A 57671-nucleotide genomic window follows, 5' to 3' on the forward strand; every position below is an offset into this window, starting at 1 on the left:
TCCGAGAAGTCCGCCGGAACCGATCGCATAAAGTCCCTGTAAGACCTGATATCCGCCGGACTTCGGGTATGCCTCCGGATTTTTCCATACCAGGATTCTGCTCAGCTGGTAGGAGTGAAGGATTCCCGCTTTCTCCATGGCGATGGCCACAGGGGGGGCGAATACGATCACGACGATCAGCACCACCACGACCAATATAAACGGCCATTTTCTCTTGCATGCGACAAACATCATCACAAAAGCGATCCCGCAGATGATGATACCGGAACTCAGGTTGTTCAGCATGACAAAGAGTGCCAGCGGTCCGAGCAGCACCGCAAGCATTCCCCACACGCGCCATTCATTGATCCGTTTTCCAAGTCTCGTGATGACGACCGCAAGAAACAGGATCATCACGATCTTTACGAGCTCTGCAGGCTGGAAACGCAGAGATCTTGTTCCCAGCCATCTTTTTTTACCGTTTACTGCGATTCCCAGCGGAGTAAAGGTTACGAGGAATTCGCAGATGTAGGATACGACCACTGCCGGAACGGCAAACTTCGCAAAAAAGTGGTAGTCGATCTTTGAGATGATGAGCATCATGATGAATCCCACAACGGCGATTCCTCCCTGACGTATCATATAGTAGGTGGACGGCTGCCCGCTCACCTGCGCATTGTACGCACTGGAGCTGTAGATCATGATCAGTCCGAATGCCGTCAGGAAGATGATGACCACAAGAAGGTCATAATCATAGAAGCGGCGGGCTTTCTTTTTCCGTCTTTCCTCTTCCTGTTCGGGCTCTCCCCGCATCTGCATCTGCTGTCTGCGGAGCATCTCCTGCCTCTCCTGCATTTCCTGGCGCTGCTGCATCAGAAGCTGTTCCCGGCGCTGTCCTTCCTGCTGGCGTTTCGCCCGTTCTCTTTCGATCTGCTGGCGCTCCACCTGCTTTCCGGACATCTGCTGGCGCTGCATTTGCTGACGTTTTGCCTGCTGGCGCTGTACCGCCTGTCTCTGTGCCTGTGCCCTGCCGCCGGCTTTTCGAACCTTTTTTCGAGCCACGCTAAGCCTCCATTACAGGGCGTTGACGCATTCCTTAAAGATCCGTCCACGCTCCTCAAAGTTCTTGAACATTCCCCAGCTGGCGCATGCCGGGGAGAGCAGCACATAATCGCCTGCATTTGCGTAGGAAGCACATACCTGAACAGCTTCCTGCATATCTTCCGCGTACATGATATCGGTGATGCCATGTTTCTTCGCGCACTCAGCGATCTTATCTCTCGTCTGACCGATGAGAACGAGATAGCGGACTTTTCCGTCAAAACTCTCGATCCACTCGTCGTACTCGGAATGCTTATCATATCCGCCCGCGATCAGAAGTGTCGGTCCCGGCATCGCCTTGATAGCCTGGATCGCTGCATCCGGGTTTGTTCCCTTGGAGTCGTTATAATAAGTAACGCCGAAACGTTCTCTCACATACTCAATCCTGTGCTCGACTGCCTTGAATTCCTTGCACGCCTCGCGGATCATATCCATCGGGACACCTAAACGGATCGCGATCGCAACAGCTGTCATCACATTCTCATGGTTATGTCTTCCGATGATATTTAATTCGTTGACGTCAAGGACTTTCTCGCTCTTTCCGTCATGACGGTAGATGATGAGATCGCCGTCCATGAAGATGCCCTCGTCGAGCTTCTCCTTGCTGCTGAAGTAGAGGACCTTGCACTTTAAGGTCTTTCCGAACTCTCTGAGGACCGGATCCTCGTAGTTTAATACGCAGGTATCTTCCTCTGTCTGATTTCTTGTAATTCCTTCCTTTACCTGAATATAGCATTCCATCGTCTTATGGCGGTCCAGGTGGTCCGGAGTGATGTTTGTGATCGCGGACACGTTCGGATGGAAGTCCATGATCGTCTCGAGCTGGAAGCTGGAAACCTCAGCGACTGTCACGGACTCATCAGTTGTCTCGAGTGCGTGGGCAGTATACGGATCTCCGATATTTCCTACTACGAATACGCTCTTATAAAACTTCTTCATGATCTCTCCGGTGAGCGCTGTCGTCGTTGTCTTTCCGTTTGTGCCGGTGATCGCGGCAAGTTTTCCCTTTGAGCAGTGGTAAGCGAGCTCGATCTCACTCCAGATCGGGATCTTCGCCTCGTCGATCACCGCAACGAACGGTGCCTCAAGTGGGATGCCCGGGCTGATCACGCATAACTCTACCCCTGCAAGGTCTGTCTTTTTCAGTTCTCCGAGAACGATGGTCACTTTCGCGCCTTCGTCAAATTTTGCTTTCAGTTTTTCTTCGGAAAGTTTCTCATTTCCATCATAAAGGATCACTTCGCCGCCCTGGGCAAGCAGAAGTTTTGCTGCGGAAATACCGCTGATCCCTGTTCCTGCAACTAATACTTTCTGTGACATGGTTTCTCCTCCTATATGTTTATAATCCCAGATAGGCAACCAGGCAAAGGATTGCCGTAATGATCGAGAATACTGCGACAACTCTCGTCTCGGACCATCCGCAGAGCTCAAAGTGATGGTGGATCGGAGCCATCTTGAAGATCCTCTTTCCGCCGGTCTTTTTAAAGTATGTGACCTGGATGATCACGGAAAGGACCTCCACCAGGTAGATCAGACCGACAAGTGCGATAAAGATCGGCATCTGCATCATAAACGCGCTGGATGCCACGAAACCGCCGAGAGCCAGGGAACCTGTATCTCCCATAAAGACCTTCGCCGGATATACGTTGAACAGTAAAAATCCCAACAGACTTCCGACTACCGCACCGGTGATCGGGCTGATCCCGCTGTCCTCGCCGATCGCGACCACTGTAAAGAAGGTCGCTACGAGGATCGTCACGCTCGTGCAGAGTCCGTCGAGTCCATCCGTAAAGTTTACGCCGTTGTCTGTACCGAGAACGATAAAGAATACCGCCGGGACAAACAGCCAGCCGAGATTCAGATAATATCCGTTCTCAAATCCGCCGGTGAACGGGATCAGCATTCCTGTTCCCACATCCCCGGAGGTCATCAGATAATAGGTGAAGATCCCGGTAATGATAAACTGACCGATGAGTTTCTGGATCGGATTCAGTCCTTCCGACCGCTTCATGACGATTTTGATGTAGTCGTCCAGGAAACCGATGATCCCGAATCCGACTGTCACGAACAGGATCGGAATGATCCTCGGATAGCTCTTGATATAGAATAAGGATGTGATCACGGTCGCCGTGAGAATAATGAGTCCTCCCATTGTCGGAGTTCCCTGTTTCTTTAAATGGCTCTGCGGGCCGTCATCGCGGACCTGCTGCCCGAATTTCAGGCGGTGAAGGAAAGGGATCACCACCGGGCAGAGCGCCGCACTGATCGCAAAGGCGATAATGATCGCCAGGATTGTCTCATTTACCATACTGAACCTCATATTTCCAGTTGCACCTCATACTTCCTATGTAAATATCGCGGGACCGGCCTGTTTTTCATCACATTTTCCGGTCTGCCGCGTAAATAGTATACGTCCTTTTCTCTTAATAATCAATCGAAATTTGTATCTGTTCCGTACCTTCACGCCCACGCGCAAAAATTCATTCCTGATCGGCAGGATCCACTCTTTCCACATCCAGATACGGCAGGATATTTGAAAAGATATCCGCGATCACCGGAGCCGCGATCGTGCCGCCGTAATAGATCCCCACCGGCTCATCGATCGTGATCAGAGCGATCACCTGAGGATCATCCGCCGGCGCGAAACCCAGGAAAGAAGAAATATACTTCTTTAAGCTTCTCGGGAGCTTTTCGGATGTCGCCGTCTTTCCGCCGATCCGGTATTCCGGGAGCTTTGCTCGTTTTCCGCTACCCTCCGCTACCACCTGCTCTAAAATATAGCGCATGGTCTCACTCGTGGATCCCGATACGACGCCGCTCCTTTCCGGGTAGGAAAATTTCCTGTAAAACATCCCGTCCGTGCTCTCCGCGCTGACCGCGAAGTGCGGTGTGATCCGCCTTCCCCCGTTTATGATGGAGGAGGCCGTCGTGATGAGCTGGATGGGTGTGATCTGGAAAGACTGACCGAAGGAAACCGTCGCAAGTTCGACTAACCCCATATTTTCCTTTTTATGCATGATCGTCGCCGCCTCGCCCGGAAGATCGATCCCGGTCTTTCCGAGAAGTCCGAACTGTTCAAAATAGTGGTAGAACGAATCCACGCCGAGTCTCTGTCCCACGTCGATGAATACCGGATTGCAGGAATTCATCGCGCCCTGGAGGAATGTCTCCGCACCATGTCCGCCGACTTTATGGCAGCGGATCTTCCGGTCCTCCACGATCCGGAATCCCGGACAGGAAAATTTATCGTCCAGATGGACCACTCCGGCCTCAAGTCCGGCAGCGGCTGTGATGATCTTAAATGTGGATCCCGGCTCATACGTATCGTTGATACAGCGGTTCCTCCACATTTTGTTCCGCGCATCCTGAAGCTCTGCCCCTGTGAGTCCGCTGCTTTCCCCGCTCAATGAAAACGGGTCGTTCAGGTCAAATTCCGGCGCATTCACCATCGCGTAGATCTCTCCGTTCTGAGGATTCATGATGATGATGGAGACCGCCTTTGCACCTTTTTTCTCCATGACCTGGTATGCAGCCTGCTCCGCGTACTTCTGGATATTCACATCCAGACTCACGGTCAGGGTATTTCCGGGGATCGGTTCCACCCGCTCCTCCGCGACATTTTGAAGTTCTGTCCCTTTCGCGTCTGAGAGTGTCAGGATCAGACCGTCCTGTCCCTTCAGATATTTCTCGTACATGACTTCCAGACCGATGATCCCCTGATTGTCCGTCCCTGTAAATCCAAGAACTTTGGATGCGAGACTTCCGTAAGGATAATAGCGCCTGTAGTCCTCATCGACTTTTACGCCGGAAAGTCCGAGATTCATGATCTCGTCCCCCACCGACTTTTCCACATTCGTCCGGATGATCTCCCTGGAAGACCACTTTTCCACTTTTTTCCGGACTTCCTCCTCGGAAAGATCCAGGATCCGCGCAAGCTCCCGGATCACTTTCTCCGGCTCCTTCACCTGATTGTGGATCACGGACACCGTGCAGACCGTCCGGTTCGCCGCGATCACGGTCCCGTTCCGGTCCACGATCTCACCCCTAGCGGCCTTGATGGTCCGCTCCCGCTCATGGAGCGCATCCGCCATTTTGCTGTAATGATCCGATCTTGCGATCATCAGGAACCCCAGCTGTCCGCATAAGCCTGTCATCAGGAGCGCCGAGATCACAAAAACGACCAGGATTTTTTTCCTGTGATATGTCAGAAATTCCGCCATCTCCAAAACTTTCAACAAAAAGTCTTGGTAACTAATATACGGGACTTCCCGTTTTATCATGCGCAAAAATCCATGTTCTCAGCTTCCGGTCTGCATTTTCCTCTTTCCCGTTCGATCCGCTACATCGCAAGGAATCCGGCCAGAGCCCGTTTCGCCCCGGTAAGTCTCTCCTCAAACTGCGGATAAAAATCCTCTTCTTTTTTATAAGGAGACAGGTAAAACTGCCGGATCAGATACAGGCTGATCGTCTTCGCAGCCTGTCCGGACGTATCTTTCCCGATCACGCGCTCCAGATCCTTTAAAAAATAATGCCAGGTACAGACAAAAGCGTCATAGCGCTTTGGCTCCGGCATATCGATCCATTTCCTGACTTTTACTTTGGCGCGGGTCTCCTTCGCACACTCGTAGACCTGTAAAAAATAGCGGAATCCGCCGTCCTCATAGATCCTTCCGAGAGGAAACAGTCGGCAGATCCCCGGACGGTACGCATGGATCGTGCATCGTCCATTTGCGTCCAGAAAAGAACAGGTCTCTTCCTCACCGCTCATTTTAAGGTTCGGGAGAATGATCCCGTCCACCACATTTAACTCCAGCGGTCCCGCCAAAAGCGCCTCAAACGTTTTTCCGGTCCCGGCTGTCATGCGGTACGCGTCAAAAGGATCGAGGACCACGGAGGTCCCCATCCCGGTACAGCAGGCGTGGCAGCCCTCGCACCCGGCGCAGTCCGCCTTCACCATATCATCCAGGCCATAGAGTTTTCCGTCGGAAACCTCTGCCATATCCATCTCTCTGTTCATCGTCTTCTCTCCACGTGGCAAAACACGCTCCGCGCATTTCCCCATTATTGTGACAGCAGCCAGAGCCCTGCGCATTGCGCGGACTCCGGCTTATCGTTTGCGTAATTCCATGCAGCAGGCATAAGCTGACCGGTCTTCACCGGAATTACTGTGCAGCCTGCGTCGTCTCCATCGTCTCTTCCGCTCCGTCCTGCACAGTCTCCGTCTCCTGAACGGCTTCCATGCTCTGGGCTTCCGCTGTGCCCGCATCTGAACCATCGGAAGTGTCCGCCGGCATATCATCCGGCAGCCCGAGACCGTCATCAAACGGGACCACTTCATCCTGCGGTGTTGTCTCCTGCGGGATCACATTTCCGTCAGCGTCCGTCGGCGCTTCTGTCTCCGCCTCAGTCTCTCCTGTTCCGGGCTCCAGTCCGCCTTCATTGTTGTTCGTGATCCCCTCACTCTGGTCCGCGAGACTTGCGTCCTCCGCCGCGGTATCTGTATCCGGGAACACATTCAGGTAAGGAAGAGCCTCCGTCATGATCTTCTGGAAAATCTCTGTAGCGAATGTACTGTGCGCCTGCTCTTTTCCCGGAAGGTTCGGGGTATCGATGACCACATATACAAGAAGCTGCGGATCATCCGCCGGTGCAAAGCCGCAGAAAGATACGAGATAGTTGTGTGCGGAACGCGGAAGCTTCTCCGCTGTTCCTGTCTTTCCGCCGACCTTATATCCGGCAACACGTCCCGCTTTTCCGGTTCCTTCCTCGTCATCGACGGTCATGAACAGTGCATGACGGATAAATTCGCTGGTGGACTCGGATACCGTCTCCCGAACCAGGTTCGGCTCGATCTTTCTGACGACTGATCCCTGATCATTCACGATCTGTTTTACCACATGCGGTTCATAGTAGGAACCGCCATTGATGACAGAGGCGAATGCCGCTGCCATCTGGATCATCGTGCAGTTATAACTCTGTCCAAAAGAGTTTACCGCAAGGTCCGTCGGTCCCATATTGTCGGAATTGTAGATCAGTCCGTACGCCTCACCCGGAAGATCGATCCCGGTCTTCTGGCCCATACCGAATAATTTCTGATATTTCGCAAAGCGCTGGATCCCGAGTTTTGCCGCGATCTGCATCATGACATCGTTGCAGGATTTCATCAGGGACTGCTCTACCGTGAGGATCCCGTGTCCATAGATGCTGACACATTTGATCCTGTATCCGCCGACATCCTGTCCGCCGTCACAGAGGAATGTATCGTTTTGTCCGATCACGCCCTCCTCCAGACCGGCTGCAACTGTCATCGGCTTCGCCGGGGAACCCGGCTCGTAGGTATCGTTTACACAGTAATTTCTCCACATCTGGTTCCAGGCATCCATCCTGCCTTCATCCGTCATGGCAGCGATCTCCTCCTGGGAGTAGGCGCTGCTCAGATCTCTCGGATTATTCAGGTCGAATCTCCTGTTGGAGGACATGGCAAGGATCTCGCCGTTTCTCGGGTCCATGGCGATGACAGCCGCGGTCTTGCTTCCGATCCCGCTCATCCACTCATCGATATATTTTTCCACGATGCGCTGGATGTTCACGTCGATGGTGGAAACGATCGTGTTTCCGTTCTCGGCGGACTTGATGACCTTCTCCATGTTGGCCTCATCATCCAGATAGCCGTACTCTCTTCCGTTTGTTCCTGTCAGCTGGTCGTTGTAATACTGCTCGATCCCGCCGCTTCCCTGTTTTCCGTTATCATAGGAAAAGCCGATCACATTGCAGGCCAGCGTGTTGTACGGGTAAAATCTCCGGTACTCATCCTCAAACCAGACACCTTTGACCTTCTTTCCGCTGTCATCCTTCGACTTTGCGTAGGCATCGTTCAGTTCCTTCTTCTTTGCCTCGAATTCTTCCTTCTTATCCGCAGAGATCTGCTTCTCATACGGCACATAGTAGGAATTCTCGTTTGCGGAGATCACAGCCATCAGGTCCGCCCGGTCGTACCCGAACACCTCGCAGAGGGCGGACACCGTCGGCTCCAGATAGTTATCCTTATCCTGGTTGATCTGATTCGGGTCGAGGATCAGGTTGTAGACCTTCTCGCTCGTCGCCAGATACGTTCCGTTTCTGTCCACGATATCACCGCGGCGGTACGGGATCGTCCGGCTGTCGTAGGAGGAATGCTGGTTCAATACGATCTGGGTGTAGTCTGCGTTTTTATCCTTGATCATCCGGTATAAAACAATGACAAGACCAAACAAAGCCAGCGTCGTTACGAGAACCGTAACCGCCAGCTTTTCTTTCATACTCATGGTAAAAACTCTTTTATTATTACCGTTCCGGGATGTCTTCATACTGTCTTACATACTCGCTTTCCGTCTTATTGTATAAGCGGACCTGGTCCTTATTGGCATAAACCATTCCCAGCTCCTCTGTTGCTACCTTATACACATAATCCAGGTCCACCGACGTGTTGATCCTTGTAAGAAGGGCGTCGTTGTCCCCTTTCAGCTTTTCAATACTCTCCTCCAGGCTTTCAATGTGATTCAGTCTCGCCGTCACGGAAGACTGGAGCTTTAAATAGCTCACACAGATATACAGCGTGCAAATCATAGCCGCTGTCAGCAGTAATACGGAAAAAAGATTCATCTGAAGCGCTTTTTCCTGATTTCTCCGAACTGTAACGGTATGGGATGAATTCCGTTTCTTCTGCTTTCTTCTTTCCTGCCCCTCATACTGCGGAGCACGCTCGATCTTGCGGACAGTATTTCCCTCTACATATTCGGTTGCCTGTGGGGCTCTTCTCCGTCTCCTTGCTGCCATACCATCACTTCCTTTCTAAAAATGGCTGTAACTGCTCAGTATCTTCACAGTTATATAGGATTCTTCTTTTGCGATGCTCTCTAGCTTCTCTCAAACACACGAAGCTTCGAGCTCTTTGATCTTCTGTTCTCTTCCAGTTCCTCTTCCGACGGGACGATCGGTTTTCTCGTCACGACACGGCCTTTGCTCTTTCTTCCGCACACGCACACCGGGAAGTCCGGCGGGCAGATACATGGATTTTCATTGGTCCGGAATCTCGTCTTTACGATCCTGTCCTCCAGAGAGTGGAACGTAATAATCGAGAGGCGTCCACCCGGATTTAAGAGATCAATCATCGTGTCAATGGAATCGTTCAACACATCCAGCTCATGGTTCAGTTCGATGCGGATCGCCTGGAATGTCCGTTTTGCCGGATGCCCGCCCTCTGCGCGGATCTTTGCAGGGATCGCACCGCGGATGATCTCCGCGAGCTGCAGTGTCGTCTCGATCGGGTGGATCTCCCGCTCTCTCACGATATGCTTCGCGATATTCTTCGCAAAGCGGTCCTCACCGTAATCGCGGATGATCTTATACAACTCCATCTCGCTGTATCCGTTTACGATGTCCGCCGCTGTCTTATCGTTTCTCTGGTCCATTCTCATGTCCAACGGGGCATCCTCCCGGTAGGAGAATCCACGGTCCGCCGTGTCTAACTGGTAGGAAGACACGCCAAGATCCAGGTAAATGCCGTCCACCTTTTCGATTCCAAGGTTAAAGAGCACTTCCCGGATATTTTTGTAGTTGCTTCTGACGATCGTCACTTTATCTTTAAATGGGAGAAGGCGCTCTGTCGCAGCCGCGATCGCGTCCGCGTCCTGATCGATCCCGATCAGGCGTCCGTTTTCGCCAAGTCTCCTCGATACTTCGTATGCATGTCCGCCGCCGCCCAGTGTTCCGTCCACGTAAATACCGTCCGGTTTTACGTTCAGACTGTCGACAGTCTCCATCAGCAGGACTGATTTGTGTTCAAAAATCATATGCCAAGACCTTCCATATTTTCTGCAATTTCTTCCATGTCATCATAGACATTCTTCTCGTTCCAGACTGCCTTATTCCAGATCTCGATCCGGCTTCCGACGCCAACTAAGACAACGTCTTTTTCCAGATGTGCGAATTCTCTTAAAACAGAAGGGATCAGGATCCTTCCCTGCCTGTCCACCTCGCAGGCGCAGGCTCCTGCCAGGAAAAATCTTGAAAACTTTCTGGCATTGGCATTCGTAAGAGGAAGTGCGTGGAGTTTTTCTTCAAAGGATTTCCATTCGGAATTTTCGTACACGAAGAGACACCCGTCCAATCCCTTTGTCACAACGAACTCATCGCCCAGCTGCTCACGGAATTTGGAAGGGACGATCAGACGACCTTTTGCATCGATTGTGTGACTGTACTCCCCTATGAACATGACTCTCCCCGTTGGACGGCGACTGTTTTTTATCCACCGATCCACCATTTTAAACCACTTTTATCCACTTTCCACCACTTCTAATGTAATCTTAGTACATTTACTTTAAAATAGCAAGGAATTTTTCACTTTTTCATGTATAAAAGGAGGTGCGCTTTTTTAGTTATCCACATGCCGGGGAAACGGTGTAAAACCGGATATTTTCAGAGTTTTCCACAGAAAAGATCCCATATGTGCCGGATATAACTGCGCCGGATCCCTCTGCCTGTGACTGATTTCACACCTAAGCAAAGGAATTTTCCTGATGAAATGAAAAAAGCTGCCCATCCGGACAGCTTTTTTCATTTCATCAGGTGTATATTCGATTTTTATGTACTGCGGACTTTAATATCCCGCATCCATATACTCTTCGATCAGCCGGTCAAGCTCCACACTATACCGATAGATCAGATCATATGCCTCTTTTCCATCAATGCTTCCGTTTAGGCGTTTTCTCGCCTCTTCGATCCGATTTACCAGTTCTTCCCTGCTCTCCATATCAGTTTGCTCCCTTTCTCTGGGCGAACGCTTTTCTCCTGTGGTAGATCAGTACCACAAGAGATACCGTCGCCAGCACAACAGATAACGCTTGGGATACCGCAATCCCGGTACCCGGTATCAGGAGAGAATCCGTCCGCAGGCCTTCGATCCATGTTCTTCCGATCCCGTATCCGGCAAGATAGATACAAAGCATTTCCCCCGTGAACGTTTTCCGTTTGCGGAACCAGAGCATAAACATCAGAAGTCCGAAATTCCACAGTGATTCATAGAGGAACGTCGGATGGACCTGAATGTACTCGATCCCGTTGTCAAGGATCAGATGGTCGAGGAGGTTCTGTGAGATCATGCTTTCATTCACGATACTACGTTTGAGCCGCATGGCAAACAGACAGTCCGTATAACGGCCAAAGGCCTCGCAGTTCACAAAGTTTCCCCATCGTCCGATCATCTGTCCGATTACAAGTCCGAGGCAGGCGCTGTCTGCCATGGACAAAAAGGAAAGATGGCGTTTTTTCGTAAATACGAGCAGCGTCAGGATCCCGGCGATCACTCCCCCGTAGATCGCAAGTCCGCCTTTCCTTAAATTCACGATCTCCAGCAGGTGGTCTTTGTAATATCCCCACTGAAAGAAAACATAGTAGATCCGCGCTCCGATGATGGAAAAGATAATCCCGTAGAGTGCGAAATCAACATAAATATCCGGATCCTGTCCCCTGCGCTTCGCGTCGGACTGGGCGACCAGAAGTCCCATGATCATACCGATCCCGATGATCAGCCCGTAGTATGCGAAGGAGATCCCTCCGATCGAAAAGCTCTTCACCATATGCGGGATCGTGATCCCGAGGTGAACGAAGCTTACATCTGCTCCTGTCATATCGTATTTTTTCTCCTTTATTTCTTTGGTGAGTTTTATTTTACTCCGAAAACATGCAAAAAGCAAACAGATTCGCCAGACACTCCTCATGTTTATTCGACAAAAGTTGACGATTCCTGTGGAACTTTCCGGTTACTTTTCGCGGGCAGGAATTTTCTGAACTGAAAATTCCGTATGATACCGTTGTGGCCGCGGGTTTTGCCGATTCGGAATGCGAAGCATCGGCAAAATCCTGTTACGGTATATTTTATACTTTCCATTGACATCAATTTTATAAGTTTTTATACTGAAACCATAAGATGTTGGGGTCAAAAGGTTTTGACCCCCTGTGATACCGTATTGTTCCGCACTTCGTGCTCCCACAATACTCGAAAACATTCATCTGAATTTATCCCTTACAAGGAGGAACAGCCATGGACATTCAATCCTATCTCGATACACTGAAATCATATGAACCTTCCATGATCCGGACGCGCCGCGATCTTCACAGACACGCGGAGACCGGCTGGCTCGAATACCGCACCACCGCGCTTCTTATTAAGAAGTTAAGGGAACACGGGATCCCGGTGAAATACGGAAAAGAGATCATCAACAAGGATTATCTCTGGGCTTACCCGTCTGAAAGCGTTCGGAAAAGCGCCATCGACCGGGCGCTTGCAGAGGGCGCCGACCCGGAAATCATCGAAAAAATGGACAGTTTCACCGGTCTCTGCGCCGTGATCGAGACCGGAACGCCGGGACCTGTCCTCGCACTCCGCTTTGATATCGACTGCAACGATGTCACCGAGAGCACCGATGCGGACCGCCAGCCTGTGAAAGACGGATTCTGCTCGATCCATGACGGCTCCATGCATGCGTGCGGTCATGATGGACACGCATCCCTGGGACTCCACACCTGTATCGCGTTGAATGAGATCAAAAATGATCTTTGCGGGACCATCAAAGTCATCTTCCAGCCCGCCGAGGAAGGAGTCCGCGGCGCACAGTCGATCGCGGAAGGCGGGATCCTCGATGATGTGGACTATCTTCTCACCGGACACCTCGGGATGGGATGGAATACCGGTTCCCTTGTCGCCCTCTCAAAAGGATTTCTCTCCACAACGAAGGTCGATGCCGAATTTAAGGGAGTCTCCGCTCATGCCGGAATGTCCCCGCAGGACGGAAAAAATGCAATCCTTGCGGCATGCTCGGCAACTCTCGCCATGCACACCGCCTGCCAGGACTCCAGAGGCGCATCCCGGATCAACGTCGGAACGATCCAGGGCGGAAGCGGACGGAATGTGGTCCCGGCGGACGCCATGATCCGCTTTGAGACACGCGGGGAGACCGCCGATATTCAGGAGCTTGTCCTGAAAAAGGCGATGAACGCGGTAAACGGGGCCGCTGAAATGTTCGACTGCTCCGTGGATACAAAGATCATGGGCAGCGCTTCGAGTGCCGACAGCAGTGCAGAGCTGGAACCGTTCATCAGGGCCGGAGCCGCGAGAATCCCGGAGATCACCAATTATGTAAAGGAAGCCGCTTTCTCCGGGTCTGAGGATGCCACCTACCTGATGGCAAAAGTCCAGTCCCACGGCAGAAAGGCTGCTTATATGTGCATCGGCTCCAATATTGCTGCTCCGCACCACAATGATCATTTTAATTTTGATGAGTCGTCCCTGCTCACGGGGCTGCGGCTTTATGTCTCCACCGTGTGGGAGATCATGCACCGCTAGTAAAAGACTACGTGGTCTGCACTTCATTTCGGTCAGCGCAGAATATCTGATACCTGCATTGTGAAAATTTTCTCTTAGTTGAAGTTTTTCCTCCGCATCACTGAACCTGTTACCTCGTCGTGTTCAAAAGGTTGAACTTCTCAGAACAGGATAAATTTTGATACAAAAAAGCCATGGAACAGCACATAATACTCATTCCATGGCTTTTCCTGTATTTTTTATAATTCTTCTGTGATAGTCATTTAACAGCTCACATTTCCTGTTATCCTGAGATTGTCACAACAAACTCACAGACTTTCTGCCGGGATCGTATCTATTGTAAAAATTTACGATCCAGTTGAAAAATTATACGTTGAATCTAAAGAGAACAACATCTCCATCCTTCATCACGTAATCCTTACCTTCCATGCGGACAAGACCTTTCTCCTTCGCACCGTTGTAGGAACCGCAGTCTAAAAGATCCTTGTAGTTGACAACCTCTGCCTTGATGAATCCGCGCTCGAAGTCGGAGTGGATCTTTCCTGCTGCCTGCGGAGCTTTTGTGCCAACCTTGATGGTCCATGCACGTGTCTCCTTCTCTCCTGCTGTCAGATAGCTGATCAGGCCAAGGAGACGGTAGCTTGCAGCGATCAGCTTGTCAAGACCGGACTCTTTTAATCCGAGGTCGTCTAAGAACATCTTCTTCTCATCATCGTCGAGTTCAGAAATCTCTTCCTCGATCTGGGCACATACGACAAATACCTCACTGTCGTTTTCTGCCGCGAACTTGCGGACAGCCTGTACATGCGGGTTGGAAGCACCGTCATCTGCGAGATCATCCTCACCTACGTTCGCTGCGAAGATCACCGGTTTCCAGGTGAGAAGGTCGAGAGATGCGACAAATGCCTGCTCCTCCTCGTCCTCGCACTCGAAGCTCTTTGCAAGGTTGCCGTTCTCAAGATGTTCCTTTACGGCCTTTAAGATATTTAATTCCTTCGCGAGTGCCTTGTTGGAAGCTGCGCCTTTTCCCATCTTTGCGATCCGGCGGTCGATGAGCTCGATATCTGAGAAGATCAGCTCCAGGTTGATCGTCTCGATGTCGCGGAGCGGGTCAACGCTTCCGTCTACATGGATGACGTTCGGGTCCTCAAAGCAGCGGACAACATGAACGATCGCGTCAACCTCACGGATATTTGCAAGAAACTGGTTTCCAAGTCCCTCACCTTTGGACGCGCCCTTTACGAGGCCGGCGATATCAACGAACTCGATTACAGCCGGTGTTGTCTTCTCGGAGTGATAGAGGTCTGTTAAAAGTTTTAAACGGAAATCCGGTACCGGTACAACGCCCACGTTCGGGTCGATAGTACAGAACGGATAGTTCGCGGATTCTGCACCCGCCTTTGTCAATGAGTTAAATAAGGTACTTTTTCCTACGTTCGGCAGACCGACGATCCCAAGCTTCATTTTATTTTAATCCCTGTTCGAAGAACCTTTCCATGCAGGGCTCTTCGCCTTTCTTTAATTTTCCTGTACATAATTTTTACTTTTTCGATGTAACTCCCGCTTTCCGGCAAAAAAGTCCATCGCGACTATAAATTATAGCATAAGGGCCCTGCTTTGTAAATCTTAACAGGAATTTTTTGCATGACTGCCGCACTGCCTCACATGTCTACCTTGCAAACCAATCCTTCATGCACTGAAGGACCTGTACCAGTTCCTCCTCTTTGATCACATACGGAACCATCGCGTAGAGGTAATTTAAAAATGGACGGCTGAATACACCTCTCTGGTAAGCATACTCCTGATATCCTTTCAGAACGGCCGGATCGTAGACCTCAACGCAGACACATCCGCCCATGATCCGGACTTCCCGGATCCTCGGGTCTGTGAAACCTGCCATCTCGCGGCGTGTGATCTCCTCGATCTTTCTGATCTTTTCCATGTAATTCTGCGTCTCAAACAGCTCGATCGATGCAAGAGCCGCGCTGCAGGCCAGCGCATTTCCCATGAAGGTCGGTCCATGCATCAGGGCATGTTCCGGAACGTCATCGTAAAAGCCTTCAAATACTTTCCGGTTCGCCACGGTAGCGGCATGGCCGATATATCCGCCTGTCAGAGCCTTTCCGAGAACCAGGATGTCCGGAAGGACAAGATCCGCCACGAAGCGGTTTCCGGTCCGCCCGAATCCGGTCGCCACCTCATCAAAGATCAGGAGCACACCGTACCGGTCACAGAGCTCCCGCGCCTTTTTTAAGAATGAGACATCGTACATCCGCATGCCTCCGGCTCCCTGGAGGAGCGGCTCCACCAATACACAGTTCAGCCGTTCATGGTATGTCTCAAACGCCTGCTCCAGCGCCGTGATCTCCGTCGGGATATGGACGACATATGGGCTTGCCCCGTACGCCTTCAGCACGAAATGATAATCTTCATCATCCCCAGCTTCCATCGTCTTAAAAGTATCTCCATGGTAGGCATGCTCCAGCGCCAGGATCATCGTTCTCTTTTCATCCCCGCGGTTCATGTAGTACTGAAGCGCCATTTTTAACGCAACCTCGACTGCCACACTGCCGGAATCAGAGAAGAAACAGTAGTCCAGATCTCCCGGCAGCCAGGATGCCAGCTTTTCCGAAAGTTTTCTCGCCGGCTCATGGGTCAGTCCGCCGAGCATGACGTGGGAAAACTTTTCCACCTGGGAGATGATCGCCTGGTTGATGACGGGATTCTTATATCCATGGATCACGCTCCACCAAGAGGAAACGGAATCGATCATTTTCTGATCCTTTGTATACAGGTACACCCCGTTTGCGTCCACGATCTCGTACGGTGCCTTCATTGTCTTTAATTGTTCATATGGATACCAGATCATTTTTCTCTTCTCCTTATCTCATCTTTGTTTCCTGCTCCGCCTGTTTCGCGCTGCATGATTTCCCATCGTCATATAAAGACTTCAATTCCTCCGCCCCGATGGAAAGTTCCGTGTCACCATCCGCCACACAGGCGATGACCGGAACTCCTGTATAAAATTCACACATTTTCCGGTTGTCCTCACAGAGCACGTCTCCCTGTCTGTAGTGGTTTAAAATGATCCCCTTCAGAGCGATCCCCTGTTCTTTGAGGTAATATGCGGTCAGAGCCACGCCGTTGATTGTTCCAAGACCCGCGTCCGCGACGATCAGACAGCCAAGGTCACAGGCTTTTACAACATCCGGAAGGCGGAGATCTGCCTCATCGAAGCAGAGCGGACACAGGATCCCGCCGCTTCCCTCCACGGTCACATATTCGTATTTTTCACAGACTTCATGGAACTTTTCCAGTACCGTTTCCATCCGGACCGGATTTCCCTCCAGCCGCGATGCCAGATGCGGGGAGACTGCCGTCTCATAGACGTACGGACACATCTCCTCCAGCGGCTGACGGATCCCCGACATTGTTTTTACCTGAAGAGCATCCCCCGGGATCAGACTGCCGTCCGGGCGCCTCTCATTCCCGCTCATTGCCGCCTTATAGTAGGCCGCGTCCGCTCCGCTCTCCTTCAGCTTTTTCACGATCAAACCGGTCACATACGTCTTTCCGACATCGGTTCCCGTGCCTGTGATAAAAATATTTCTGCTCATCTCTTATCCAAGTCTCCCTTCCCTGATCATCGGGATCATCCGTTTTCCGATCGCCGCAGCCAGAATGCACAGCGCGATATCCCCCGGAACTGCCAGCAAGAAGCAGTATAAAAACAGCGGCCACAGACCGATCGGCGTGTTCAGCACGAAATTACTGATCACATAATAGTAGACCATGCCGAACGCATAGACGATAAAAAGGCCGATGAAATTTGCTGCCAGAAGCCGTCCGTAGCCAGGATGACTTTTCTCATTCGCGATCCGTCCAGTCACATAAGCGGCCGCCGCAAATCCGATGATGTACCCGAAGCTCGGCTGAAAGATGTAGCCAGGCCCGCCGCCCTGCGTAAAGATTGGGAGTCCCGCCAGGCCCAGCACGATGTAGATCACGACCGCCAGCGCCCCGTTTCCGGGGCCGAGAAGAAGCCCGGCCAGCATAGTGAACAGAAACTGCAGGGTAAACGGAACGACCGGAACAGGAACCTTGATAAATGCCCCGACTGCGATCAGCGCGACAAACATCGCGCACAGCACAAGGTCTTTTGTTTTCATACGCTTCAAAATGATTTCCTCCTCAAATACATGAACGTCCCGGCAATCCGGAACATTTTCCCTTGAAATGTCTGAAATCTCCAGCGATCCGGAGCGTCTCAGCTTTCTGCACATGCGCATGCTTTTCCCGTCTCTCCCATACCTTCTGGGACAGCCGCCGCCATCCTCAGATCCCGGGTGGTATCACAGAGAAGAACTGAGAAGGAGCTTATCACAGAATTTTCGTATTGTCAACCTATTGTTTTTATATGGTTGACAATCATATTAAAAAGATACCGACTAAGCTCTATGGCCTACTCGGTATCCTGGTATCATTACGTTTTATCGTTCCTGTTCCCGCGCTCTTCGAACAATCTCACTTCATCCACTCAAACGCGATCCGCGGTGTTCCATCCGGAACGTAAATGATCCCGCATCTCTCAAATCCCTGTTTTTCCAGGGCTTTCTGCATGACTTTATTATGTTCGTGGGTATCGATCCTGATATGGGAGATGTTGGATTTTGCAAAATCCATGATCCGCCCGATGACATTGTGAAGGGTTCCGTCGCTCGCGACACGATGTACCGCGGCGTATGGGGCATCGGATTTCCACTCGCCCTGCTCAATCAGCGCGTAGCATGGGTCTGCGCCGATGATAAAAGCAAAGGCCGCATGGATCTCGCCTGCTTCCTCGAGAACGTACAGATTTCCTGCTTCAATATCCCCCGGAAGCAGACGCTCCGGAGCATCTTCGCCGTCCCACTGGCTGAAATTCCCGTGGTCACGCATGAACTGGCGGGCGGCCGCGTAGATTTCATGGATTCTCGGAAGATCGGCCGGAGCTGCTTTTCTGATCGTAAAGGTATCTTCTGTCATGGATTTCATCCTCCTGCATATGTATATTTTTCACTGGCCTGTTTTCATCATTGTATCACAGCATATTTTGCAAGACAATCTGTCATTTTTTGCGTAAGGATCACAGGGAGGAAAATCCACCGGGATCCTTTGCATCCCGCCCTGTGATCCTCAGTGCAAGTTTCCTGCCACTGCTTATTACTTTACGCAGCAAAAGCGTGAGACTTACTTGCTCTTGTTAAAATATTTCTTCAGTCTTTCCCAGGGCTTACCATGGAATCACCTGTTTTCTGTTCTGTACTTCCTTTGTACTGCTCATAGTATGGTCCAAAATCCGCCTGCTATGCGCGCTGATAACAGGTTCCCTGTTCCATTTTTTCCATGAATCGCATTCCCCGGGCGGTCACATCACCTGAAAAGCTGGAACACACCGCCCGCCGGTTCCATCGCAAACGTCATTTCTTTTTTTGTCACCGGATGAAAAAAAGTCAGCGATGATGCGCAAAGGGCGATCGACTCTCTCTGTCCGCAAAAATTTCCGGCTGATGTTCTTTTTTCTGCCGCCATGCCATACTTCATATCCCCATAAAGCGGCGTTCCATGATACGCCATCTGCACACGGATCTGGTGATGTCTTCCGGTCTTTAATGCAACTTTTACGAGACTCAGCCCTTTTCCGGGCATCCCATTCTCTTCCCCATCGATCGTTTTTAACACCTCATAGGAGAGCTCCGCCTTCTTTGCTCCGGTTATCCCCTTATCCACAACCTGTGAATAATTCCCGTCCGGTGTTTTCACCAGATAATCCACATAGTTATCCACCGTATTCACAGGCTTTCCGTAGACAACTGCCGTGTAGATTTTTTTCATCTTATGGCTCTGAACCTGCTCACTCAAAGCCGCTGCTGCCTGTTTCGTCTTCGCGTACACCATTACACCGGAAACCGGCTTGTCCAGTCTGTGGATAACTCCCACATACGGTTCCTTCCCCGGTGTGCATGATTTGTTGATAACCAGGTGTTTTTTTACCTCACTCACCATATCCGGCGCGAATCGTTTTGCCGCCTGGGATTCCACTCCCGCCGGCTTTACGACGACGATGATCTCGTCATCCTCGTATAATACTTTTAACATCAAAATATTTCCCCTTGCATATTTTTATCGTAAGTGGTATAGTATATTCAAACATGATAAGTAGTTTTCAAAACTACATATCATGTTTCTGGCATTTAATACAGGTTACTCATTCACATGATTGGAGGAATGATTATGGAACTGAAAATAAAAGATCCCGGAAGCGCGCTGACTCACTTTATCGCAATGCTGGCCGCTATGGCTGCCGCAGCGCCGCTTCTCGTAAAAGCCGCATCCGTCCCCGGGACGATGCATTTAAAGGCGCTCAGCGTGTTCATCGTCAGTATGATCCTGCTCTACGCCGCAAGTACGGTCTACCACACCTTCGATATCTCGGAGCATGTCAATAAACTTCTCCGAAAGATCGATCACATGATGATCTTCATCCTGATCGCCGGAACTTACACTCCGGTATGCCTCATCGTCCTCGGAAACCGTTCCGGATACCGGATGCTGTCCCTCGTCTGGGGCATCGCGATCGTGGGAATCATCATCAACGCCCTCTGGATCAACTGCCCGAAGTGGTTCTCCTCCGTGATCTATATCGCGATGGGCTGGGTGTGCGTCATGGCGATCCGTCAGATCGTCGCAGCCCTGACTCCTGCCGCTTTCGCCTGGCTCCTCGCCGGCGGGATCATCTACACGATCGGCGGCGTGATCTACGCTCTGAAACTGCCGATCTTCAACTCAAAGCACAAAAACTTCGGCTCCCACGAGATCTTCCACCTCTTCGTCATGGGCGGAAGCTTCTGCCACTATATGATGATGTACGGATATGTGGCAGCTGCATAAAATTTTCGTAACTGTTCAGTACCTTCACACCTACAGGAACCTCCCCCGGAGCTTCCCTTCGGATGCATGGCAAGTTACACGCAAAAATCCATTCCAGATCGGCTGCGCCGATGGGATTTTTGCCTTCAAACCCATGTTTTCTTACGGTCAGCGCAGTAAATGCGCAGACCTACTGAACAGTTACAAATTTTCCAACTACACCAATTTCTATTGTTTTCATTTCCGGCGCGGCTAAAAACCGCGCCTTTTTCAGTATAGCAGACTTCGGCTGCTTTGTCATTCTGAACTGTTTTGGCGGTTATCCTGCCTGGTTTCATAGAAAGTTCCATCGGCATTTCCTGTGAAATGAAACAAGTGAAAACACGCTTCGCGAGTTTCCCCTTGTTATCGCGACAGTCGGCCAAGGTCTCGCGCAAGCGCGGGCTTTGGCTCGTTGTTCGCGTAAACAGAAAAAGCAGAGCCTGCCAGCATTTCGCCAGCAAGCTCTGCTCATTTATTATTGTTCTTATGCATGACCGGATTCTTACCCCGGGCGCTTTTCCTCACAAGATCCATATTCCGGATCCTGCCTGTCTTTTTATCGTTTCCGTCTCTCTTTGTCCCGCTTCCGCTTCTCCTCGAGCAGCCGGTTAAATTCGGCTTCCGCGTCGCCGCCTTCCGCAATGAGACGCTGTCTTCTCTTTTCCCGCCGGAGTGCTTCCGCTTCCGCCTCTTTCTTGTTGCTCTGGATCCTGAACCAGATACCGCCGCCGATCAGGGCTGCTGCCGCAAGGATCCCCACAATGATCAGGACGATCTTCACCGGGAATGCAGCTCTTACATCTCCGCTTCCGGCCTGGTCCGACGCGTCTTCACCGTCTGCCGCAGTCGTCACATCCGTTTCTCCCATGGTCTCCGTCTCTGTCTGGTCATCGGTATTTCCGTCGTCGGACGAAGAATCCGCTGCGTCCGCACTTTCTTCGGACGGTTCTTCCGCAGCCGTGGTCTCCGTCCCGCCTGCTGCCTCCGCAGCCGCGAGCGCCTCCGCCCCCGCCTTCGTCATCAGGTACGCAGATCCGATCTTTCTCTCGTTATAAATATAGTTCAGGACGCCGACCGTTCCCTCCGGCGCTCCGTCCGGAACCGCACCGAGACTCAGCTCCGCGTCCGCAAAGCTCGCATCCTTCGGGAGTGTGATCTTCTTTCCCGCCTGGACCGCCAGATCAGACGGTGCATAGCTTGTCCCGTTGACATCCACCTGGTCCTCTCCTGTGACATATCTTGTCTCATTCTCCGCGATATCCACGTTCTGGAAACGGTTCAGTCCAAACTGCAGGAGATTCTTTCCATCCACAAAATACTGTCTCGGACTTCCCTTTAAGATAACAGATACGACACGTCTACCGTCCTTCTCTCCGTATGTGACGAGTGTGTTTCCCGCTTTTAAAAGATACCCTGTCTTTCCGGCAACCGCCTCCGGACAGTAGTACGGGCTCTCGGTATCCTCCGTGATCACAAGGCGGTGCTCATTTCTCACACTCACCCCGTCCGGGTTGTTCGTGGTCGCACCGACCTTCCATGATTTCGCGGAGCTGATCTCTAAAAGCTTCGGATTGCTGTACGCCGCAGCTGCGATCTTTGTCATGTCGAACGCAGTGACGACCTGATCATCATTGTTGAGTCCTGACGGATTCGCAAAATGGCTCTCCGTGCATCCAAGCTCCGCGATCTTCGCATTCATCATATCCACGAAATCCGGGATGCTGCCCGCGACATGTTCCGCCAGCGCGTTGGCCGCCTGGTTCACGGACGCCAAAAGCAGCGCATAGAGACAGTCCTCAACCGTCATCGTATCGCCAGCCACGAGGCTTAACTTATTTCCGCTGTCCGCCTCCACGGAGTTCATCGCTTTGTCCGAGTAAGTAACCGTATCGGTAAGGTCCGCATGCTCCAGCACTACAAGCGCCGTGAGGATCTTTGTGATACTCGCCGGATAATATTCCACATGGCTGTTCTGTCCGAAGAGCATCGTTCCCGTGTCCACGTCCATGACAGCTCCGGCTTCCGCCTCGATCCCCGTATCGGACGGCCAGTCCGGTCTCGCGAACGCCTGTATCGTCCCCATCTGGGCAAATACGAGCACGCCGCAGAGTACCTTTGCCAGTTTCTTTTTTAACGTATGAATCATAAATCTTTTCTCCCTGTGTTCCGGTTATTCGGCCCCTGGGCCACCAGCTCCTCTTTCTGTTTCCGGGAAAGCTGTTTTACCTTTGCTTCCCGGCTCATCGCCTCTTCCTTCGTCTCGAACGTCTCATACCACACCAGCCGCACCGGCCGCCGCGGTTTCGTATATTTTGCGCCGCGCCCGGAATTGTGCGCGTTCACCCGCTTTTCCAGATCATTCGTCCATCCGCAGTAAAGCGTTCCGTCCGAACACTCCAGAAGATATGTGTAGTTCATCTGCCGTTCTCTCTTTCTCAGGTTCCGGTACCCAGGCACTCCCTGCCCGCGCACCGCAGCGCGATCTTCCGATGCTTCGCGTTCCGTCTTTTTACATATTATGTAAACGGCAATGGGACCATGGAATCCATTACCGTCCTCCGAAAGCCAGCGCCTGCGGAATCTATATGAAAGCATCGGGATGCCCTGTTCTGTTGTGATACTGTTATTTTATGCGGCGTCATCAGAAAGGTTCCGGAAGCTCCGGAAGCAATTTTTTTCTCTTTCCGGCGTGCGCAAAAAATCCGTTACAGTACACGGGCTCTCCATGCCCGCATACTGTAACAGGATTTTGCCGATGCTTCGCATTCCAAATCGGCAAAATCCGCGACCATAACGGTATCATACGGAATTTTCAGTTCAGAAAATTCCTACCCGCGAAAAGTAACAAAAATCCCACTCATACCATTATATAAAATTTTCCCCGAATTGCAACCAGACATTCGGGGAAAATAAAAATTTCAGCCCTGTACCGTTTTTACCAGGATCAGCCTGTCACCGGACCGGATCGTGCTGTCCGTCAGATGATTCAGTTCCATGATCCGCTCCACGCTGGTGTGGAACATCCTTGCGATCTTCCAGAGCGTATCTCCCGGCTTCACCACATATCCGATGATCCCCGGCATCTTCTTTAACTTCTCTGTATCAAGCGGCTCCTCCGTCACCGCTGCCACAGTCTGCACACACACAGGAGTCAGCACCAGCACATCCGCCGTGATCTGCGCCTTCACCTCAACGGCATCCCCGCCTGCCATGACCGCGGAAAGTCCGGAAATCCCCGGCGCGATCTCGTAGACCGCATCCTGCGGCAGTCCGTCCGCGGCTGCCATCAGATGAAACGGCAGGACCTCCGACGCCGCACCGACAGGCGCCTGATCATCCGCCGTCAGGTACAGAAGCCGGACCTCCAGCACCCCGTCCATGTGGATCCCGTCCTCCCTGATCTGCACCTCGTCGATCTTCACATCCCCGTCAGCATGGCACATCTGAAGGATCCTCTGTCGCCCGGTGAGCTGTATCTTCTCCTGGATCTTTGTCCGCACCTGGTTCCGGACCGCCAGCGTATCAAAACATGCAGTGCCTGTCTCCGGGATCACTTCCCGGTCCAACGCATAGAGGTCGCTCAAAAGCTCCACCTCTTCCTCCTCATAGAGCCTGATATCCAGCTCCATGACCGCGTCCACGGCGATCTCCCGCATCTCCCCGTCGGCATCCGGCTGTAGCTCCAGATCCCGGTGCACCAGCTTTACCGTGATAAACGGGATCATGTCCTCCGCCGACTCCGTAAGCTCCACGTCCCCGGAAAACGGAACAGTCTCCTCAAAACACTGCACCGGCATCTGCCCGCCGCCTGCCGAGTAGACTGCGAACACGAGAAGATCTCCGTTGATATGGATCTTCCCGTCGAGCGGCTTCGTCTCCACATCCTGAAGGCGCATATCCTGCCACAAAAGAGTCTCCGCATCCGGATTATTTCCCGGTATTGAAAGTACCTCCCGCACCCGGAACGTATCCCGCCGCCGCACAGCGATCGCCGCCACGGTCAGCGTCTTCTTTAACACCTCGACCTCACCGTCAAACTTCGCATCGGACGCCGCCTCCATGTCCCGGATCTCGTCCGCCCTGAGGTTCAGCGTCACGAGTGCCTTGACATTCAGCTTTCTCGAATTGATGAGACTCACGTTCAGATCATCCAGCTCCCATCCCGCCTGAACATAATCATTTTCCGAAAGTCCCGGCATATGTACCGTCTCCGTAAACGGAATGCTGCCCGCGAGCGCCGTGAGTTCCCCGCCGGGACGCCGGTACAGGATCCGAAACTCCAGCTTTCCACTCACCTCCGCCTTCTCACCGGGATTTTTCACCGAGTCGATCTTTACCTCCCCGTTTTCCATGATCAGCTCCTCCACATCATCCATGGAATCCGGCACATTAAAATCGTCATCCAGGGTCATCTGGGACGTGACGTTCCCCCGGCGACGATTCATGTGGATATGCTTCTTCAAAAGTTCCATCATAAAAACGCCACCATACCTTTCCAGTTTATGCTTCAGGAAATTGTATGATGACGTTTAACATTTTATACCTGCTGTTTACAGCTCCTTCTTCGCCTCTTCCAGCTCTTTTTCAAGCTCCCGCACCCGGCGCTCCAGCTCATCGATCGTGTCCTGGATCTTACAAATGTGCTCCATATTGACTTTCTTCGCCGGGTCATTCACCGGCACACCGTCCTTTTTGACCTGTCTCGCCGGGATCCCGACCGCCGTACTGTTCTCTTCGAGGGGTTTTAAGAGAACCGCATTCGCCGCGATCTGACAGTTGTCGCCCACCTCGAAGGCGCCAAGGATCTTCGCACCTGCACCGATCAGCACATTGTTTCCGATCGTCGGATGACGTTTTCCCTTCTTTGTTCCGACACCGCCCAGTGTCACGCCCTGATAGATCGTGCAGTTGTCGCCCACCACTGTAGTCTCACCGATAACGATGCCGCAGCCATGGTCAATGAGGATCCCATGTCCCAGAACAGCCCCCGGATGGATCTCGATCAAGGTAAAAAATCTGGCGATCTGGGAGATCAGACGCCCGAGGAATCGCATATTGTGAATCCAGAACCAGTGGGCGATCCGGTGCCAGATCAGGGCATGGACGCCCTGATATAAAAGCAGTACCTCCAGAGCACTTCTCGCCGCCGGATCCCTCTCCTGAACTGCCTTCACATCAAGCCATATATCTTTTAACAACATGTTTTCCTCTCCTCCTGTCATCCCGATGTAATCTCTTCCCGTCAATTACAAGTATTCTAACAGAAACTATCATTAAAGTAAAGTGTTAAAGTATTGCATTGGTCCATTTTTTATATTATGTTACCGGAAAACTACCGGCTTATCCCGGTATTCCGTTTTCACGATCAGCACCGGATAGGAATTTTCCGTTCCTTTCGCCTCCCCGGCTTCCGGTCCCATAAGTTCCGTGCGGATCACGATGGAATTATCCGTCTCATAGAGCGCCTTCACCGCCACGCTGTAGCCACCGCCTTTCTGGGGGCCCTCACCGATGACGATATACATCTCCTGCCCGTCAGCGTATGTCAGCTTGAATGGTTTTTCCCGCTTTTTGTCGATCAGCTCCTTAAGTGCCGCCGGAATATCCGCCTCCCCGGTGACTGTGAACTCCAGATCCTCCCCCTGTGTTTCCTCTGAATTTCCGGACTGACATCCGGTAAATGCCGCGATCCCGCCTAAGATCACCGTCAGGACTCCCAGCACCGTAAGCACCTTTCTCGCGCGCCTTGGCAAACGTCTGAACATAAAATAAGATCCCCGTCATGGATTTTGTTACAATCCTATTCCGGGGATCTTATTTATATGTCTTTTGTCATGAATACCGGAAACGGAATCGCTGTCTGAAACAGGTTCCTCCCATCAGTCGCTGTCCGGCAAAAACTTAATCTTCACCATGATCTGCTTTGCAACCTGATTCTCCGCCAATTCAATATCGTCCATATGGGTCGCAAAAGGCAGGTCACCCTCAAATTCCTCCAGCTCCACGCTGATCCAGTTCTGGGCTGCATCCCTGGCATTCTCGATGGCATCCTCCAGGTCAGCACCGTCTGCCTCGCACATCTCCAGATCCGGGAAAAATGCGTGATAACCGTCTCCCTCTTCCTTCTTTGTAAATACGGCAGGATATGTAAATGTCATGATGTTCTCCTCTCCGATCTATTTTAAACCAACACAAGCCGCAGGCTGCAAAGCATAATCGCTGCAGGCTGCGGCCCATGTATTTATCGTAAGCAGCACCGTTCAGTCATGCAGTAACCAAAACTGGCACATAACCGAACTCTGACATGTCTTACTCGTTATCTTCCTTCTTCTCAGAACGCTCGCGTCTGTCGTCGCGGCGTCCGCCTCTTCTGTCGTCACGTCTCTCCGGGCGGTCGCTTCTCTCGCGTCTCTCCGGACGAGTCAGCTTCTCAAGATCAGCTGTCATGTCCTCCGGTCTCATCGTCAGGTTGATTCTTCCCATGCGGTCAACCTCAACGACTCTTACCGTAACCTCATCGCCGATGTTGACAACATCCTCAACCTTAGCGACGCGCTTGTCAGAAAGCTTGGAGATGTGAACCATACCATCCTTGTTCGGAGCAAGCTCAACGAATGCACCGAATTCCATGATGCGGACAACCTTACCTGTGTAGATCATGCCCGGCTCAACATCTGTCACGATGTTCTTGACCGTAGCGATCGCCTTGTCGATCATCTCCTGATCAGTACCGCAGACATTGACTGCACCGTCATCTGTGATGTCGATCTTAACGCCTGTCTCCTCGATGATCTTATTGATCACTTTACCCTGCTTGCCGACTACATCGCCGATCTTCGCCGGATCAATGGTGATCTGCGTGATCTTCGGAGCGTACTTGGACAGAGTCTTTCTCGGCTCGCTGATAACCGGAGCCATAATGTTATCCATGATGTAAAGTCTTGCTTCACGGCAGCGTCTGATCGCCTCCTCGATGATCGGGCGTGTTAAACCGTGGATCTTGATATCCATCTGGATCGCTGTGATACCTTCGTGAGTACCGCCTACCTTGAAGTCCATGTCTCCGAAGAAGTCCTCAAGGCCCTGGATATCGGTAAGAACGATATAATCGTCATCTGTCTCGCCTGTTACAAGACCGCAGGAGATACCGGCTACCATTGTCTTGATCGGAACACCTGCTGCCATAAGGGACAGGGTAGATGCACAGATGCTGGCCTGGGATGTGGAACCGTTGGACTCCATTGTCTCAGATACAGTACGGATCGCGTACGGGAACTCTTCCTCGCTCGGGAGTACCGGTACAAGAGCACGCTCAGCAAGAGCGCCATGACCGATCTCACGGCGTCCCGGTCCTCTGGACGGCTTTGTCTCGCCTACGGAGAAGGACGGGAAGTTGTAGTGGTGCATATATCTCTTAGTTGTCTCATTCTCATCAAGACCGTCAAGACGCTGTGCCTCGGAAAGCGGAGCCAGTGTGCAGGCATTTAAGATCTGAGTCTGTCCACGGGTGAACATACCGGATCCATGTACACGCGGAAGGATGTCGATCTCAGCAGCTAACGGGCGGATCTCGTCGATGCGGCGGCCATCCGGACGCTTGTGGTCTTTTAAGATCATCTTTCTTACGGTCTTCTTCTGATACTGGTAGACAGCCTGTCCGATCAGCGGAAGCCACTCTTCATTCTCAGCAAATGCCTCTTCGAGACGCTCTGTGATCTGGCGGATGTTCTCCTCACGCTTCTGCTTCTCGTCTGTGAATACAGCCTCTTCCATCTCAGCAGGCGGAACGATCTCTTTGATCGCAGCAAACAGCTCATCCGGGATCGCGCAGCTCTCATAAGTGTGCTTCTCCTTGCCGCACTCAGCAACGATGCGGTCGATGAACTTGATGATCTCCTGGTTTACTTCATGTGCCTTGAAGATCGCATCGATCATGGTCTGCTCCGGAACTTCCTTTGCACCGGCCTCGATCATGATTACTTTCTCTCTTGTGGAAGCAACAGTAAGTGCAAGATCAGATACCTTCTTCTGTGCAGAAGTCGGGTTGATGATGAACTCACCGTCAATTAAACCAACCTGTGTCATTGCGCACGGGCCGTCGAACGGGATATCAGAAATGCAGGTAGCGATCGCAGAACCGAGCATTGCTGTAAGCTCCGGGCTGCAGTCCGGGTCAACAGACATAACAATGTTGTCAAGTGTTACGTCGTTTCTGTAGTCCTTCGGGAATAACGGACGCATCGGACGGTCGATAACACGGGAAGTAAGGGTTGCATTTTCGGATGCCTTTCCCTCTCTCTTTGTGAATCCGCCCGGGATCTTACCTACAGAGTATAATTTCTCTTCGTACTCTACACTTAACGGGAAGAAATCGATCCCGTCTCTCGGCTTGTCAGATGCTGTTGCGGTAGAAAGAACAACAGTATCGCCGTAGTGCATGAAAGCTGCACCATTTGCCTGCTTTGCAACACGGCCAACCTCAACAGTGAAGGTACGTCCTGCAAGTTCCATGGAAAAACTCTTAAACATGGCTTCGTCTCCTTTTCATTCATTTGCGACAGAAGAAGCCGAAATGGATCTGTCCGTCAACAGGCCGGGACCTGCCGGACATCCATCCGAAACTACTAAACTGGACACGAGTTACAATCCATGGGCACTCCATGCCCCTGCACTGCAGCAGGATTTTTCCGATGTTTCTCATGCACACTTTAGCGGTCTCGGACGTTTCTTCTGCCAATATTTTGTTTACTTAGATAACACAAAGGTGGAGTACACGAAAAACATGCGCTCCACCCATAAGTTTGCTATTACTTTCTGATGCCTAACTTCTCAATAAGAGCACGGTATCCTTCAAGATCTTTCTTCTTCAGGTATGCAAGAAGACCACGTCTCTGACCAACCATCATAAGAAGACCACGTCTGGAGTGATGATCTTTCGGGTTAACTTTTAAATGCTCTGTGAGCTCAGCGATTCTCTCTGTAAGAATTGCGATCTGAACCTCCGGTGAACCTGTGTCGCCCGGTTTTCTGCCATACTCAGCGATAATAGCTGCTTTCTTTTCCTTTGAAATCATTGTGATTTCCTCCTTAAAATTCTTAAAACTTACCGATCACCAGGTCCCGGTTGGAGTTATCCGCAGACCGAGCGTCGGCGCTTTTCGCATACTCCGACAGTATATCATACCTGTCTGCAAAAGTAAATCACTTTTTGTAGCTTTGCACTACTTTTTCAGGCTTATTTTAGTAACTCTCCGCTACTTTCATTGGTAATCTCCCACCAGGAAGCGCGAAGCGCCTTCCCCTCTTACCGACGATTCCCAGCGGTGAGCTTCCGGGCTGGGGCGCCTTGATCCGGGGATCTGGTTCCTCTTAGCCCGCAGGTAACTGCGTTGGAGAATAGGGGACACTTGTTTGAGCGAAGCGAGTTGTGTCCCCTGTTCTCCGCCCTTAGCAGTTGCATGCAGGCTTAGAGGAACCATCCCCGCATCCCGGGCGCCCCGGCCCGGAAGCTCACCGCGTACTCCCGCCAAAACTTTCTATTTCATCAAAATCCCGGTCCAACCTCCTGCTCCGTCGTCCCTTCCGTCTCCGGCGCAAACCCCGGTCCGACACTCTCCTGATCACCGCCCGCCGCAGGCGTTGTCGGCGCTTCCGTAGTCGGTGCCGCTGTTGTAGGAGCCGCCGTTGTCTCCGGTGCTGCCGTTGTCGGCGCTACTGTCGTCTCCGGTGCTGCCGTCGTCGCAGCAGCCGTAGTCGCCGCCGTCTCATCCTTCTTCGTTCCGCTCGTCGAAGCACTCTCCGTACCGTCTAAATGGTAGCACAGGACCGGATCGCCCGCCGAAATATTCTCGTAGATCGTCTTTGCGACCGCCGGCGGCAGATTGACACATCCATGAGAACCGTTCGTCTTGTAGATCGTCCCACCGAACGTCTTTCTCCAGTTCGCGTCATGAAGACCGATCCCTCCGTTAAACGGCATCCAGTAAGATACCGGCGTCGCATATCCCTGTCCCTTTAAAGTCGCATTCCGCTGCTTATAAGTGATCGAATATGCTCCTGCAGGAGTACTCCAGCCCTTCGCCGCATTTCCCGATACGAAATCCGACTGGACCACCAGCTTTCCCTTCACGTAGAAATAAAGATGCTGTGCCGTAAGGTTGATCTCCACATATGTATTCCCGTAATCATTCCCCGTCCGGCTCGCGCCCTTCTGGGAATACTCCGGCTCCCTCGAGGTCTGTTCCCCGTTTTTGATCAGGCTCACAAGCGTCGCTGCCTCCTTCGCCTGATTGATCTTATAACCGTAGCTTCCGCCGGTGATGGAAACCGTCTTCCCGTAGGATGTCTTCAGACTCTTCGCTTTATACGCAGTATCATAAGAGGCAGCCAGCTTCTTGACATACTCAGTCGCCTTTCCCTCATTGATTCTGACACTCGTTCCGTTCACAGTCAGCCAGTTGTGGATCTCATCTCCGCTCAAAGTCTCAGACTTGTCACCGAATTGATAAGTGATCCTTGCCCCGACATACTTGTTCATCGTCTCACAAGCCGTCTTTAACGCCTCGTCCTCGGAAGTGGTGGACGGAGACACATAACATCCCTGTTCCTCCAGATCCACGCTCTCCGCCAGAGACATGACCGCAGCGGCCACCGCCTCTTTCACCTTGTCCTCCAGAAGCTCCGTTCCCTCATCTTCTTTGATGATCGTGTAGCCCCCGGACGTATAATCAGAGATCTTCGCGTCCTGCGGTTCTCTCATATTTTCCTTATCCATGCAGGAGAGACTGTCCACCGCTTCGCCCAGCATCTCATCATTGTATCGGATCAGCGCGTCCGTATTCACCTCATTCACGGATTTTCCGAAGCGGTATTTTCCCCACTCCATCGGTTTCTGGGCCGCGATCGCCTTCGCCAGGGTATCGTCAAACTCCGCGTAGAGTCCCACTTCTTCCCCGGTGATCGACTCGGAGAGATCCTCACGCCCGTTGATCGTGAGTTTGTAGCCCTTTAACTGCTCCATGATCGCGTCTTCCACTTCCGCCGCCGTCTTTCCTGTCACATCCATCCCGTCAACGATGGTTCCCGGCAGAAAACATGTCTTGTATTTTAAAGATTCATGCCAGTAAAGTCCTCCGCCAACGGCTCCGACGAGGACGACCACGCCGCCGCACACGGCAGAGATCTTCACTGCAAGATCCTTATTTATTCCAGGTCCGCGGTCTCTTCCCCGTTTTCTTCCTTTCTGGGCTTTGAATTCCGCATATGTCATCATCGGCTTCTGCCCGGACGTTCCTTTTTCCTCGCCATCCGGCTTATTTTCTAACTCCAATTTTCCTTCTCCACTTTTCCAGTCATTCTGCTGCCTTTTTTCTTTCAAGATCCAGGCGCATCCTTTTCTGACTCTGTTTTATCTGTATTCAGCCAAGATGGCTTTTCTGAAAAGAGTGATAGCGTTCCCTGCACTCCCTGATATCATGATCCAGCTGCGCTTTCAGCGCGTCGATCGATGCAAACTTCATCTCCGGTCTCACAAAATCGAGGAGCTCCACTTTCATCTCTTTTCCGTAGAGATCCCCCGAAAAATCATAGAGATATGTCTCCACACCGATCGGATTATCCCCGGAGATCGTCGGTTTCGCTCCTACATTCGTAAGGCCTCCGTAAACCTTTCCGTCCACAGTCACCCGCGTCACATAAACGCCGAACTTCGGAAGATGCTTCACAGCCGGCGGGATCAGATTCGCCGTCGGATACAGCTTTGTATGCCCGATCGAATTTCCATGCTCCACTTTTCCGGTGACAAAATAACAATATCCCAGCAGGTCATTCGCCTTCCGGATATTTCCATCCGCCAGCATTTCCCGGATATAGGTGCTGCTGATGATCTTTCCTTCCTCATCACGCTCTTTATCCACGATAAAATAGCGATAACCATACTTTCCGGAAAGCCGCTCCAGCATCGCACAGTCCCCGGCCGCTTTGTATCCGAAATGGCAGTCCGGTCCGGAGACAATGACTCCGGCGTTCATCCGCCCGACAAGAATATCGGAGATAAATTGTTCCGGTGCCATATGGCAGACTTCCTCGTCAAACGGGTACTCCACGATATAATCCACGCCGACCTGCTCCAGGAGCATCTCGCGCTCCGGGTTCGTCATGATCATGGTCTGCATTTTTCCCTTCACGAGCGTCCACGGAGGCGTCGCGAACGTGAACACGGCGATCTTAAATCCCTGTTCCTTCCATTTCAGCATCTCGTGCATCAGCTTCTGGTGACCTCTGTGAAGTCCGTCAAACTTTCCGATGCTGACAACTGTCTTCTCTTTGATCTGAAACTCTCTGGTTTCTGCGATGTACTGCATGTCAATTTCCTCCCAGAAAGATTTTCTCCGGATAGTACATCCGTTTTTCCGCGTCATACCGAAATGCGCCGATAAACGTTCCATCCGAATGGTAAACGCGGAACATGTCCCCGTCTGTTACATTCTTCACCGCGCGGCTGCGGAACGGATTTCCGTTCTTTAAGAGCTTATCCAGCTCCTCCGTCTCCGATCGGATCTCCGGAAGATCTTTAAAGACTTCCTCCACCGGAAGTACCACCTTACCGAGGCGCCCTTCCTCCTTCAACTTCTGAAGATCATCCAGCTTCAGGCTGTCTTTGATCTCAAATCTCCCCACTTTCGTGCGGAGCAGTTCCTTCATGCATCCGCCGACGGAAAGCTTCGCGCCGATATCATGGCACAGGGTCCGGATATACGTTCCCTTTGAGCAGGACACGGTCATTGTGACCTCCGGGAGATCCATCGTCTCGATCTGAATATCGAAGATCTTTACCGGGCGCGCCTTCCGCTCCACGGTCTTTCCCTCTCTTGCAAGTTCATATAATTTCTTTCCATCGACTTTTAACGCCGAATACATCGGAGGAACCTGGTCATAATCCCCGGTAAAGGAGAGGACTGCCTCACGGACCTGACTTTCTGTAAGTCCTGACGTGTCCTTTGTCCCGATCACTGTCCCCGTTGTATCCTCCGTGTCCGTCTCCGTTCCCAGAAGAAGAACAGCCCGGTATGTCTTATCATGATCGGTCAGCATATCGCAGAGTTTTGTTCCTTTTCCGGCACACACCGGAAGAACGCCTTCCGCCGCCGGGTCAAGCGTCCCTGTATGACCGATCTTTCTCTGTCCGAGGATCCCTCTCATTTTCGCCACGACATCGTGGGAGGTGAATCCTTTTTCTTTATATACGTTAATAATTCCGTCGTACATTCTTTCCTCCGCTCTTATGGACACACGGTCCCGGAATTTTCATTCCAGAAAATTTTCACCCGTGAAAAGCAGCATTTTCATCCCACTGCTCTTTGATCTTTCCGCTGATCTTCTCTGCGATCTCCTCCGGCTTTCCTGTCATCGTGCAGCCTGCAGCCTTTACGTGACCGCCGCCGCCGAAGCTCTGGGCAATCCTGCTCACATCAACCTCCGAGTTCGTCCTGAGGCTCACCTTATATTCGTCCGAATTTCCCGTCTCATAGAGCAGGAATACGACCTCTGCGCCCTCAATGACTCGCAGCTGGTCCACGATCCCGTCCGTCGCCTTGACCGTGCATCCGTATTCCTTTAACTCATCCGTTGTCACCACAGTATAGATGCAGCGGTCGTCGAGGATCCTGACACTGTCGAGGAGCGCACGTCCGTGAAGTTTTGCCTGACCGTATGTCTTTGCGAAAAAGCTCTCATCGATGATCTTCGGGAAATCGATCCCTTTCTCCATCAGGAACCCCGCGATATCCATGGTCTTCCTGGAGGTGTTGGAATACTTGAAGACGCCTGTGTCATGGGCAATCCCTGTATACAGGCACTCTGCGACCGCTTTGCTGATCTTGTCCTGATCGAGGAGACCAAACAGCACTTCGCTCGCGGAGCTCGCCCCGCTTTCGATCACATTGACCCTGCAGAGACCTTTGTTTGTGATATGATGGTCGATACAGAACGTGTCCTTTGCCGTCTCCCGGTAAGGTGCGAACGCACCGAGGCGCGGAACATCGCTGGCATCCGATGTGATGCAAAGATCGAATGTTTTTGTTCCGTCATATTCTGTGTGTACATCATTATAACCGGAAAGATAGGAAAATTTCACTCCCATTTTCTCCAGATAGACCGAAACCTCAAGTCCCTCATAATTTTCCTTCAGATAATTATAAAGTCCCAGGCAGGATCCGATACAGTCCCCATCCGGGTTTACATGTCCTAAGATCACGATGCTCTTCTTTCCCTCCAGCATCTCATCAAGAATTCCCAATGCTTTCGCCTCCTCGTAATCAGAAAAATCCGGCAGAATCCGCGCCGCGCGCGTCTGACCGGATTCCTCCATATGATCCTCCGCGGCTGCTTCATTTCCGCAGCCGCGGTGCGTCTTCTGTTCCGATCGTGCCGGCTCCCGGATACTCCTCCGGACCGCTCCGATCATTCACCAGATTTTCTACTGGTCGTCGTTTTCTTTCTTATCATCCTCATCCGGCAGATCCTTTGTCACCTCATCGATGAGTTTTGACATGCGGACGCCGTACTCGATAGACTGATCCAGCACGAAGAAGATCTCCGGAGTATTCCGGAGGTTGATCTTCTTCGCGAGCTGGGTCCTGATAAAGCCCTCCGCGCTCTTTAAGCCGCGGATCGTATCTTTTGCCTGCTCCTCATCCGCAAGGACGCTGATATACGCCTTGCAGATCTTGAGGTCCGGTGTGACCGAGACCTGGACCACGCTTGTCATCGGATGAATGCGCGGATCCTTGAGCTCAGAGCGGATGATCTCGCTCAGAGCTTTCTGAACCTCGCCGTTGATCCGGATATTTTTAACACTGTTTTTCCTCATGATATTACCTCTTCTTTAAAACCTATCTCGGTACCTCTACCATGATGTAAACTTCGATCATATCGTCTTCCTGGAGATCGTTGAATCCCTCGAATACAAGACCGCACTCGTAACCTGCTGCAACTTCCTTCACATCGTCCTTGAAACGCTTTAAGGATGCAAGCGGTCCCTCGAAAATCTGCTCACCGTCTCTTGTGATGCGTGCCTTGCTTCCGCGGGTGATCTTACCGTCAAGCACATAGGAACCAGCGATCGTGCCGACTCCGGATGCCTTGAAGGTCTGGCGGACAACCGCATGACCGGTTACCTGCTCCTCGTATACCGGATCCAGCATACCCTTCATGGCAGCCTCTACATCCTCGATCGCCTGATAGATGACGCGGTACAGACGCATGTCGACTTTCTCGCGGTCCGCGATGGACTTCGCCTGTGCGTCCGGACGAACGTTGAAACCGATAATGATCGCATTGGAAGCGGATGCAAGTGTAACGTCGGACTCGTTGATCGCGCCAACGCCGCCGTGGATGACTTTGACAACAACTTCCTCGTTGGAAAGTTTTACGAGACTCTGTTTTACAGCCTCTACAGAACCCTGTACATCGGCTTTTACGATGATCGGAAGTTCCTTGACATTTCCGGCCTTGATCTGTGAGAACAGGTCATCTAAGGAGAGTTTTGCCTTTGTATCTTCGATAAGCTTATTCTTGCTCTCTGCGATGAATGTCTCTGCGAAGCTTCTTGCCTCTTTCTCGTTCTGGTGCGCGATGAATACCTCACCTGCGTTCGGAACATCGTTGAGTCCAAGGATCTCTACCGGAGTGGATGGGCCTGCCTCTTTGACACGGTTGCCCTTATCGTCCATCATGGCGCGGACTTTACCGTAGCAGCAGCCTGCGGCGATAGCGTCACCGACCTTTAAGGTACCTTTCTGTACAAGTACCGTTGCCACCGGTCCTCTTCCCTTATCAAGCTGCGCCTCGATCACAAGACCTCTTGCGCGGCGGTTCGGGTTTGCCTTTAACTCTTTTACCTCTGCTGTTAAGAGGATCATCTCGAGAAGTTCCGGGATTCCCTCTTTTGTATGTGCGGAAACCGGTACGAATACGGTGCTTCCGCCCCAGTCCTCAGGAATCAGCTCATACTCGGATAACTCCTGTTTTACTCTCTCTACGTTTGCGCTCGGCTTATCGATCTTGTTGACAGCAACGATGATCTCAACGCCTGCTGCCTTCGCGTGGTTGATCGCCTCAACGGTCTGCGGCATAACACCGTCGTCCGCTGCTACTACGAGGATCGCGATATCGGTTGCCTGGGCACCGCGCATACGCATGGCTGTGAACGCCTCATGACCAGGTGTATCGAGGAATGTGATCTTCTGGCCGTTGTAATCTACAACATAAGCACCGATGTGCTGTGTGATGCCGCCTGCCTCTCTGGAGGTAACGTTTGTCTGGCGGATCGCATCGAGAAGAGAAGTTTTACCGTGATCGACATGACCCATTACGCAGATGACCGGCGGTCTCGGAACCATGTCCTTCTCGTCCTCTTCATCCTCTTTTAAGAGTTCCTCGATGACATTGACTTTCTTCTCTTTCTCGCAGAGAACGTCATATTCCATTGCGATCTCTTCGGCTTTCTCAAAGTCGATCTCCTGGTTGATCGTCACGATCGTGCCCTGTAAGAAGAGCTTCTTAACGATATCAGCCGGACGTAATTTCATCTTTTCCGCGAGTTCCTTGATGGTGATAACCTCCGGGATCACGATGGTCTTGATCTCCTCGACCTTCGCCTCCTCCTTCTTCGGCTGCGGCATAACCGGAGCTTTTACGCCCTTCTGGCCCTTTCCTGGTTTGCCTTTCATCTCCATGTCGCGGTCTTTCTTTGCGTCATGCTCTTTCTTGTAAGCATTCTTGCTCTGCTTCGTATTCTGCTGCTTCTGTGCAAGCGGAGTATCGAAGGACGGTTTCGACATGCCCATTCCGCCGCGGTTTCCACCCTGACGGTTGTCATTTCTGCCCTGGAAGCCACCCTGACGGTTTCCGTCGTTTCTTCCCTGATAGCCGCCCTGACGGTTTCCGTCGTTTCTTCCCTGGTAGCCGCCCTGGCGGTTTCCATCATTTCTTCCCTGGTAGCCGCCGCCCTGGCGGTTTCCGTCGTTTCTTCCCTGGTAGCCGCCCTGGCGGTTTCCGTCGTTTCTTCCCTGGTAGCCGCCGCCCTGGCGGTTTCCGTCGTTTCTTCCCTGGTAGCCGCCCTGGCGGTTTCCATCGTTTCTTCCCTGGTAGCCGCCCTGACGATTGCCGTCTCTGCTGCCCTGATAGCCGCCCTGACGATTGCCGTCTCTGCTGCCCTGGTAACCGCCCTGACGATTGTCGCGATTGCCCTGATAGCCGCCCTGACGGTTGTCACGATTGCCGTCGCGGTTCGGGAACGGACGGCTCTCTCTCTGCTGGGACTGACCGTCTGTTCTTCCCTGGTTCGGGAGCGGACGGACATTCTCTCTGAGATCCTTTGCAGGTGCCTCAGATTTTGTCTCCTGTTTCTGTGCAGGTGCTGCCGGTGTCTCGGCTGTCTTTGCCGGTGCTTCTGCCGGTGCGTTTCCTGTCGTCGGTCTTACCTGCATGCCGGAACCGTTGTTCGGTCTTGCCGGTCTCTGTCCGCCCTGTGTACGGTTTCCCGCCGGGCGCTTCTGTGTACTGTTCTGCGGACGATAAACCGCAGCAAATTTCTTCTTTGCCGGTGCTGCCGGCGCATTATTTTCTCCCTCAGCCGGAACTGCCGGCTTTGTGGAATTCTCCTGATTCTGATTCAATGTATCTGTTCCCTCTTTTTTCTTTCCTAAATCCTTTTCAAACTCACTCACGCTCGCTACCTCCAAATCACGTTACAGTGCACAGCCACTTTTCGCCCGTGTACCGCAACTGGATCTTGCCGATGCTTCACATTCCTAATCGGCAAAATGCTTCAACAGTGCCTCGGAAAAATTCGGATCGATCACCGCCAGGGACGCTCTCATCTGCTTTCCCAGGATGTGGCCGAGTTCTTCCTTGTTTCCGAACTCAAAGTACGGAACTTTATAGTAAGTACACATGTTCCGGAACATTTTCTTCGTGTTGTCCGAAGATTCTTCCGACACGATCACCAGCCCGGCTTTTCCGGACTTTACCGCTTTTTCTGTGGAAAACTCGCCGCTTCTGACCTTTCCGGCCTTCTCCGCGAGTCCTAAAAGTCCAAGGATCTTATTTCTGTTCATCGATCTGTTCCATCTCCTTTTTCAGACTTTCGTAAACTTCTTTTGGAATTGCCATTTTAAAGGAGCGTTCCAGTCCACGGCTCTTCACTGCCTTTTCAAAGCATGCCATGGATGGGCAGATGTATGCGCCGCGTCCGTTTTTTCTCCCGGTCGCGTCGATGGAAATCACGTCGTCAGTACCTTTTAAAACCCGGATCAGCTCCCGCTTGTTTTTCATTTCACCGCAGCCGATGCACTGTCTCTGCGGAACCTTCTTTACTGTACTCACTGTCGTCGTTCCCTTCTCTCCTATTCTTCTGTCTCGGCCTGTGCTTCGGAAGTCTCCTCTGCCGGAGCTTCATTTTCTGCCGGAGCTTCTTCTCCTGCCGGCTCTACATCTTTCTCGTACTCGCCCTCAAAACCTTCCTCGCCGAAGTCCATATCATCGAAGAGTCCAAGCTCTCTCGCCTGTGTCTCGCTCTTGATATCGATCTTGTAGGTGGTCAGTCTTGCAGCCAGTCTTGCGTTCTGTCCTTCTTTACCGATCGCTAAGGATAACTGGTAATCCGGAACGATGACCTGTGCCTCTTTCTCGTCCTCATCCGCAACAACGGAGATGACCTTTGCAGGGCTCAGTGCGTTCTCGATCAGGAATGCCGGGTTGTCATCCCAGTTGATGATATCGATCTTCTCACCGCGGAGCTCATTTACGATCGCGTTGACTCTCGCGCCGTTTAAGCCGACACATGCGCCTACCGGATCTACGTTCGGATCTGTAGAGCTGACTGCGATCTTTGTTCTGGAACCTGCCTCACGGGCGATCGCGCGGATCTCAACGGTACCGTCACGAACCTCTGCGATCTCGGCCTCAAACAGACGTCTCACAAGGTCCGGATGGGTTCTGGATACGGAGATTCTCGGTCCTTTCGGGCTGTCCTTGACTTCCAGGATATAAACCTTGATACGCTCGGTTCTCTGGAAGGTCTCGCCTTTGACCTGCTCAGCCTCCGGGAGGATCGCATCGATCTTTCCGAGATCTACGCTGACATTGCGGCCGATGTAACGCTGAACGATACCGGTAACGACCTCTTTCTCCTTGCACTGCCACTCGCTTAACTGGGATTTCCGGCTCTCCTCGCGGATCTTCTGTAAGATCACGTTCTTTGCGTTCTGGGTCGCGATACGGCCGAAATCATGGGAATCAATGGGGATCTGGACGATGTCGCCAAGGACATGTCTCGGAGCGATCATTCTTGCGTCGGCGAGGCTGATCTGTGTGATCGGATCCTCCACGTTCTCAACGACCTCTTTTTCCATATATACGGAATAATCGCAGCCATCCGGATCAATGATGACTTTCACATTGTCAGCCTTGCCGAAATGGTTCTTGCAGGCAGTGAGAAGGGAGTTCTCGATGGCCTCCAGCAATGTGTCCTTACTGATGTTGTACTCTTTTTCGAGTATGTTCATCGATTCCATCAGTTCCTTGTTCATTTTTTATCCTCCTTATTAAAAATCGAATGCCAGACGAATTAAGGCAATGTCTTTTCTATTGAATGTACTCTCGGAACCATCCTCGTAGCGGATCGTCACGGTGTCCGCGTCATATGCTGTGAGGATCCCTGAAAAGTCTTTCTGTCTGTCGATCGCGCGGTACAGCTTGATGTCGACCGCCTCACCGAGACTTCTCTTAAAGTCTTTCTCTTTCTTTAACGGTCTTCCGAGTCCCGGGGAGCTCACCTCTAGGATATAGCTGTCATCGATAAAGTCCTCTTTATCGAGCCAGTCGCTCAGACGTCTCGATACCATCTCACAGTCATCCACTGTAAAACCGCCCTCTTTGTCGATGTACGCTCTCAGGTACCAGGTACCAGCTTCCTTCACGTACTCCACGTCGACCAGTTCATAATTGTTCTCTTCCATGATCGGGGTTAAAAACTTCTCGACCTTGGATTCATATTCCTCTCTTCTTGCCATGGGTTTCCACCGCCTCTCTGCCGGATCTTTCCGGTTATGCAAAACGAAAGAGTGGACGTTTCGTCCACTCTTTTGACCGGTTACTTATGTTATCGATAGTTATCGTACCACAGAAGCTCGGAAAAATCAAGGGGTTTACTTGGAAATATGCCTATTTGCGGGATTTCTGTGCATCTTTGCCGGATCGTTCTCCCTCTGTCAGCGCGCTGCAGCAGGATTTTACCGATGGTTCTTCCGTCTCATTGCATGGATGACGGATTTCTGATATACTGTTCCTATCTTAATTATTTAGAAAGTAGACCAGATAATATATGAAACGATTCGTGATCGGGATCCTCGCACATGTCGACGCCGGCAAGACGACCATGTCCGAGGCAATTTTATATGAAACAGGAAAATTAAAGAAAATGGGGCGTGTGGACAACCGGGACGCGTTTTTAGACACTTTCGCGCTGGAACGCGCCCGGGGCATCACGATCTTTTCGAAGCAGGCGGTCTTTCCGTTAGGCGACGCCTCCGTGACGCTCCTTGATACGCCGGGACATGTGGACTTTTCGGCGGAGATGGAGCGGACACTGCAGGTCCTTGACTATGCGGTCCTCATCGTGAGCGGGGCCGACGGAGTGCAGGGACATACGGAAACTCTTTGGAGACTCTTAAAACGCTACCGGATCCCGGTATTTATTTTTGTCAATAAGATGGATCAGAAAGGGACGGATAAAGAAGCGGTCCTGGCATCCTTAAAAGAACGGCTGGATCCGGCGATCGTGGATTTTACGGGAATTTCCGGATACGGAGAGATTCTTGACTTTGGAAATGTTTCGTCAGACGGTTCCGGAAGCGGAATGACAGTGGACTCTTTCGCACGGTCCAGTTCCGGAAATGAGAGATCCGGTGAAGAGATTTTTGAGGAGATCGCCACCTGTGACGAAGAGCTCCTGGACTCCTACCTGACAGACGGAGTCTTAAAAACAGAAGATGTGCGTAAAGCGATCCACGACAGGAAGCTCTTCCCGTGCTTTTTCGGCTCTGCCTTAAAGCTTACCGGTGTCCGGGAATTTCTGACCGCATTCGGCGAATTCGCGTCATGTCCGGACTATCCGGCAGATTTCGGTGCAAAAGTGTTTAAGATCTCCCGCGACGAAGCCGGTGTTCGGATGACACATCTCAAGGTGACCGGCGGCGGTTTAAAAGTCCGGGATTCTCTTACTGATTCTGAGGAAAAGATCAACCAGATCCGCCTCTACTCCGGAGCAAAATTTGAGGCGCTCAAGGAAGCGGAACCAGGAATGATCGTCGCTGTCACCGGCATCTCCGATACAAGACCGGGGCAGGTCTTCGGATCTGCCTCCGAGAGTTCTCTCCCGCTTTTAGAGCCTGTCCTCACCTACCGGATCCTGCTGCCGTTCGGGACCGATTCCCACACGATGCTAAAAAACATGCGGATGCTCGAGGAAGAAGACCCGCAGCTCCACATCGTCTGGGATGAGACACTCGGCGAGATCCAGGCGCAGGTCATGGGCGATGTGCAGATGGAGATCTTAAAGAGCCAGGTAAAAGACCGTTTCGGCGTGGAGATCGGATTCGGGGAAGGAAATATTGTATATAAAGAAACGATCGCAAAGACCGTCGAAGGAGTCGGCCATTTTGAGCCGCTCCGCCACTATGCGGAAGTCCATCTCCTGATGGAGCCGGGCGAACCGGGAAGTGGGATGGTCTTTGCAGCAAACTGCAGCGAAGATATGCTGGATAAGAACTGGCAGCGTCTGATCTTAACGCATCTCGAAGAAAAACGCTTCCGCGGGATCCTGACCGGTTCCGAGATCACCGACATGAAGATCACGCTGATCGCAGGACGCGCCCACCTGAAACATACCGAGGGCGGCGATTTCCGCCAGGCGACCTACCGGGCCGTCCGTCAGGGACTCTGTGAGGCGGGATGTGTGCTCCTGGAGCCTTACTACGCATTCCGTCTGGAGGTTCCGTCCGAGAATCTCGGACGCGCGATGGCGGACCTCGACCGGATGCAGGGTGAATTTTCCGCACCGGAGCAGGACGGCGCAATGGCTCTGCTCACCGGGACCGCGCCGGTTTCCACGATGCGGAACTACCAGCGGGATGTGATCTCCTACACGAAAGGACGCGGAAGACTGACGCTCAGCCTTTCCGGGTATGAACCGTGCCACAACGCGGAGGAAGTCATCGCTGCTTCCGGATATGATTTCGATTTTGACCTTCAGGACCCGGCAGGATCTGTTTTCTGCTCCCACGGCGCCGGCTTTGTCGTTCCGTGGAACGAAGTGAAAAACTATATGCATGTGGAGAGTCCGCTCGCAAAGCAGCTTGCGAAGGAAGCGCAGGAGCGGGATTTAAGAGAGGCAAATGAACGGCTCCAGGCGATGGAGGCCGATGTGGCGGCCGGGAAGGTTCCGGCCGGAGCAGCCGGCGGCAGTGCAAAGTTTCGTTCCGGCAGTCCCTCTGGTGCTGTTTCTGAGGCAGCGGTTGCTGCAAATACAGGTTCCGGCTCTTCCCGCGGCCGCGGAGACGGCTCCCTCTCCTTCTATGATGATAAGGAACTCCAGGCGATCTTCACCCGTACATACGGCGAACCGAAGCGAAAACTCGCCTCGGACTATGACTCCCGCACCGTGATCCGGGCCAAAAATACAGCTCCTGTAAAACCGTCAAAAGAGAAAGAGGAGCCGGAAGACGAATATCTTCTCGTCGACGGCTACAACATCATCTTTGCATGGGACGAGCTGAGTGAGCTTGCCGCCGTCAATATCGATGCGGCCCGCTACAAGCTCATGGACATCCTGAGCAATTATCAGGGATTCCGGAAGATCTGCGTCATCGTTGTCTTCGATGCCTACAAGGTTCCGGGCGGTGTCGAGAAAGTCCAGAAATATCACAACATCCACGTTGTGTATACAAAAGAAGCGGAGACCGCAGACCAGTACATCGAAAAAGTCGCGATCCGTATCGGTAGGCGTTACCGCACCACCGTAGCAACCTCCGACGGCGTGATCCAGCTCATTATCCGCAGTCAGGGCTGCATCCTCTGGTCCGCAAGAGATTTCCGTGAAGAGATCGAACGCGTCGGCAAGCTGATCTCCGAGGAGAAAGGAAAACATACCGGCAGTGCGAAGAATTACCTCTTCCTGCACGCCGATGAGGAGACGAGAAAATATCTGGAAGATGTGCGGCTGGGGAAGAAATCGGAGATGCCGTAGTCATTTTTCGCAAATGGCGGAATTTCTCATTTTTCTGCCTTGCGCGGTTGCCTGCGGCATTCTCAGGCTTCGCGCAAGTGCACATTCCTGGCACATACTGCCTTTTTCCGGAAAGTTTCATCTAATTTTCCTGGAGAACAAAAAAAAGAGACATTCACCTGTCTTCCCAATTTTCTGCCGCTGACATATTCAGCTTCTGAAAATTTTGGGATGACCGTGAAGGTCTCTTTTTTATCTTATCCGATCCATTATTTTTTCATGGATTCGATTACGCATTCATGTTTCTTTGTACTCTTATCATAATTGATCCCCACCAGCAGTAAATTTCCATGGTAATCTTTCAATGCATTCCCATACTGCTTTTCTTTTATCTGTGCCAGCGCGGCATCCGCACCTTTATCCCACTTTAATTCTATGATAATTGCCGGTTTATCCAGATGATGTTTCCGTGGGATCATACAGATATCAGCAAATCCTTTTCCTGATGGCAGTTCACGCACGATCGCATAATATTCTCTCGCAAAATAAAATGCAAGACTGACCGTACAGCTAAGTGAATTTTCATCATTATACTGAAGAATAGAAATCTCTTCATGTGCCTTATCGATTCCTGCTGCCACTGCATCAGCATCCATTTTCCACAGTGCATCCAGTAATCTGCGGGATGCTTCCACCGAATCCGCAACTCCATGCCAGCTCATGGTACTGATCGCATTGACATATTCTTTCGAAACTTCCTTATTGGGAATTTCCACTGTCCCATTCGTACTATTGTAAGTCAGATATCCAAGATGTACCAAGAGCGTAAGGACATCATCCTTTGTCGCAAAAGTCGTCATGTCGTTACTGAATGTACCAATATTGACGTACACTTCCTCGCCTGCAAGCATTCTGACGACTGAATCCTGCAGCCCATCCATATTCATCTGGATATAGATCTTCAGTGCTTCATAAGTTTCCGTCTGATTCCAGTATGTTCCAAACTTATGTCTGAGCATGGCCTCTACAACAGATTTCGGGCTGTACATGGAATAATACTGATCCCCGGACTGCCGGTGTGCGACAAGCCCATATCCATCATACCATGCCTTTGCCTCGTCAAAATCCATCTCATATTTCTGACAGAGCTGTGCCACTTCCTGTCCGGTAAATCCAAAATACTCCGCAAGCTCCCCCGGATCTGTCATGGAATACTCTGTAAACATATTTAACGCAGAATGTGATCCGTATTTTTTTATCGGAAGAATGCCTGTCATATACGCAAGAGCAACATACTCTTTATCCTTCAGCCATGCCCTCAGAAAATCCAGATATTTCTTCTGTGAATCCTGATCCTGCTGGTATTCCCGGAACAGGCAGTCCCATTCATCGATCAGGATCACAAATGCTCGTTTCGTCTTTGCATAAATATCTTTCATTACCTGGATCAGATTACTCTCGTCCCGAAAACGAACATCATCAAAATGCTCCATGAGATCAAACACCAGATATTTTTTCAACATCGAAAGCATCTCATCCATACTTCCTGTCATGCTGAGGAATTCCTGTATGTTTACCTTGATCACATCATATTGATTCAGATGAGCACGATAGGATTCCGCTTTGCTGATCTTCAGCGAGCGAAATAATAAATCTGCGTCTTCCCCACGCTCATAATAAGCAGCAAGCATATCTGCTGCCATTGATTTTCCAAAACGTCTTGGTCGGCTTACACACAGGAACTTTTGTCTTGTATCCAAAACTGCATTCGTTTTTTCGATCAGACCTGTCTTATCTACATAAATTTCAGAATTCAGTCTCTCCTGAAATCCCTTGCTTCCCGGATTCAGGTAACTTCCCATGTGCAATTCTCCCTTCTTTATTTTCCGCACTTACCAAGGATCTCCTCACAGATCTCCTCCGCTGTCTTTCCATCCGTCGCAACGGTGATATCTGCGGCCGCCTCATACTTCGAACGACGCTTTTCCATCAGATCCTCAATGTAAGAAAGATTCATATTTCCATTCAGGACCGGGCGCTCTGTGCTGTCCTTGACTCTCCCATAGATCGCCTCCGGTGTCGCTGTGAGAAGGACGATCTTTCCGCATTTCTTCATAAGACGGACATTCTCCTCCTTCAGCACGGCTCCGCCCCCGCATGAGATCACCGCCGGATCCCGGTCCGAAAAACTGCGGATCAGCTCCGTCTCAAGTGACCGGAAATATGGCTCACCTTTCTCCTTAAAGATCTCCGCGATCTCCATCTGTTCCCCGTTCACAATCTCCTGATCCATCTCCACCTGCTCCGCCCCGGTCATCTCCGCCAGACGCGCCGCATTCGTACTCTTTCCACATCCCATAAATCCGATCAGAAAAATATGTTCCTTCAGTCCTGCCATCCTTACATTCTCCTCTTTCGCCGCCCGTGCCACACAGAATTTCCGTTCTGTCCTCACAGGTATCATTAAGAAAAGTATAGCAGATATAAAAAAGAACTGCAAGCCGGGGATTAGCGCAGGCACTGCAGTAAGCTTCCGCCAGCGCATCCTTCTTAGCACCCAATATCTCCCAGCGGTGAGCTTCCGGGCAGGAGTGCATGATGCGGGGAGCTGGCTTCCTCTTAGCTCGCGGGTGACTGCGTTGGAGAATCGGGGACACTTGTCTGAGCGCAGCGAGTTGTGTCCCCGATTCTCCGCCCTTAGCAGTCTCCCGGGGGCTTAGAGGAACCCTCCCCGCATCCCCAGCACTCCTGTCCGGAAGCTCACCGCGTACCACTCGCCAACATATTCTGCATTTCATCTCTCCATTGCATTCCCCCATCCCCACTGCTATAATAGAAAAAATGAAAATAATCCCCCGGAGGTACCCATAAAATGGAATATCAGACACCCACCCCGATCACCGGCCACACCGCCCTGATCTGCCTTCTCGGCAGTCCCTGCGCCCACAGCATCTCCCCAATGATGCACAACGCATCCTTTGAAGCACTCGGTCTCGACTACCGCTATCTCGCCTTTGACGTAAATGAAGCAACACTTCCAACCGCTGTCGCCGGCTTAAAAGTCCTCGGTGCCCGCGGTTTCAACCTGACCATGCCGGATAAAAACCTCATGGTCTCCCTCTGCGACGAACTCTCCACCGCTGCCCGGATCATCGGCGCTGTCAACACGGTCGTAAACGAAAACGGACGCCTTATCGGCCATAACACCGACGGCATCGGCTACATGCAGTCCGTAAAAGATGCCGGTTATGACATCATCGGCAAAAAAATGACTCTTCTCGGAGCCGGCGGCGCCGCGACCGCGATCCTGGTCCAGGCGGCACTCGACGGCTTAAAGGAAATCTCTGTCTTCGTGAGACCGACCAGCCGATTCTATGACCGCCTGGTACATACTGTGGACGAACTCACAAAGATCACCGACTGCAAGATCAAAATCTGCGATTTTTCCGACGCCGAACTCTTAAAACAGGAACTCGCAGACAGTGCCATCCTCACAAACGGAACCTCCGTCGGCATGGCCCCGCACGAGGATACCTGCCCGGTCCCGGAAGATCTCGTCTTCCCGGACGGTCTCATCGTATCCGACATCATCTACAATCCGCGTGAGACAAGACTCCTCTCCATGGCAAAACATCAGGGAAACCCGTTCTTCAACGGTTCCTACATGCTCCTCTACCAGGGCGCCGAGGCGTTCCGCCTCTGGACCGGAAAAGAGATGCCGGTGGAGCAGATCAAACGTGAGTTTTTCTCCAGATAAGACAGTTCTGCAAGTTTTTGATCCTGCATCCCGAATATGCCGGATTTCACAAAAAGCCGATGAAATCAGGGTAGCTCCACCCGATTTCACCGGCTTTTTCATTTACGCAAACAACGAGCCAAAGTCCGCGCTTGCGCGAGACCTTGGCGACTGTCGCGATAACAAGGGGAAACTCGCGAAGCGTGTTTTCACTTGTTGATCTGATTCTTTTATTTTCCTCAATACCTCATTTTCCGTTCAGAACATTCCTATCCATGAAAAGCTGCCCGAATCGCTCCTTATTTGTAAATATACCGCTTTACTGTGCATCGATGATCTCCTCCGCCATCGCGAACATCTCCTCCGCGCTCAGCTCCTCGCCAAACTTGAACAGGCTGTACCCCTGACCGTCCATGTCCCACTCGACCATACAGGAGGTTGTGATCTCGATCTCATCACTGCCGTAAGCAAGGTCAAAGATGCCCGCTTCCTGGGCCTTTTTGTCCTCCTCGGTGAGTTCATAATTGGCCGGCACAAATTTGTTGACCGTCTTATAGAATCGAAGTTCCGTGCCATCCCCGCACGTCTTTACATCCGTCGGAGCGCTCCCGCCGTCCAGCCCGACTTCCGCAGAAAATGTGATCGGTTCCATCCCCTCTTTTCCATAAGTAATGTCGAGATGGATCCCCTTGCCCAGCTTATTTCCATCCTTGTCACTCGTCTCATAGTTCACCGGGACAGCACTCTCGAACGTATATCCATTGGAAAACTGTTCCGGGAAATTTACCTTCGGTCCATGTTCCTCCTGAAGCTTTAACGCCTGTTCATAAGTATGCACCTCATCTCTCCGGTCACTGTGCGATGTCACTCCCGCAATGTTCCCGATCGCAAATGCTGTCATGCTACCAAATACACAGATCGCTGCCACCGCGATCACTGCCTTTTTCATAAATCCTCTCTTCATATGAGTTTCCTCTCTTTCTATCTGTTCATATACACGTTTCCTGATCCGCACCTCCCGCAGGGATTCATCCGGAAGTTCTCCTGCGCGGCTCTCAAACATTTTTTTCAGTCTTTCTTCTAAGATAGGATCGTCCATGTTTTTCCTCCTTCCTCCTGCGTGAGGACCTTCTTTAACTGCTCCTTCGCATGGTACAGTCTTGATTTCACCGTGCCCTCGAACACTCCGCAGACCTTCGCGATCTCGCGGATCGGCATGTCATTATAATAGTAAAGGATCAGAACCGTTTTCTGTTTCGGCGGCAGCTTCTCCACCGCCTCAAAAAGGATCCGTTCCTCCTCCTTCATGATGCAGGTTTCCAGGACCGACCGTTTTGTGTCCTCCTGCCCGGATGCCGGTTCCTCCTCCGGACACTCCCGCCCTGTCTTTTTGCAGATCTTCCATGCCGACCTCGTGAGGATCCGGTAAAACCATGTCTTAAAGGCCGCCGGCTCTCTGAGCTTCTTTCTGTTTAAATAGCAGGCGGTAAATGTCTCCTGGACAATGTCCTCACTGTCCGCAGCATTTCCGGATATCAGCCATGCGGCTCTGAGCGCCGGCTTCTCATATCGCTCCATCAACGTTCCGAATGCCTCCATGTCGCCATCGATCATCCGTCTCACGATATTCTCTTCATCCATGTCCTGCCTCCTCTCTTTTTTGATGCATCTGTCTTATAGAGACAGGAACCTTGAGGAAAGTTCATTTTTTCTAATAATTTATATAAAAAAGACAAAAAATTGGCTTCGTCACATTCAGTCTTAACGCTAAGTTGTCTGCAGCAATCCGCACCTTCGCACAAGTACGCATCATTGATACATCGTACCTTCTTATTTATCAGGAAATTTCATCGGAATTTCCTGCCAGACAAAACAGGACAGTGCTCCACATTTCTGTCGACGCACTGTCCTGTATCATGATCCGTTTATTTAGTTTACACGCATGCACATCCAGTCCGCGATCCTGCCCCGTACAGACCGATCGTTCTTTTTCAGGGACTCCACACATGCCAGACTCATATTCTCTCAGTCACAGCTTGCCATCAAGCGTAAATTTCCTGACTTTCTGCTTTTCGTTTTCCTGAATATGATTCGTCACAGTTTGCTCCTGCTTGTAAACTCCCTGTACTTCTGAACTGCCTTTTCTTCCGCCTCTTTCATGATCTCCTCTACCGAGTTCCCTTCGATGTCGAGTCCCTCAGCGGTATAGCATACGGTCTCATGGATCCCGTAATAGACCTTGCAGAGCTTCTCCAGATACTCATATCCGAGGTTCAGCTCCCCGATGGATCCGCCGCTGGTCGTCACATAGTGGAGACTGTCTGCATGGCACAGACCGCCCGGAATGCCCTTGGAGGAGAATGTAAACGTCAGACCTGTCACGCAGATCTGCTCCAGATAACATTTCATCCGCGCCGGGAATGAGAAATCCCAGTACGGAGCTGCAACAACGATCCGGTCCGCAGCTGCGAACTGCTTCGCGTAAGTGAAAAGCGGTCCCTCAAAATTTCCTGCTCTTGTGAGCGATTCCCGGAGCGCACTCTCCTTACCTGTGAAGAGTTTCAGATCTTCATCCTCAAGATTTAAAGTTTCGATCTCATACTCCCCGTTCTGATTCATTTCCTTTAATAACGCCTGTGCGAGCTGTTCCGTCCTTGAGATGCCGCGGTTGACGCAGGCATCGATGAATAATAACTTTTTCATTGCTGATCTCCCTGTTTATGTTTTACCCATGCACCTGATTCTGCTATATTGATCCAGCTTTTACGCTTATCATGAGGCCAAAAGCAATTTCACTGTTTCTGCACACATTTCAGACCGTCTTTATCACAGATTTTCCTTTGGCTGTCACATATTCAGCAGCTGTCTCGACAGCTCCAGAATCTCCTCCGTGTTCCTGCTGTTGAAGATCTCAACTTTTCCGCCGGATTCCCGGTCCGAGAGAAGTCCGCGCTCCTCAAGACGCCTTTTCGTCTGCTTTGCGGTCCCGAATCCGCCGTCGTAAACGAAAACTCCCGGCAGATGTTTCTGGATCACCTCACGGATCAGCGGATAATGCGTACATCCGAGAACGACCGCATCGATCTCTGCTTTGTCGTACGGTGCAAACTGTTTTTCCAGATAAGCATCGAGAACCGGTCCATCGAGCACGCCGCTTTCAATATATTCCACAAGTCCCGGACACGGCATCTTGATGATGTTCGCATCGTCCTCATAAATATGCATCATCGAATTAAATTTCGTCTGTGACAGCGTCATCGGGGTTGCCATGACGACGACTTTGGAATGTTCCTTTGCCTTGACCGCAGGTTTTAACGCCGGTTCGATCCCGATCACCGGGAGAACCTCCTCATATGCGGCTCGAAGTTCTTTGATCGCCACACTTGTCGCTGTATTGCAGGCCACGACGATTGCTTTCGCGCCCCGCTCCAGCAGAAATTCCACATCTTTTTTTGTCAGGTCGATGACCTCCTCCGGCGTTCTTGTTCCGTATGGGGCATTCGCCGAATCTCCATAATAAATAAAATCTTCTCCCGGCATCAGTTTGACCAGCTCTCTTAACACGCTGATCCCGCCAAGTCCGGAATCCAAAACGCCAATCGGGCGATTGTCTGTACTCATTTTTCTGTCACCTCACCGTTTTTCTGTTCTTCTATATCACTCTGCCTGCCAGAGCTTCCGTATCGCTGAATCTCCTGCCGCAATTCTCCCATCGCTTCTTTCAGGGAGTCCGCTCTGTTGGCGCAATATCAACATGGTATTCCCTCATATCTGCGGAGTCTGCTCTTTCAATCCTCTCCACTGTTACTGGATTTTCCATCTTTCATCCATCTTACCACATTTTCCTCCGCTTGACCATCCACAGCCTCCCCACTTTCGCTTTTTGTGCAATTTTTAAGATTTTTGTCAAAATATTTTTCATTTTTGGTTAATCTGTTTTGCAAAATGCTGCTATACTAACGCTGTAACAAAGAGAACAGCAAATGTTCAACCAAACTTAACAAAACCCCCTTTTCAAAGCTGAGGGCTGCTAAGCGAATCCGGCAGAACAAAAGAAGTTGTTTGCCGGCAATCAGATTTTTGGAGGAAAAGATAAATGACTACTTTAAAAGCTGAAAAAAGAAGCATGGATGTTAAGGCAAAGAGATTAAGAAGAGAAGGATTTGTTACAGGCAATGTTTTCGGACATGCCATCGAAGGTTCTATCCCGGTAAAGATGAATGCAATGGATGTTGATCGTCTTTTAAAGACAGAGCATAAAGGCGGCCAGATCAATCTTGATGTCGAAGGTCAGGTTTACGATGTCCTGATCAAGGAAGTTGATTACAATTCCATGACCAGAAAGATCGATGAGATCGATTTCCAGGCACTGGTAAGCGATGAGAAAGTTTCTTCTACTGCTGAGATCGTGATCCTGAACCGTGAAGCCGTTATCGGCGGTGTTCTTCAGGAAGACTTAAGCGAGGTTGCTTATAAGGCATTCCCGTCCGCTCTTGTTGAGACAACGACTCTGGATGCCGCTGGCCTGAAGGTCGGTGATACTGTCCACGTGAAAGATCTCGAGATCGCAAAGAACAAAGACATCGACTTAAAGACTGATCCGGAGGCAGTTGTACTCTCCGTCATCCCGGTTCACAACGTTGTTCCGGCTACTGAAGTGACAACAGCTCCTGGCACAGCAGCTGCAGATGACAAAGAGACCAAGTAATTGCTCTGGGATCGAATAATTTATCAAATAAAATCAAAACTGGCGGTACTGCTCCCCTGTGGGCGGCGCCGCCAGTTTTTTTAGCAGTTTCACAGAAAACTTAAACATTTTTCAAAAAGGGGATCCACCCACTGAGGTGTGATCCCCTTTCTCCTTCTTTATCCTGCTGTCACTTCAACCTTTTTTTCACTGAAAGCTACACCATACTTGTAGATCCCTGTAACGCCGGCGGAAAGCAGTTCTGTATCATATTTCTTGTCTTCAATCTGTTTCAAAGCGGTCTCTGACAGTTTTTTCAGTTTTTCAGCGCTGCAGTTTTTCTCCGCCTTCAGTTCGATCAGAATTCCAGGAAGACCTTTTCGGATCGGTTTTAACTGAATATCGTAACGTCCATCTCCGGATTCTCTATTGGATGTTGCAAAAGCGCCGTTCATCAAAGCACACAATCCCAGCATAAATCCATGATAAAAATTTTCTCCTGCCGTATCAAAAGAGCTCACGGACTGGGTCAACAGCATCTGTATCTGCGTTTTCAGTCTGTGATTGTCTCCAGAGAAAATAGCTTCCTGAATCGCAATCGCCGTAGATTGAGGAATCATGTTCCCAAGCCGCTGAAGAATCTCTTTATTATACACAAGTGCGATCTCACGGTTTGGCAAGGCAACTTCGCACATAATATCTCCACTGAACGACGTCATAGTTTTCAGGACTTTCAGGTATCCGGTCATCAAAAGGAAACTGTAAATGGTCGATGGATTGCTCCTGATCTGCGGATAAATCACTCCTGTATCAATATAGGTGGTGAAAGTTTCCCCATTGATCAGCGAAGTCAGACGACTATAAATCTCCTTATCCGCCTCCGCCAGGATCTCCCCGATAATGTCATTGCTGCCAGTGGATACCCAGTACGGTCTCGGCTCACATTCGCTGCTGAAATAGCTGACTACTGACCATGGATTAAAGATCTCAGTCCTGCCAAACCGGTAGCCATCATACCATTGACAGATCTCATCATATTGGTCTGCAGCTCCATAATATTCCGCCATCTCTCTCACTTCATCTGCTGTAAATCCAAAATAGGAACTGTATTTATTGTCCAGCACCGAGTTGATCGCCAGGTTATTCATCCCACTGAAAATGCTTTCTCTTGCAACCCTTAAAATTCCAGTAAGGAAGCCGAACGAAAGATGTTTATTATCCTTGAAGCCACCTGAAAACAGGTTTCGCATAAACTGAATGACCTTATCATAAAAGCCTTTCATATATCCCTGCTGGATCGGAGTATCATATTCATCGATAATGATAATGGGGGCTATGCCGTAATGGCTGTGAAGCATTGCTGACAGATCCAGAAGTGCAGAAGCCAGTTCCACCTCCCCCGTCTTTCCGGCCGCTAAGTTCGCATAGATCTGTCTGCTATATTCATCGCATTTTTCACTGGTCTGCAGTTCTTTATGGAGTCTGGTTTCTTTAGCAAAAATATCGCGGATAGCCGCAAATGTTTCTTCCCAGGTATTGAATTTTACATCCTTAAACGTGAGAAAGATCACTGGGTATTTTCCTTGATAATCTCTATATTTCTGTCCGCAGGTCCATATTTTTTTGTTGTTGAAGTAGATGGATGTATCCCTGTCGCTCTTTTCAAAATAGGTGCGCAGCATATCCATATTGAGAGTCTTGCCAAAGCGGCGAGGACGGGTAAACAAGGTTACCATTGGACGCTCATCGATAAAATCTTTGATCATCATCGTCTTGTCGATGTAGTAGTATTCCGATGATGCAAGACAATAATCGGAAACTCCGATCGGCAGAGGCAGCTTTGCTGGCCGTTCCGCTTTCCGGTAAACGCCCGTCCTTATCCGCTGATCTGCCGGTTTCTGCGCGTCTTTCGGGATCATCCAGCGTTTTCCCTGCTTTTCTGCTCCATCAATTTTTCCGTTTTTGCACAGAGTTGAAACTCTTCGTTCTGTTATATTCCAGCGTTTTGCCGCTTCTCTGACCGGGATCATTTCCGTCACTTCGCAACACCTCCTAACATCTTTTATAGCTACAGCATACCTTGCAAAAAGAACTTTGTCAATTTTGTTTCGGAACTATGTCATATATATATCACATTGTTCCTGTATTATTCATGTTCTTTCTCCCTTAAAGTTCCTGCAGCTGTGCACGCACACTCCGGAACCTTTCCGGCAATTCCTCTGCCGCCATCTGCTGCGGGACTTCAACGGTTCCTGCCTCTTTTGCGGTCTCATAAAACCAGCATTTATAGTCGAGTGTGTCCAGCGTTTTCTGCAGTTCCCGCATCTGCGCCTTTAAGATCTCGCGCTGACGGTAAAAAAGCTGCAGTCTCTCATTGATCGTCGAATCTCCCTGCGCTACGAGCGCAATGTACTCGCGGATATCCCGGATCGACATCCCGGACTTTTTCAGACAGTCGATGATCCTGAGCCACTCAATATCATCATCCTTGAACATCCGGATTCCACCGGACGTCCGCTCTACAGATGGAAGAAGTCCCTCTTTATCATAATATCGGAGCGTGGATGCCGGAACATGAAGCATCCTCGCCGTTTCTCCTACCGTATATGCCATGTTAATCTTCCTCTCCCGGTTCTTTATAATACTTTTCTATCTCTCAAACACAACCCAATACGTCCCCAGCACCTGCTCACACGGGATCTTTGCCGCATTTTCTGCGGTAAACGCTTCCTTCGGATACACGTTTTTTACATCTGTCGGATAGGCAGGGAGTGTCTTTCCGATGCTGACGCCGTGCGCATCGTTCTCCGTAAACTTCCAACGGAAGCTGCAGTCGCAGAATTCTTTGTTGTTTTCGATCTTTTCAGGCTTTCTCAGGATGATTTCATCTTCAATAAAATAGCAGCCCGCATTGTCCTTCTCCACTCCGTAAGCCATCACATCCTGTTCTACTTTCAAACTCTGCCTCCGTAAGTTTTATCGTTCCTGAACTTCTTTCCCGCTGAGATGTTCGATCTCGATCTCAAAGACCTGTGCCGCTCTTCCCGCCTGCGCGATTTCCTCATCCGCCAGTTTCTCATCCGGGTAATATTTCATTGCAAACCGTTTCAACAGGGCAAGCGTCTCCTCCCCCGTCTCAAGCAGGCGGCATCTGCCGAAGACGACCGTGCTCTGCATATACGGCGCCCATGCTTCCTCCCGGATCGTTTCATTTCCGTAAACCGTAAAGCACACCTTATCCGAAGCCCGCAGCGCATCGACCTTGTGTCCTGCGCGCGCGCCATGGAAATAGATCTTCTGCTCGTTTCTGTCGTAAAAATAGTTGACCGGGATCGCATACGGATAACCGTCATCCCCGTTTACCGCGAGAACACCGCGTCTGCTCTTTTCCAGAAGTGATTCTGCCGCATCAGCCGTAATTGCATTTTTCTTTTTCCGAATTTCCCTGAACATCTCTCTCCTCCATCTCCCGAATAATCTCTTTTTTCCATTTTCAGTCTCATCAGACTTTCCTGTACATATCTGCAAAAAGTCATGATTGTTTCCATAAAACATATTTTCCTCATTTTACCACATTACCGCCCTGACAACAATTATCAAAAAACCCGGATGACAAATTCTGAAATTCCAGTTAATATAGAATTATCGGAACTACTCCCTACTCTCCCAGTTACGGCCCTCTAAAAATCGAAATTGTTCCGCCTCTTCACGATTACTGAAAATCATCCGACTCAAAAAAGGAATTTCTATATGGATCTCAGAATACTCCGCTACTTTCTCACAGTAGCCAAAGAACAAAGCTTCACAAAAGCCGCCGAACAGCTTCATATCACCCAGCCGACTCTCTCCAGGCAGTTAGCCGCGTTCGAGGAAGAGCTCGGCATTTCTCTCTTTAACCGGAACGGGCGGACGATCACCCTGACCGACGAGGGGATTCTCCTAAAGCGCCGCGCTCTCGAAATGCTGGATCTCGAAAAGCGGACTCTGGAGGAGCTGAAAGGGACCGAGGAAGTCATCGACGGCAGCGTCACGATCGGCTGCGGGGAATTCGCAGCCGTCGAGATCCTGGCAGAAATCTGCAAAGTCTGCCGTGAAAAATATCCGCTCGTACAGATCGCGATCCACACCGCCACGGCGGATACGGTCTACGAGATGATGAAAAAAGGTCTCGTGGACATCGGGATGTTCCTGGAACCTGTGGATACGGAAGGTCTCGACTACATCCGGATCCCGGAAAGTGACCACTGGGTCGTCGGGATGCGCCCGGACGATCCGCTCGCCGGGAAAGAATTCATCACAAAGCAGGATCTCCTCGGGAAACCGCTGATCCTCCCGGAGCGCACCGGAGTCCAGAGTGAGATCGCAAACTGGTTCGGAAAAGACTTCGATAAGCTCCAGATCGCATTCACCAGCAATCTCGGAACAAATGCCGGAGTCATGGCCTTTTACGGGCTGGGATACCCGGTATCTGTCGCCGGTGCGGCAAGATACTGGCGGCCTGACCTGCTCGTTCAGCGGAAACTCTTCCCAGAGATCACCTCTAGTACCGTGATCGCATGGCAGAGAAATCTGCCGAACTCCCATGCGGTCAACAAATTTATCGAGATCATCAGTTCCGTGGCCACTCATGATGCAGGAACTTCTCTGATTTCGTTAAATGCCTGCAAGGCATAAATCATGATTTGATATAGGTATTGGACATTCAAAAATCTTAGAACTACAATGGATGCATAAGAAGATCCATATCTTCTTTCTGCATCCTTTTTATTTACGCGAACTTGTTTTCACAGGAGGTAATTCAAATGGCAAAAAAATTAGTCGCATATTTCAGTGCAGGCGGAACAACAAAGAAAATTGCAGAGCAGATCGCAGAAGCAGGAAACGCTGATCTCTGCGAGATCACACCGAAGGTGGCATATACAACAGCAGATTTAAACTGGATGGACAAAAAATCCAGAAGCAGCGTGGAGATGAATGACAAGAAATTCAGACCGGAGATCGTAAAGGCGGATATCGATATGAGCGCTTATGATACCGTGATCCTCGGCTTCCCGATCTGGTGGTATGTCGCTCCGACAATCGTGAACACCTTCCTTGAGTCCTACGACTTTACAGGCAAGAAGATCGTCCTCTTCGCGACATCCGGCGGCAGCGGATTCGGCAACACAGTAAAAGAATTAAAACCGTCCGCACCTGGTGCAGAGATCGTGGAAGGAAAGCTTTTAAACAGAGCTTCCAGACAGGAGATCGCTGATTGGGTAAAATCCTTATAATAAAGCAGAAACCGGCTGCAGACTGACATGATCCAGGATCATGCAGCCTGCAGTCGATCTGGAAATGGAGAAAAAACATGGCAAAAATTGTACAGACAGCAGGAAGAAACGCGCTGGGCGAATTTGCTCCCCAGTTCGCGCATTTTAATGACGATGTCCTCTTCGGAGAAAACTGGAACAACCAGGACATCGATGTAAAGACTAGAAGTATCATCACCGTTGTGGCACTCATGTCCTCCGGGATCACGGATTCTTCCCTCGTGTTCCACTTAAAGAATGCAAAAGCACACGGCGTC

The 57671-nt window shown here is 51.0% G+C and carries 55 protein-coding genes (2 of these 55 only partly in view); 9 read left to right on the plus strand and 46 right to left on the minus strand.

Features of this window, described 5'->3' with window-relative positions:
* The 11 genes from ACXMYH_RS11495 to lgt form a co-directional block, all read right to left on the minus strand.
* Positions 1 to 1041, minus strand: the 5' portion of a protein-coding gene (locus ACXMYH_RS11495) for an FtsW/RodA/SpoVE family cell cycle protein (protein ID WP_346011270.1). The gene continues 378 nt to the left of window position 1, outside the view; the window shows 1041 of its 1419 coding nt (coding positions 1–1041); it begins with the start codon at positions 1039 to 1041; its stop codon lies off the left edge, out of view.
* A 12-nt stretch (positions 1042 to 1053) separates the two neighbouring features.
* Entirely contained in the window at positions 1054 to 2400 is a 1347-nt protein-coding gene (gene murD, locus ACXMYH_RS11500; RefSeq protein WP_118299009.1) for a UDP-N-acetylmuramoyl-L-alanine--D-glutamate ligase, read from the minus strand.
* Between the two features lie 19 nt (positions 2401 to 2419).
* Entirely contained in the window at positions 2420 to 3388 is a 969-nt protein-coding gene (gene mraY / locus ACXMYH_RS11505) for a phospho-N-acetylmuramoyl-pentapeptide-transferase (RefSeq protein ID WP_118299008.1), read from the minus strand.
* Positions 3389 to 3560: 172 nt separating this feature from the next.
* Complete coding sequence (locus tag ACXMYH_RS11510) at positions 3561 to 5300, minus strand: peptidoglycan D,D-transpeptidase FtsI family protein (RefSeq protein WP_486554930.1); 1740 nt, start codon at positions 5298 to 5300, stop codon at positions 3561 to 3563.
* Positions 5301 to 5419: 119 nt separating this feature from the next.
* Positions 5420 to 6097, minus strand: a complete 678-nt coding sequence (locus ACXMYH_RS11515) for a YkgJ family cysteine cluster protein (protein ID WP_118299006.1) — start codon at positions 6095 to 6097, stop codon at positions 5420 to 5422.
* Between the two features lie 145 nt (positions 6098 to 6242).
* The gene (locus ACXMYH_RS11520) at positions 6243 to 8384 is read right to left on the minus strand and encodes a peptidoglycan D,D-transpeptidase FtsI family protein (protein WP_486554931.1); all 2142 of its coding nucleotides are present in this window, start codon (positions 8382 to 8384) and stop codon (positions 6243 to 6245) included.
* Between the two features lie 19 nt (positions 8385 to 8403).
* The gene (locus ACXMYH_RS11525; RefSeq protein WP_118530750.1) at positions 8404 to 8895 is read right to left on the minus strand and encodes a septum formation initiator family protein; all 492 of its coding nucleotides are present in this window, start codon (positions 8893 to 8895) and stop codon (positions 8404 to 8406) included.
* A gap of 80 nt (positions 8896 to 8975) precedes the next feature.
* Positions 8976 to 9911 (minus strand): 16S rRNA (cytosine(1402)-N(4))-methyltransferase RsmH, encoded by a 936-nt coding sequence (rsmH, locus tag ACXMYH_RS11530; protein WP_118299003.1) that lies wholly within the window; start codon positions 9909 to 9911, stop codon positions 8976 to 8978.
* The gene (gene mraZ, locus ACXMYH_RS11535) at positions 9908 to 10333 is read right to left on the minus strand and encodes a division/cell wall cluster transcriptional repressor MraZ (RefSeq protein WP_118322480.1); all 426 of its coding nucleotides are present in this window, start codon (positions 10331 to 10333) and stop codon (positions 9908 to 9910) included. Before mraZ ends, rsmH begins: the two co-directional genes overlap by 4 nt.
* Before the next feature lie 384 nt (positions 10334 to 10717).
* Positions 10718 to 10870, minus strand: coding sequence for an aspartyl-phosphate phosphatase Spo0E family protein (locus tag ACXMYH_RS11540; RefSeq protein WP_118530749.1), 153 nt, complete (start codon positions 10868 to 10870; stop codon positions 10718 to 10720).
* A gap of 1 nt (position 10871) precedes the next feature.
* Complete coding sequence (gene lgt / locus ACXMYH_RS11545; protein WP_486554932.1) at positions 10872 to 11747, minus strand: prolipoprotein diacylglyceryl transferase; 876 nt, start codon at positions 11745 to 11747, stop codon at positions 10872 to 10874.
* Positions 11748 to 12160: 413 nt separating this feature from the next.
* Here lgt and ACXMYH_RS11550 point away from each other — a divergent pair, with 413 nt between their 5' ends.
* Positions 12161 to 13462, plus strand: coding sequence for an amidohydrolase (locus ACXMYH_RS11550; RefSeq protein ID WP_486554933.1), 1302 nt, complete (start codon positions 12161 to 12163; stop codon positions 13460 to 13462).
* 345 nt (positions 13463 to 13807) lie between these two features.
* Here the strand turns inward: ACXMYH_RS11550 and ychF are convergent, their stop codons facing one another.
* The 6 genes from ychF to ACXMYH_RS11580 all read right to left on the minus strand — a co-directional run bounded on the left by ychF (position 13808) and on the right by ACXMYH_RS11580 (position 19579).
* Complete coding sequence (gene ychF, locus ACXMYH_RS11555; protein ID WP_118530747.1) at positions 13808 to 14905, minus strand: redox-regulated ATPase YchF; 1098 nt, start codon at positions 14903 to 14905, stop codon at positions 13808 to 13810.
* A gap of 205 nt (positions 14906 to 15110) precedes the next feature.
* Positions 15111 to 16310 carry an adenosylmethionine--8-amino-7-oxononanoate transaminase gene (bioA, locus tag ACXMYH_RS11560; RefSeq protein ID WP_486554934.1) on the minus strand — a complete coding sequence of 400 codons (1200 nt, stop codon included), beginning with the start codon at positions 16308 to 16310 and terminating at the stop codon, positions 15111 to 15113.
* A gap of 13 nt (positions 16311 to 16323) precedes the next feature.
* Entirely contained in the window at positions 16324 to 17058 is a 735-nt protein-coding gene (gene bioD, locus ACXMYH_RS11565; protein WP_118530722.1) for a dethiobiotin synthase, read from the minus strand.
* A 3-nt stretch (positions 17059 to 17061) separates the two neighbouring features.
* Entirely contained in the window at positions 17062 to 17610 is a 549-nt protein-coding gene (locus ACXMYH_RS11570; RefSeq protein ID WP_118299020.1) for a biotin transporter BioY, read from the minus strand.
* A 355-nt stretch (positions 17611 to 17965) separates the two neighbouring features.
* Positions 17966 to 18466, minus strand: coding sequence for a GNAT family N-acetyltransferase (locus ACXMYH_RS11575; protein WP_118530720.1), 501 nt, complete (start codon positions 18464 to 18466; stop codon positions 17966 to 17968).
* 387 nt (positions 18467 to 18853) lie between these two features.
* Complete coding sequence (locus ACXMYH_RS11580; RefSeq protein ID WP_486554935.1) at positions 18854 to 19579, minus strand: RluA family pseudouridine synthase; 726 nt, start codon at positions 19577 to 19579, stop codon at positions 18854 to 18856.
* 135 nt (positions 19580 to 19714) lie between these two features.
* Between ACXMYH_RS11580 and trhA the strand changes: the two genes are divergently transcribed.
* Complete coding sequence (gene trhA, locus ACXMYH_RS11585; RefSeq protein WP_118298993.1) at positions 19715 to 20371, plus strand: PAQR family membrane homeostasis protein TrhA; 657 nt, start codon at positions 19715 to 19717, stop codon at positions 20369 to 20371.
* A 125-nt stretch (positions 20372 to 20496) separates the two neighbouring features.
* Here the strand turns inward: trhA and ACXMYH_RS11590 are convergent, their stop codons facing one another.
* The 8 genes from ACXMYH_RS11590 to ACXMYH_RS11625 all read right to left on the minus strand — a co-directional run bounded on the left by ACXMYH_RS11590 (position 20497) and on the right by ACXMYH_RS11625 (position 28921).
* Entirely contained in the window at positions 20497 to 20700 is a 204-nt protein-coding gene (locus ACXMYH_RS11590) for a hypothetical protein (RefSeq protein ID WP_486554936.1), read from the minus strand.
* Positions 20701 to 20948: 248 nt separating this feature from the next.
* Positions 20949 to 22538: a D-alanyl-D-alanine carboxypeptidase family protein gene (locus ACXMYH_RS11595; RefSeq protein WP_486554937.1), complete on the minus strand. Its 1590-nt coding sequence runs from the start codon at positions 22536 to 22538 to the stop codon at positions 20949 to 20951.
* Positions 22535 to 22810, minus strand: coding sequence for a GIY-YIG nuclease family protein (locus ACXMYH_RS11600; protein ID WP_118298991.1), 276 nt, complete (start codon positions 22808 to 22810; stop codon positions 22535 to 22537). The genes ACXMYH_RS11595 and ACXMYH_RS11600 overlap by 4 nt, the downstream gene beginning before the upstream one ends.
* A gap of 500 nt (positions 22811 to 23310) precedes the next feature.
* Positions 23311 to 24867, minus strand: a complete 1557-nt coding sequence (locus ACXMYH_RS11605; protein WP_118606191.1) for a DUF3794 and LysM peptidoglycan-binding domain-containing protein — start codon at positions 24865 to 24867, stop codon at positions 23311 to 23313.
* A gap of 75 nt (positions 24868 to 24942) precedes the next feature.
* Positions 24943 to 25593 carry a serine O-acetyltransferase gene (cysE, locus tag ACXMYH_RS11610; RefSeq protein ID WP_486554938.1) on the minus strand — a complete coding sequence of 217 codons (651 nt, stop codon included), beginning with the start codon at positions 25591 to 25593 and terminating at the stop codon, positions 24943 to 24945.
* A gap of 120 nt (positions 25594 to 25713) precedes the next feature.
* A complete protein-coding gene (locus ACXMYH_RS11615; protein WP_118530710.1) occupies positions 25714 to 26157 on the minus strand; it encodes a protease complex subunit PrcB family protein in 444 nt (147 codons plus the stop codon).
* Positions 26158 to 26271: 114 nt separating this feature from the next.
* Positions 26272 to 26550, minus strand: coding sequence for a type II toxin-antitoxin system HicB family antitoxin (locus ACXMYH_RS11620; protein WP_118530708.1), 279 nt, complete (start codon positions 26548 to 26550; stop codon positions 26272 to 26274).
* Positions 26551 to 26701: 151 nt separating this feature from the next.
* Positions 26702 to 28921 (minus strand): polyribonucleotide nucleotidyltransferase, encoded by a 2220-nt coding sequence (locus ACXMYH_RS11625; RefSeq protein WP_486554939.1) that lies wholly within the window; start codon positions 28919 to 28921, stop codon positions 26702 to 26704.
* Here ACXMYH_RS11625 and ACXMYH_RS11630 point away from each other — a divergent pair.
* Complete coding sequence (locus tag ACXMYH_RS11630) at positions 28902 to 29210, plus strand: hypothetical protein (protein WP_147352722.1); 309 nt, start codon at positions 28902 to 28904, stop codon at positions 29208 to 29210. The two genes, ACXMYH_RS11625 and ACXMYH_RS11630, sit on opposite strands and share 20 nt — an antisense overlap.
* On the opposite strand, the gene rpsO is transcribed toward ACXMYH_RS11630, so the two are convergent.
* The 11 genes from rpsO to ACXMYH_RS11685 form a co-directional block, all read right to left on the minus strand.
* Positions 29200 to 29466 (minus strand): 30S ribosomal protein S15, encoded by a 267-nt coding sequence (gene rpsO, locus ACXMYH_RS11635; RefSeq protein WP_118298984.1) that lies wholly within the window; start codon positions 29464 to 29466, stop codon positions 29200 to 29202. The two genes, ACXMYH_RS11630 and rpsO, sit on opposite strands and share 11 nt — an antisense overlap.
* 470 nt (positions 29467 to 29936) lie before the next feature.
* On the minus strand, positions 29937 to 31721 hold the full coding sequence (locus ACXMYH_RS11640) for a L,D-transpeptidase family protein (RefSeq protein WP_486554940.1): 1785 nt from the start codon (positions 31719 to 31721) through the stop codon (positions 29937 to 29939).
* 88 nt (positions 31722 to 31809) lie between these two features.
* Positions 31810 to 32754 carry a bifunctional riboflavin kinase/FAD synthetase gene (locus tag ACXMYH_RS11645; RefSeq protein WP_486554941.1) on the minus strand — a complete coding sequence of 315 codons (945 nt, stop codon included), beginning with the start codon at positions 32752 to 32754 and terminating at the stop codon, positions 31810 to 31812.
* Position 32755: 1 nt separating this feature from the next.
* Entirely contained in the window at positions 32756 to 33658 is a 903-nt protein-coding gene (gene truB, locus ACXMYH_RS11650) for a tRNA pseudouridine(55) synthase TruB (protein WP_486554942.1), read from the minus strand.
* A 55-nt stretch (positions 33659 to 33713) separates the two neighbouring features.
* Positions 33714 to 34760 (minus strand): DHH family phosphoesterase, encoded by a 1047-nt coding sequence (locus ACXMYH_RS11655; RefSeq protein ID WP_329751659.1) that lies wholly within the window; start codon positions 34758 to 34760, stop codon positions 33714 to 33716.
* A gap of 108 nt (positions 34761 to 34868) precedes the next feature.
* On the minus strand, positions 34869 to 35261 hold the full coding sequence (gene rbfA / locus ACXMYH_RS11660) for a 30S ribosome-binding factor RbfA (protein ID WP_142412148.1): 393 nt from the start codon (positions 35259 to 35261) through the stop codon (positions 34869 to 34871).
* Positions 35262 to 35283: 22 nt separating this feature from the next.
* Positions 35284 to 37881 (minus strand): translation initiation factor IF-2, encoded by a 2598-nt coding sequence (infB, locus tag ACXMYH_RS11665; protein ID WP_486555860.1) that lies wholly within the window; start codon positions 37879 to 37881, stop codon positions 35284 to 35286.
* 324 nt (positions 37882 to 38205) lie between these two features.
* Positions 38206 to 38511 (minus strand): L7Ae/L30e/S12e/Gadd45 family ribosomal protein, encoded by a 306-nt coding sequence (locus ACXMYH_RS11670; protein ID WP_118530688.1) that lies wholly within the window; start codon positions 38509 to 38511, stop codon positions 38206 to 38208.
* Positions 38498 to 38728 carry an RNase P modulator RnpM gene (gene rnpM / locus ACXMYH_RS11675; RefSeq protein WP_117470801.1) on the minus strand — a complete coding sequence of 77 codons (231 nt, stop codon included), beginning with the start codon at positions 38726 to 38728 and terminating at the stop codon, positions 38498 to 38500. The genes ACXMYH_RS11670 and rnpM overlap by 14 nt, the downstream gene beginning before the upstream one ends.
* Positions 38729 to 38799: 71 nt before the next feature.
* A complete protein-coding gene (gene nusA, locus ACXMYH_RS11680; RefSeq protein WP_118530684.1) occupies positions 38800 to 39984 on the minus strand; it encodes a transcription termination factor NusA in 1185 nt (394 codons plus the stop codon).
* A 15-nt stretch (positions 39985 to 39999) separates the two neighbouring features.
* Positions 40000 to 40467 (minus strand): ribosome maturation factor RimP, encoded by a 468-nt coding sequence (locus ACXMYH_RS11685; RefSeq protein WP_486554943.1) that lies wholly within the window; start codon positions 40465 to 40467, stop codon positions 40000 to 40002.
* Positions 40468 to 40778: 311 nt separating this feature from the next.
* On the opposite strand from ACXMYH_RS11685, the gene ACXMYH_RS11690 reads away from it, so the two are divergent.
* Entirely contained in the window at positions 40779 to 43700 is a 2922-nt protein-coding gene (locus ACXMYH_RS11690; RefSeq protein ID WP_486554944.1) for an NYN domain-containing protein, read from the plus strand.
* A gap of 248 nt (positions 43701 to 43948) precedes the next feature.
* On the opposite strand, the gene ACXMYH_RS11695 is transcribed toward ACXMYH_RS11690, so the two are convergent.
* Positions 43949 to 45541, minus strand: coding sequence for an AAA family ATPase (locus tag ACXMYH_RS11695; protein ID WP_486554945.1), 1593 nt, complete (start codon positions 45539 to 45541; stop codon positions 43949 to 43951).
* 17 nt (positions 45542 to 45558) lie between these two features.
* Positions 45559 to 46077, minus strand: a complete 519-nt coding sequence (locus ACXMYH_RS11700; protein WP_486554946.1) for a shikimate kinase — start codon at positions 46075 to 46077, stop codon at positions 45559 to 45561.
* A 474-nt stretch (positions 46078 to 46551) separates the two neighbouring features.
* Between ACXMYH_RS11700 and aroE the strand changes: the two genes are divergently transcribed.
* Positions 46552 to 47436, plus strand: a complete 885-nt coding sequence (gene aroE / locus ACXMYH_RS11705; RefSeq protein ID WP_118530649.1) for a shikimate dehydrogenase — start codon at positions 46552 to 46554, stop codon at positions 47434 to 47436.
* A 298-nt stretch (positions 47437 to 47734) separates the two neighbouring features.
* Here aroE and ACXMYH_RS11710 read toward each other — a convergent pair whose 3' ends face one another.
* The 4 genes from ACXMYH_RS11710 to murI all read right to left on the minus strand — a co-directional run bounded on the left by ACXMYH_RS11710 (position 47735) and on the right by murI (position 51036).
* Positions 47735 to 48514, minus strand: coding sequence for a hypothetical protein (locus tag ACXMYH_RS11710; protein WP_118530647.1), 780 nt, complete (start codon positions 48512 to 48514; stop codon positions 47735 to 47737).
* Entirely contained in the window at positions 48496 to 49056 is a 561-nt protein-coding gene (locus ACXMYH_RS11715) for an RNA polymerase sigma factor (protein ID WP_405581180.1), read from the minus strand. Before ACXMYH_RS11715 ends, ACXMYH_RS11710 begins: the two co-directional genes overlap by 19 nt.
* Positions 49057 to 49509: 453 nt before the next feature.
* Entirely contained in the window at positions 49510 to 50118 is a 609-nt protein-coding gene (locus tag ACXMYH_RS11720) for an NAD(P)H-dependent oxidoreductase (protein ID WP_215703292.1), read from the minus strand.
* A 144-nt stretch (positions 50119 to 50262) separates the two neighbouring features.
* Positions 50263 to 51036, minus strand: coding sequence for a glutamate racemase (murI, locus tag ACXMYH_RS11725; protein ID WP_118530641.1), 774 nt, complete (start codon positions 51034 to 51036; stop codon positions 50263 to 50265).
* A gap of 475 nt (positions 51037 to 51511) precedes the next feature.
* Here murI and ACXMYH_RS11730 point away from each other — a divergent pair, with 475 nt between their 5' ends.
* Positions 51512 to 52123, plus strand: coding sequence for a 50S ribosomal protein L25 (locus tag ACXMYH_RS11730; RefSeq protein ID WP_329751649.1), 612 nt, complete (start codon positions 51512 to 51514; stop codon positions 52121 to 52123).
* Between the two features lie 158 nt (positions 52124 to 52281).
* Here ACXMYH_RS11730 and ACXMYH_RS11735 read toward each other — a convergent pair whose 3' ends face one another.
* The 4 genes from ACXMYH_RS11735 to ACXMYH_RS11750 all read right to left on the minus strand — a co-directional run bounded on the left by ACXMYH_RS11735 (position 52282) and on the right by ACXMYH_RS11750 (position 55555).
* The gene (locus ACXMYH_RS11735) at positions 52282 to 54132 is read right to left on the minus strand and encodes an AAA family ATPase (protein ID WP_486555861.1); all 1851 of its coding nucleotides are present in this window, start codon (positions 54130 to 54132) and stop codon (positions 52282 to 52284) included.
* A gap of 136 nt (positions 54133 to 54268) precedes the next feature.
* Positions 54269 to 54715 carry a MerR family transcriptional regulator gene (locus ACXMYH_RS11740; RefSeq protein ID WP_329751646.1) on the minus strand — a complete coding sequence of 149 codons (447 nt, stop codon included), beginning with the start codon at positions 54713 to 54715 and terminating at the stop codon, positions 54269 to 54271.
* Positions 54716 to 54751: 36 nt separating this feature from the next.
* Positions 54752 to 55060: a hypothetical protein gene (locus tag ACXMYH_RS11745; protein ID WP_215703289.1), complete on the minus strand. Its 309-nt coding sequence runs from the start codon at positions 55058 to 55060 to the stop codon at positions 54752 to 54754.
* Positions 55061 to 55078: 18 nt separating this feature from the next.
* The gene (locus ACXMYH_RS11750; protein ID WP_118530832.1) at positions 55079 to 55555 is read right to left on the minus strand and encodes a pyridoxamine 5'-phosphate oxidase family protein; all 477 of its coding nucleotides are present in this window, start codon (positions 55553 to 55555) and stop codon (positions 55079 to 55081) included.
* A gap of 297 nt (positions 55556 to 55852) precedes the next feature.
* Here ACXMYH_RS11750 and ACXMYH_RS11755 point away from each other — a divergent pair, with 297 nt between their 5' ends.
* From ACXMYH_RS11755 to ACXMYH_RS11765, 3 genes are all read left to right on the plus strand, one after another.
* Entirely contained in the window at positions 55853 to 56776 is a 924-nt protein-coding gene (locus ACXMYH_RS11755) for a LysR family transcriptional regulator (protein ID WP_215703288.1), read from the plus strand.
* A 128-nt stretch (positions 56777 to 56904) separates the two neighbouring features.
* Complete coding sequence (locus ACXMYH_RS11760; RefSeq protein WP_118530631.1) at positions 56905 to 57375, plus strand: flavodoxin; 471 nt, start codon at positions 56905 to 56907, stop codon at positions 57373 to 57375.
* Between the two features lie 77 nt (positions 57376 to 57452).
* Positions 57453 to 57671, plus strand: partial view of a carboxymuconolactone decarboxylase family protein gene (locus ACXMYH_RS11765; RefSeq protein ID WP_215703287.1) — the start only. 549 nt of this gene lie beyond the right edge of the window; the window shows 219 of its 768 coding nt (coding positions 1–219); the start codon lies at positions 57453 to 57455; its stop codon lies off the right edge, out of view.

Source organism: Pilosibacter sp. NGB245 (genome assembly GCF_057397225.1).

Coding starts and splice junctions, on each gene's coding strand:
- ACXMYH_RS11740 (WP_329751646.1), bottom strand. CDS start 54,715: ATGGCATATACGGTAGGAGAAACGGCGAGGATGCTTCATGTTCCGGCA.
- ACXMYH_RS11760 (WP_118530631.1), top strand. CDS start 56,905: ATGGCAAAAAAATTAGTCGCATATTTCAGTGCAGGCGGAACAACAAAG.
- ACXMYH_RS11605 (WP_118606191.1), bottom strand. CDS start 24,867: ATGATGGAACTTTTGAAGAAGCATATCCACATGAATCGTCGCCGGGGG.
- ACXMYH_RS11655 (WP_329751659.1), bottom strand. CDS start 34,760: ATGGAGGAATCCGGTCAGACGCGCGCGGCGCGGATTCTGCCGGATTTT.
- ACXMYH_RS11615 (WP_118530710.1), bottom strand. CDS start 26,157: ATGTTCAGACGTTTGCCAAGGCGCGCGAGAAAGGTGCTTACGGTGCTG.
- ACXMYH_RS11620 (WP_118530708.1), bottom strand. CDS start 26,550: ATGACATTTACATATCCTGCCGTATTTACAAAGAAGGAAGAGGGAGAC.
- trhA (WP_118298993.1), top strand. CDS start 19,715: ATGGAACTGAAAATAAAAGATCCCGGAAGCGCGCTGACTCACTTTATC.
- ACXMYH_RS11685 (WP_486554943.1), bottom strand. CDS start 40,467: ATGGCAAGAAGAGAGGAATATGAATCCAAGGTCGAGAAGTTTTTAACC.
- ACXMYH_RS11600 (WP_118298991.1), bottom strand. CDS start 22,810: ATGAACTACACATATCTTCTGGAGTGTTCGGACGGAACGCTTTACTGC.
- rsmH (WP_118299003.1), bottom strand. CDS start 9,911: ATGATTTTTGAACACAAATCAGTCCTGCTGATGGAGACTGTCGACAGT.
- ACXMYH_RS11645 (WP_486554941.1), bottom strand. CDS start 32,754: ATGCAGTACATCGCAGAAACCAGAGAGTTTCAGATCAAAGAGAAGACA.
- truB (WP_486554942.1), bottom strand. CDS start 33,658: ATGTACGACGGAATTATTAACGTATATAAAGAAAAAGGATTCACCTCC.
- aroE (WP_118530649.1), top strand. CDS start 46,552: ATGGAATATCAGACACCCACCCCGATCACCGGCCACACCGCCCTGATC.
- ychF (WP_118530747.1), bottom strand. CDS start 14,905: ATGAAGCTTGGGATCGTCGGTCTGCCGAACGTAGGAAAAAGTACCTTA.
- rnpM (WP_117470801.1), bottom strand. CDS start 38,728: ATGAAAAACAAGCGGGAGCTGATCCGGGTTTTAAAAGGTACTGACGAC.
- ACXMYH_RS11630 (WP_147352722.1), top strand. CDS start 28,902: ATGGAAAAACTCTTAAACATGGCTTCGTCTCCTTTTCATTCATTTGCG.
- bioD (WP_118530722.1), bottom strand. CDS start 17,058: ATGAGCAGAAATATTTTTATCACAGGCACGGGAACCGATGTCGGAAAG.
- bioA (WP_486554934.1), bottom strand. CDS start 16,310: ATGATCTGGTATCCATATGAACAATTAAAGACAATGAAGGCACCGTAC.
- ACXMYH_RS11690 (WP_486554944.1), top strand. CDS start 40,779: ATGAAACGATTCGTGATCGGGATCCTCGCACATGTCGACGCCGGCAAG.
- ACXMYH_RS11510 (WP_486554930.1), bottom strand. CDS start 5,300: ATGGCGGAATTTCTGACATATCACAGGAAAAAAATCCTGGTCGTTTTT.
- ACXMYH_RS11735 (WP_486555861.1), bottom strand. CDS start 54,132: ATGATCCCGGTCAGAGAAGCGGCAAAACGCTGGAATATAACAGAACGA.
- ACXMYH_RS11570 (WP_118299020.1), bottom strand. CDS start 17,610: ATGAAAACAAAAGACCTTGTGCTGTGCGCGATGTTTGTCGCGCTGATC.
- rbfA (WP_142412148.1), bottom strand. CDS start 35,261: ATGAGGAAAAACAGTGTTAAAAATATCCGGATCAACGGCGAGGTTCAG.
- ACXMYH_RS11575 (WP_118530720.1), bottom strand. CDS start 18,466: ATGACAGAAGATACCTTTACGATCAGAAAAGCAGCTCCGGCCGATCTT.
- nusA (WP_118530684.1), bottom strand. CDS start 39,984: ATGAACAAGGAACTGATGGAATCGATGAACATACTCGAAAAAGAGTAC.
- ACXMYH_RS11710 (WP_118530647.1), bottom strand. CDS start 48,514: ATGGACGATCCTATCTTAGAAGAAAGACTGAAAAAAATGTTTGAGAGC.
- ACXMYH_RS11540 (WP_118530749.1), bottom strand. CDS start 10,870: ATGGAGAGCAGGGAAGAACTGGTAAATCGGATCGAAGAGGCGAGAAAA.
- rpsO (WP_118298984.1), bottom strand. CDS start 29,466: ATGATTTCAAAGGAAAAGAAAGCAGCTATTATCGCTGAGTATGGCAGA.
- ACXMYH_RS11755 (WP_215703288.1), top strand. CDS start 55,853: ATGGATCTCAGAATACTCCGCTACTTTCTCACAGTAGCCAAAGAACAA.
- infB (WP_486555860.1), bottom strand. CDS start 37,881: ATGCAGGTAAGACCGACGACAGGAAACGCACCGGCAGAAGCACCGGCA.
- murI (WP_118530641.1), bottom strand. CDS start 51,036: ATGAGTACAGACAATCGCCCGATTGGCGTTTTGGATTCCGGACTTGGC.
- lgt (WP_486554932.1), bottom strand. CDS start 11,747: ATGACAGGAGCAGATGTAAGCTTCGTTCACCTCGGGATCACGATCCCG.
- ACXMYH_RS11720 (WP_215703292.1), bottom strand. CDS start 50,118: ATGAAAAAGTTATTATTCATCGATGCCTGCGTCAACCGCGGCATCTCA.
- ACXMYH_RS11595 (WP_486554937.1), bottom strand. CDS start 22,538: ATGATTCATACGTTAAAAAAGAAACTGGCAAAGGTACTCTGCGGCGTG.
- ACXMYH_RS11525 (WP_118530750.1), bottom strand. CDS start 8,895: ATGGCAGCAAGGAGACGGAGAAGAGCCCCACAGGCAACCGAATATGTA.
- ACXMYH_RS11515 (WP_118299006.1), bottom strand. CDS start 6,097: ATGAACAGAGAGATGGATATGGCAGAGGTTTCCGACGGAAAACTCTAT.
- ACXMYH_RS11730 (WP_329751649.1), top strand. CDS start 51,512: ATGACTACTTTAAAAGCTGAAAAAAGAAGCATGGATGTTAAGGCAAAG.
- ACXMYH_RS11715 (WP_405581180.1), bottom strand. CDS start 49,056: ATGGATGAAGAGAATATCGTGAGACGGATGATCGATGGCGACATGGAG.
- mraY (WP_118299008.1), bottom strand. CDS start 3,388: ATGGTAAATGAGACAATCCTGGCGATCATTATCGCCTTTGCGATCAGT.
- ACXMYH_RS11550 (WP_486554933.1), top strand. CDS start 12,161: ATGGACATTCAATCCTATCTCGATACACTGAAATCATATGAACCTTCC.
- ACXMYH_RS11520 (WP_486554931.1), bottom strand. CDS start 8,384: ATGAGTATGAAAGAAAAGCTGGCGGTTACGGTTCTCGTAACGACGCTG.
- ACXMYH_RS11670 (WP_118530688.1), bottom strand. CDS start 38,511: ATGAACAGAAATAAGATCCTTGGACTTTTAGGACTCGCGGAGAAGGCC.
- ACXMYH_RS11700 (WP_486554946.1), bottom strand. CDS start 46,077: ATGGCAGGACTGAAGGAACATATTTTTCTGATCGGATTTATGGGATGT.
- murD (WP_118299009.1), bottom strand. CDS start 2,400: ATGTCACAGAAAGTATTAGTTGCAGGAACAGGGATCAGCGGTATTTCC.
- ACXMYH_RS11750 (WP_118530832.1), bottom strand. CDS start 55,555: ATGTTCAGGGAAATTCGGAAAAAGAAAAATGCAATTACGGCTGATGCG.
- mraZ (WP_118322480.1), bottom strand. CDS start 10,333: ATGTTCATAGGGGAGTACAGTCACACAATCGATGCAAAAGGTCGTCTG.
- ACXMYH_RS11695 (WP_486554945.1), bottom strand. CDS start 45,541: ATGGGAAGTTACCTGAATCCGGGAAGCAAGGGATTTCAGGAGAGACTG.
- ACXMYH_RS11590 (WP_486554936.1), bottom strand. CDS start 20,700: ATGGAACTTTCTATGAAACCAGGCAGGATAACCGCCAAAACAGTTCAG.
- cysE (WP_486554938.1), bottom strand. CDS start 25,593: ATGTTGTTAAAAGATATATGGCTTGATGTGAAGGCAGTTCAGGAGAGG.
- ACXMYH_RS11580 (WP_486554935.1), bottom strand. CDS start 19,579: ATGTTAAAAGTATTATACGAGGATGACGAGATCATCGTCGTCGTAAAG.
- ACXMYH_RS11625 (WP_486554939.1), bottom strand. CDS start 28,921: ATGTTTAAGAGTTTTTCCATGGAACTTGCAGGACGTACCTTCACTGTT.